Raw genomic sequence first — 57,671 nt, 5'->3', positions numbered from 1 at the left:
GCCCTGAGTCGAAGTATCTATTAGCCAAGGTTTAGGCAATAAACTTAAAATCGAATAGTGTAAATGTGCCGGTTTACCCTGGGCGTTCCCCGTATCACCTACGGCGCCAAGGGTATCTCCTTTCATTGCTATCAACCCGGTATCGGCGGCAATTGCCGCCAAATGGGCAAAATAGTGGATCTGCCATTTAGGGCCAAGGCCAACCACGACTTTACCGCCCTGGAAGAAGTCGCCTCTATAAATTATCAGCATCGGCGTGGGCGCTATCACAGGGGTATTTTTGGGGGCAAAAATATCTATGCCTTTATGCACGCCCGATGCGCCCCAGGGTTCATACCAAAAGGTTTGGCTATTCCAGTCTTTGCTGCTGGCCCCTTTGACGGGAATAAGCGGTGTTTCAGGGATAAGGCAGCCACCAAGGATTATCAGCAACATGGTTATGCCAATGTGGGTTAATCGCATATTTATTCCTTTAAATTTAATCGGTTGCTGCTAGTGGTAATCACTAAACTCTCGCCAATTTTCGGGATACTGCAGGCGCTCAGTATCCGATAGTGACAACCAATAGGGCCGCCAGAAATAGTTGCACCAAAAATCGATATTACCTTGCAGGCTACCTAAAGTGTCGGGATCGACATCGGCAAAGCTTTCCCATGGAGTGGGTGGCGCGGATTTGAAGTTGACTAACGCGGCCAGCAAGGCGTTGTTATTGGTCACTAAATTGATACAAATACCTGCAAAATCAGCATATTGACTCAGGAATATGCGGGTCTCGTTGGTTGAGTGCTCGATAAGCCCACTAAAATGATCCGTTACTGCGGGCAAGGCCATAAAGCCAGCCTCCCGCAATAGCGTGTCTAGCGCTTCCTTGCCTTGGTAGGTGAGTAAACAATGCATTTGATAGCCAAAAATATCAGCTTTGGCCATAGGGGTTATGGATGGGTAAACTTGCCTGTCCGGCAAACTGAGACTCGGCATCAGCGCCCGAGGGAAAGCGGTATGCAAGTCGATCTGTGGTTTTGTTCGACCTAGGAAGGGGGTATTGCGTTGGAGACGTTGTTTAAGCCAAGCTAACACTAGATTATCTCTCTGACTCGGGGCTGGGTATTTTATGTCCTGAAGAATAGCAGCGTCTAGGCATAGCGCAGAAATAGAGGCAGGTTACTACTTTCGTTGTGTTTTACAGTACAGGTTAGAATTATGGACCCGGTTATTCTTCGATATCGTAGTTAGGGGTGATTGTTTAAGCATGTAGGCATGGCCCATTGCTGGGCCATATTTATTGATAAGGGATTATTTATCCGTGGCCATATGCGGCACAAGGATCTCAAATTCGGGCCTATTCTTAGGTAAATAGCTTTTCCACCACCCGTGGTTCAGCGCCGGGCTGTGGGCCAATTCATTTAACTGGATACCTTGACCAAACTCGGGCGTCAACAGTGGCACCCCATAGGCTTTTGTCGCCGCGGCAAGTCGCTCTAGCGGTTCGTACCAAGGGTGGAGTGCAAGGTCGAAACTACTGTTATGTATTGGGATAAGGTGGCGTCCCTGCAGATCTAAATGCGCCCGCAGTGACTGCTCTGGCTGCATGTGGATATCCGCCCACATTTCATCATAGGCGCCAGTTTCGATTAAGGTTAGATCGAAGGGGCCGAACCTATCGCCAATCTTTTTAAAGCCATCAAAATAACCTGAGTCCCCGCTAAAAAACACTTTTACCTCCGGCGATTGAATGACCCAAGATGCCCACAGAGTGTGGTTTTTATCCCTAAGCCCTCGGCCAGAGAAGTGCTGTGCTGGGGTGGCGATAAAGCGTATACCACTCTGTTGCGTTTCCTGCCACCAATCGAGTGCAACTATCTTATTTGCAGGAACGCCCCATTCTATCAAATGGTTATCAACACCTAGTGGGACGATAAATACTTGAGTGCGTTCGGCTAGGGCCAAAATACTGGATTTATCTAAGTGATCGTAATGATCGTGGGACAGAATAATACCCGCCAGTGCGGGGATTTCATCGAGTTCAATGGGCAATTGATGGAATCGCTTTGGACCAAACGCTTGGCTCGGTGACGCGCGTTTTGAAAATACCGGATCGGTTAACCAATACTGGCCATTAAGTTGTAATAACAGGGTCGAGTGGCTGATTTTATATAACATAGGCGTGTCATCGGCCGTAGGATTAAGGCACATTTTACGAATGGGTAAGGCGGTGCTTGGGCTTTTATCCGGAATGCGCTCAGTGAGGTAACGCCATAAAATAGTCGGTAAATTACCTTCACCACTGCGCGTATTTGGAGCTTCGTTTCGAAAGCGTTTGCCCTTAGTCTGGGCGTTTATATGAGTGTCGGTATAAATGGCCATGGCAAAGCTCCCGAGTAGCAGTAAGGTTAAGGGGGTTTTCAGTCGCATTAAGTTCGTCAAAAGTAAACTACACGGTGTAGTTTACATGTGATTATGTAAAAGTAAACTGGATAGTGTAAAATGTCGGCAAATAATGTTATGGCGTAAAGAATATGGCGGACAAACCAGTCAAATTGACAAATTCACAACAGAAGCGTGCGGCAATCCTCAGTGCTTCACGGGAGGAATTTATGGTCAATGGTTTTGTTGGCGCGAGCATGGATAGAATTGCCCTGCGTGCGAATGTCTCTAAGCGAACGGTTTATAATCATTTTCCGAGCAAGGAAGTGCTGTTCGATACCACAACGACAGAGTTATGGTCCCGCACTAAAGAGGCTGCAACCTTAGCCTTTAATCCTGATGTCAGTCTCGAAGATCAATTACAGCAAATCGCCCGCCGATGCTGGATCTTGTATCAGCAGCCTGAGTTTCTCGATGTGGCGCGGGTGGTGATGGCTGAATTTATTCGCTCACCCATCCAAGCGACAGAAGCCATGGAAAAACTCGCTAAGCAAGAGGGTGGGCTCGAGGCTTGGCTAGCCGGCGCTGTAGCACATAAGGCACTAAAAATAGAGGATATTGCTATTGCTTCAACTCAGTTTTGGGGCATGTTTAAGGCATTTGCCTTCTGGCCAAAACTCTTCCATATGAAAAATTATGACGATCATCAGCAAGCCATTATCGACGCGAATATTAAGATGTTTTTAGCTATGTATCGGGTTTAATTCGTTTAAAGAGAAAGGCCGAATATTCGGCCTTTTATCAGCTAAGTCAATGTTAGAGCAAGGTTGTCGCCAACAGATAACCTAGGGTCGATGCCGTACCGACGCCAATAAAGCCTGGTATGATAAAACTGTGGTTAATGATGAACTTACCTATCTTAGTCGTACCCGAACGGTCGAAGCCAATACAGGCTAAATCGCTGGGATAAGTCGGCAGTACAAAGTAGCCATAGCTCGCGGGAAGGAAGGCGATCAAGAGTTTTGGATCGACACCTAATGCAAGCCCCATAGGTGCTATGGCCGTTAACGCCGCCGCTTGGCTATTGACCAGTTTAGAGATTAAAAACAGCACTAGCGCATAGGTCCAAGGTTGATTTTGCACAACATGTGATAGGTTTTCCTTCAGTACTTCCATATGGCTGATGAAGAAAGTATCACTCATCCACGCCACACCAAAGACGGAAAAAATGGCCACCATGCCCGCTTTAAATACTGGGCCATTGGCAATTTCGGTAGGTTTCACTTTACAGCTCATCAGGATAAATGCCCCGGCAATTAGCATCATCATCTGGATCACTAAGTTCATCGATAGGAGCGTATTTTTACCTTTAACCTCAAAGGCGGGGCGTAACTCGCTAAAGGATCCTAATAGCACTACGGCGGCAATGGCGGTAAAAAATATTCCCGTGGCCCAATAGGCTTCCTTAGGGAAGCGCTGGTTAAGTAGGGTTTCGCTCTTGTCGTAGATAAATGCTCTTTGTGTTGGATCCTTAAGGCGCTCTTGAAACTCCTCATCTTTATCTAAATCTTTGCCGCGACGTAGGCTCCAAAGGGCCGCCGCCATTACGCCGCCAAGCGAAGCGGGAACCGAGACCATTAAAATTTCCAGCATGCTATAGGCATGACCAACCCCTTGCTGGGCGGCGAGTATGGACACCATGGAAACCACAGCCACTGAAACTGGAGAAGCACAAATGGCCATTTGGGATGCCACTGAGGCAACCGCCATCGGGCGTTCTGGGCGAATGTTTTTCTTCAGTGCGATATCGGAAATAATGGGGAACATGGTATAGACCACATGGCCCGTGCCACAGAGGAAGGTCAATGTCCAAGTCGTTAGCGGCGCTAGAATGGTGATGTATTGTGGGTGACGGCGCAATAAACGTTCGGCAAATTGCATCATCACATCTAGGCCACCTGCGGTCTGCAATACGGCGGCGCAGCCAATCACGGCGAGTATGGTTAGCATCACTTGGACCGGAGGTTGTCCCGGCGCTAAACCAAACACAAAGGTGAGTAAAAATAAGCCGATACCGCTGATAAGTCCAAGCCCCATGCCGCCGTAGCGGGTACCTAGCAGTAAGCAGCCTAGGACTACTATAAATTCCATCAAAATCATTTGAATTACCCCTGTATAGCTTGCTGCTATGGATAGGTTGAAAACCGTTTGTGGATATTTTGCTTGGGGATGGGGTTAGATAATTTGCGCTGGCGCAAGGTGTAAATAAAAAGTGGCATTAGATTTTTCACAAATTTGACCTAACGCTAGAATCACAGCGCAATAAGTAGCATTCTTGTTAACTCTGGTTCGAGCAATAGATCCGATCAATACACCTACGGTCGGCATACATCGCGCCCTTTAAAACGTGCACCTACTAAAATAATGATAACAACAACCAAGGATGCCCAAGTGAAACCTGCAACCTTTAATACCCAAGCCTTCGATGAGTGGATCCGCACTCGTTTCGTCGAGCTAAACTCCGAACTTGAACAGCTTTATTACCAGCAAACGGATCGGGCCAATGTGCTCAATATCGGTGATGAAGCCAAACAGCGGCTCGAATCTGAAGGGCGAGAACTGATAAAAACCTTGCTCGATGAAGGCAATACCGATGAAGGTTTCGATAGTGCCTTCGATTTACTCGGTAATGTCGGTCTCTATATGGCGGCCTGCCGTCGCCATGAAATTACCGAACCCTCACGGGAAACCACCTCACCACTGGCCGAAGCCTCGGCACTGGCGATGCACATTGGTGCCTCCATTGGGGTCACGCCGCGCTTTGCTACTGCGCATCTGACAACCCATAATCGCGCCCATAATGGCATTTATAAGCGTTTTACCGATTTGCCCGATGAAAAACTGTTTGTGGATTACAACACTAAGGGGATCTTGGCCTATAAACGTGCCGCAGATGCCTTGTTAAAAATTCAGCCCTTAGGCATTTCTCACCCCATAAGCCATGATTTATTGCGGGTTGCCAAGCAAGCCTTGCAGGATGTTATCGATTCAAATACGCAGTTATTCAAGCAGTTAGATACTGACCGCTTCTTTTATTGTGTGCGTCCATACTATAAACCCTATCGGGTTGGCTCAGTGGTTTACCGTGGTGCCAATGCCGGCGACTTTGCGGGTATCAATGTTATCGATCTCACCCTAGGTTTATGTTTTGCCAACGAATCGGCTTACTCGCAGATGCTAGTGGATAAGTTTTTATACATGATGCCGGAGGATCAGCAGATCCTGCGGGAATGTATGCGTCGGCCTAACTTGATGGATGATTTTTTACAGTCAATGGGTCACTCGGGCCAAGAATGGTATCAAGCGAATCTACAACTCTTTATCGAAGTCTGTGAATTACATGGCGAGACGGCTATTCAGCACCATAATGAGTTAGTGACTAAATATATTGCCGAGCCTTCGACAAGCATGGAGCAGCAGCATTTAGCTAAAGTGACGGCGAGCGGCCCGCCGTTACATGTATTGCTAGCCTCCCTAGAAAAGTTGCGTGATAGACGCGCCGCCGCCCAGCGTGCGGATATCCGCACTCGATACGATGATCTTAAAAAACTCAAAGAGAGTTTAAGGTAATACCATGTTTAGCGATTTTAAAAAGGATTTTTGCCTTGCAGGCCCTGGATATCTGTTAAATCACTCCGTTGGTCGGCCGCTTAAATCGACAGAACAAGTCTTTAAGGAGGCTTTTTTTGCTCCTTGGCAGGACTCAGGGCGTGAACCTTGGGGCCAATGGTTGGCTGTGATTGATGATTTTACCTTTGCCCTATCTAAGCTGTTTAATGGCCAGCAACAGGATTTTTGTCCTCAGGTGAATCTTTCTAGTGCACTCACTAAAATCGTGATGTCCCTCGACCGATTAAACCGCGAACACGCGGTTGTGCTGATGAGCGAGCAAGATTTTCCGAGCATGGGATTTGCCCTTAAAAAAGCGTTGCCAAGCAGTTGTGAGCTGCGCTTTATCCCTAAGGGTTTAGATATTACCGACCCTAATGTGTGGGATAGCCATATAAGTGCCGATGTGGATCTGGTGTTTGTTAGCCATGCCTATTCGAACACTGGGCAACAGGCGCCACTGGCACAGATTTGCACACTGGCACGGGAGCGAGATTGTTTAAGTTTGGTGGATGTGGCGCAATCGGCGGGGATTATTCCGCTAAATTTGGTTCAGTTGCAGCCTGATTTTCTCATCGGCTCGAGTGTTAAATGGCTCTGTGCGGGTCCTGGCGCAGCCTATCTGTGGGTGAACCCCAACATATTGCAGAGTTGTCAGCCTAAGGATGTGGGCTGGTTTAGCCATGAAAATCCCTTCGAGTTCGATATCCACGATTTTCGTTACCATCCAACGGCGCTGCGTTTTTGGGGGGGGACGCCTTCTATCGCGCCCTATGCCATTGCCGCCCATAGCATGCATTACTTTGCCGATATCGGCTCAGAGCAGCTGCGCAAGTGCAATCAGTTACTGCTTGATGCAATTATGGATGAGTTAGATCAAGAGCTAGTGTCGCCCCGAGAAGCGGATAAGCGCAGTGGTACTTTGATATTGCAGTTTGGCGAGCAACAGGCGCAAGTGCTGGCCGCCCTTGCTAAGGCGAATATCAGCGTCGATGCCCGGAGTCTAGGGATCCGAGTATCGCCGCATATCTATAATGATAAGGCCGATATTCAACAGTTATTGGCGGTAATAAAAGCCAATCGATAACGGATTCAGCATGGCTTACTAGGGCTACACTGCTTAATTGCCACGAACGGGATCCAAGGCGCAGGGACGCTAACCGCTACCATAACGCACTCATATGTCGTTTGAACTCTACGTCTTACTGATAACTGTGTTTAGGGGTAGATAACTCGGTTGGGTACGCTCATCCTTAAATCTTGTAGTCATAGCGGCAGACCATAGGCCGCGGAGGGTGGAGCTTGGGATCGCTTGGCGTGATCGCTAAATCAACGGGTAGCATAACTGTATCGACGATCAGCGCGCTGCCCATATCCACCAGTGTCAGCGGGACGGTAAACAGCAGCAGGGGCGGGGCGGATATCGCGGAGAGAATCATACACTCCTCGCCATTATCGACAGCCGTCTTAACACTAGAGAAAGAGTGACCCCAAGTTGAATCTTCTCCCATCCTTGATGTTATCGTCGCACAGCCTGTAAGAGACCAGCACACTACCAACCAAGTTAACCAACGCATAACCACTCCATTGTTTATATGTGAAAAACCGCATTGCTTTCGGTGTGACCTACTTGCTTGATCAACTTCGAGCCTTAGTGGTGTGAAACCAGAGCGGGTTTTATTCGACGCCGATGCATTCGGTTTTAACAAGTCGGCATTCTAACCATATGATTATAACTGTCAATTATTCACCAACATTAACGAGATATAGCCAACCTCAATAACCTAGTTGTTAATAGTGACTATGTTTTGGATAAGCATTAAATAAGGAGATTTTTATACTGTCCCTTGTCGCGCGATCTTTTTAAAATCGGTCATGATTACTATTTTGCAATTCAGTCGCTCACAGTGAACTTTTCTGTTTATAAAGAGTGTGTCGCTATAATGATTTGGGTGTGGTAATAGCGGCTGTTATTGAAGTTAATCTAAATTATGACAGTAAAATCAATGCTATAAATTATTTGTATAAAAATTTAATTACATAGAAAGTTAATTAGATAATGTTTAATTTGTGAAACACAACAAGGATATGAATGCTAAAAATTAGCAAATAGGAGAGTTGATTAAATTTTGTGATATCACCCCAGTAAAATGATTCTGATCGGAAGTAAGATGCGCCCTGCATTTGGTTAATTTTTGGTTAAATTCTAGTTAATGTTGATGAGGGGTGAATAAGATGCGCCATATAAGTCTGCTTCCACTACTAATACCAACAATACTCCTTAGCGCTTGTGGCGGTTCAGATAGTTCAAACGACCCCATCGCAGACACTAAATTCGGTACTGTTAATATTGCAATTTCAGACTCTCCAATGAGCGAGATCAGTAAGGTCGATTTGGTACTCGATCAACTGGTAATGACCGATGAGCATAACAAAGTACATACCTATAAAATGGGGTTGCATAGATTTAACCTGCTCGATTATCAGGGTATGACAAGTCGTAGAGTGATTAGCGACTTACAATTACCCGCAGGTCATTACCACGATGTGCACTTTACTTTAGTCAATGGTGATGAGGCGGATGGTTGTGCGATTGAAAATGGCCATGGACGATTGCCATTAATGGTTGAAGACGGCCACCTTCCGCTGCATGATTTTGTTCTCAATGAGCACGACAATTTGTCTCTTACCATGGAGATAGATCTGTATCGATCAATGCACTTTAGCGATAACCAATTCCAGCTTAATCATAGTGGGATCTACTCGGTCGATGATCGATATATGGGTCACCTGAATGGCGAAATGGACTCACAATGGATAGCCGACTGCGAAATAACTCACGCAGCTAACGCGCCAGTTAGTGGTCAGTTTTATCATATGGCTTATCTTTACCCAAGCAATGCCACCAACATTGAGCAGATGGCAGATATACGCCCTGATAAAACCGATGGAAAATTCTCACCAGTTGCCGTTTCTCCAATCCACCAAGACCGGAATGGCGACTGGTCCTTTGCTATAGGGCATTTACCTGTGGGTGACTATCGTGTCGGTTATACCTGCCTAGGTCATTTGGATGATCCCGCTCAAGACGATATTAATCAGAGTCAATTTAGCCTATTTAAGGATGCTGGTTTAGTGACCATAAAGGAAGGAGGACAAGCAACGACTCATCGATGTGGTAATGGACATGATGGTCGAGGTTAGGTAAAAACTATCTTTAGTTCAGTGTCTTAGTGTGACTACTGATGAAACAAAAGGGTAGTGAGGCACTGGGGAAACGATGACAATAAAGATGCACAAAGTATAAAAAAGCCCCGATCATTCGGGGCTTGATTATTTACAGGTAAAGATTACAGGCTGTAGTACATTTCAAACTCAAGTGGGTGAGTTGTACGTGCTACGCGCTCAGCTTCTGCTGTTTTCAGTACGATATAAGATTGGATGAAATCTTCACTGAATACACCGCCACGGGTTAAGAACTCGTGGTCAGCTTGCAGATGTTCAAGGGCGTTTTCTAATGAAGTAGCCACTTGTGGGATTTCAGCCGCTTCTTCTGGAGGCAGATCGTACAAGTCTTTGTCCATCGCTTCGCCTGGGTGGATCTTGTTTTGGATACCGTCAAGACCGGCCATCAGCAGCGCTGCAAAACCTAAATATGGGTTTGCATGTGGATCAGGGAAACGTGCTTCGATACGGCGGCCTTTAGGGCTTGGTACCACTGGAATACGGATTGATGCAGAGCGGTTACGGGCAGAGTAGGCCAACATAACAGGTGCTTCAAAATGTGGCACTAAACGCTTGTAAGAGTTAGTGCTTGGGTTAGTGAAAGCATTCAGTGCGCGAGCGTGCTTGATGATACCACCAATATAGTACAGTGCGGTTTCACTCAGGCCTGCGTATTTGTCACCTGCGAACAGGTTAACGCCATCTTTAGATAAAGATTGGTGAACGTGCATACCGCTACCGTTGTCACCAACGATTGGCTTAGGCATGAAAGTCGCTGTCTTGCCGTAGGCGTGAGCCATGTTGTGCACTACATACTTCAGAATTTGGATTTCGTCCGCTTTCTTAGTTAGCGTGTTAAAACGGGTAGCGATTTCGTTTTGACCCGCTGTCGCCACTTCATGGTGATGCGCTTCAACCACTTGGCCCATTTCTTCGAGCACTAAACACATAGCACTACGTAGGTCCTGTGATGAGTCAACTGGCGCAACGGGGAAGTAACCGCCTTTCACGAATGGACGGTGACCTGTGTTGCCGCCTTCGTAGCTAGTGGCAGAGTTCCAAGCCGCTTCTTTAGCGTCGATCTTAACGAAACAACCTGACATGTCAGTACCGAAACGGACATCGTCAAACAGAAAGAATTCGGGTTCTGGGCCAATCAATACTGTGTCAGCGATACCGGTAGAGCGTAGGTATTCTTCCGCTTTTTTAGCGATAGAACGTGGGTCACGGTCGTAACCTGTCATTGTGCCTGGCTCGAGAATGTCACAGCGGATCAGTGCAGTGGTTTCTTCGGTGAATGGGTCCAATACAAAGGTGGTTGGATCTGGCATCAGCACCATGTCTGATTCGTTAATGCCTTTCCAGCCAGCGATTGAAGAGCCGTCAAACATTTTGCCGTCTTCGAAGAAATCAGCATCTACCTGATGAGAAGGAATAGATACGTGCTGCTCTTTACCTTTAGTGTCGGTAAAACGTAAATCAACAAACTTAACTTCTAATTCTTCAAGTTGCTTTAAAACTGATTCAACTGACATTCTCAAGTCTCCGGTAGGGTAAAGGGATGCCCCTCTTATAATCTTTTAGCCCAAGTGCATTTTCCTGAGCCAAACTTACGAGCTATAAAGCGATATCTATGCCAACAATTTAACGTATTGATAATTAATGGATATAAACTTCATGGCATTCAATTGATGTTATGTTCGCACTTATATGGTGCATTTATCTGTTGCATTTTGGTGCATCAATCCATTTTGGTGCGCACTGCAATCTGAGCATCAATTCTTTGCGTGCCGATTGTATTGGATAACCTTGTAGTTAGCGTCACCACATGGCATCAAATTGACCCGTTAGCGGCCGTCGGCCTAGATAAAGCACAATGAATCTAACATATAAGGAACGCCCTTGAGTGGTTAATTTTTATCTTTTAGGAAAAAGTGTATGGCGCTAATATTGTCATAAAACAGTGCGAATTTAAGGTGCTATGGTCACGGATCCTGACATAGCTATCCCGTTTGAGTTTGGTGATTGAATCGCAAGGGGTGACTTATTGGTGCGTCAAGGTAAATTGTTTTATAAGTGTTCAAAAATAATCCTGTGCGCCAAGGCCGCTCTGGAGTAGAATGGCACGCTTTTTTATGGCGACTCAACGTAGATTGCTATAACGAATATTGTAATATCCCTATTTTTGTTTGATGGTAAGAGGTTTATCCGTGCTAGAGAATTTACGTAACATCGCCATTATTGCACACGTTGACCATGGCAAAACGACCCTGGTAGACAAGTTGCTGTCGCAATCAGGAACCCTTGCAACCCGGGGAGAAGCTACTGAGCGGGTGATGGACTCCAACGATCTTGAGAAGGAACGTGGGATCACGATTCTGGCAAAGAATACTGCCATCAAGTGGAACGATTACCGTATCAACATCGTTGATACCCCAGGCCACGCCGACTTCGGTGGTGAGGTTGAGCGTGTTCTATCTATGGTTGACTCAGTATTATTGCTGGTTGATGCCGTTGATGGTCCAATGCCACAGACTCGCTTCGTAACCAAAAAAGCGTTTGCCCAAGGCCTAAAGCCAATTGTTGTTATTAACAAGATTGACCGTCCAGGTGCACGCCCTGATTGGGTTATCGACCAAGTATTCGACCTGTTCGACAACTTAGGTGCGACCGACGAGCAATTAGATTTCCCAATCGTTTACGCCTCTGCGTTAAACGGTTTTGCAACCTTAGATCCAGATGTCGTCAGCGAAGATATGACGCCACTGTTCCAAACTATCGTTGAAAAAGTTTCTTTCCCAGATGCTGATGCCGATGGCGCATTCCAGATGCAAATTTCTCAACTCGATTACAACTCCTATGTAGGTGTTATCGGTGTGGGTCGTATCAACCGTGGCAGCATCAAAACTAACCAACAAGTGACTATCATCGGTGCCGATGGTAAGACGCGTAACGGTAAAATGGGCCAAGTATTAGGTTACATGGGCTTAGAGCGTACCGAAGTTGAAGTTGCTAATGCAGGCGATATCGTTGCGATTACAGGTTTAGGTGAGCTTAAGATTTCTGACACTGTGTGTGCAGCTGGTAGTGTTGAAGCCATGCCGCCCCTGTCAGTTGATGAGCCTACACTGACCATGACTTTCCAAGTCAACACTTCACCTTTCGCGGGTAAAGAAGGTAAGTATGTGACTTCACGTAACATTCTTGAGCGCCTGCAACAAGAATTAGTCCACAACGTGGCACTGCGTGTTGAAGAAACTGACAGCCCAGATCGCTTCCGCGTATCAGGCCGTGGTGAATTGCATTTATCAATTTTGATTGAAAACATGCGTCGCGAAGGTTACGAATTAGCGGTTTCTCGTCCAGAAGTTATTCTGAAAACCATCGATGGCGAACTGTGTGAGCCATTCGAAACATTAACTGTTGACGTTGAAGAAGAACATCAAGGTACAGTGATCGAGAAGCTGGGTACCCGTAAAGCTGAAATGAAAGATATGCAGCTTGATGGTAAAGGCCGTGTACGTATCGACTTCATCATCCCAAGCCGTGGTTTAATCGGTTTCCAAACTGAGTTCTTAACTGCGACTTCAGGTACAGGTTTAATCTACCACTCGTTTGACCATTACGGTCCACATAAAGGTGGCGATATTGGTCAGCGCGCTAACGGCGTATTGATCTCTAACGCAACGGGTAAGGCACTGACCTTCGCACTGTTCGGTCTACAGGACCGCGGTCGTCTCTTTATCGGCCATGCCGCTGAAGTATACGAAGGCCAAGTGGTTGGTATCCATGCTCGCTCTAACGATCTAACAGTTAACTGTCTGAAAGGTAAGCAGCTGACCAATATGCGTGCCTCTGGTACTGACGAAGCGCAAGTACTGACTACGCCAATCACAATGACGCTTGAGCAAGCGCTTGAGTTCATCGATGATGACGAATTAGTCGAAGTTACGCCTAAGAGCATCCGTGTTCGTAAGAGACACTTGACTGAAAACGATCGTAAGCGCAATAACCGCGGTTAATGATCCTGGCTCATAACCTGAGCCAGACAGTGAAAGCCCCGTGAAGGAAACTTCGCGGGGCTTTTTCATTTTTACCTTTGAAGTCAATTATCTGTTGGCAGCATCGAACGTATGCAATTACGGCCAGCCGACTTAGCCAAGTAAAGGGCTGCATCTGCTTGACGGACTAATTCTAAGGCGCAGTATTGGTCTGAGGGCTGTAAACAAGCAACACCTAGGCTCACTGTGACTATACCAAGGTCAGTTTTGACATGGGGGATAGTAAGAGATTGGATAAGTTGATGAATATCTTTTGCTGTATCGAGTGCGATTTGCTTATCCGCATTGGGTAATAAAATAACAAATTCTTCACCCCCATAGCGGGCAACTAATTCTCCAGCCCGACGACCTGACTGAGATAAACCCTTAGCCAGTAGTTTAAGGCAGTCATCTCCCGCGAGGTGACCATAGTGGTCATTAAATAATTTGAAGTGATCAATATCGAGCATAATCAGCGCGAGTGGCGTGTTGCTGCGCTGTCCACGGTTCCATTCCTTTTGTAGCGCTTGGTCAAACAGTCTACGGTTGCCAATATTGGTTAATCCATCGGTATTACTTAGTTTTTCTAGCCTGCTGTTTGCCTCTGCAAGCTCATAGGTTCGCGCTTGTATGATGGACTCTAGCTCTCGATTGCGATCCTCTAAGCTTGTCATCGGATAAATTTCGCCTTTTTTTGCCAAGCCATAGGGAATCGATATTCCGCTATGGGCAATTTTCCAATCGTTGTTTTCTTGGCGAAAAATCAGCACTAATCTTGCGGTTTCTTGACAGAGTATCGATTCTGAAACAGGAAGATGGATATGGAAAAAGGCTGTAACAACAAGGATATCCTCTGCAAGATCCTGTAATGATAGATCTAGCATTTCAATGTGGATCCGCTCTGGTACTTGGGCAAAGTCTTGGCGGGTTATTTGTATCCATTCCTCTTTACTGGTGATAAGCACATCGCTGCTACCCGCATAACCACTAAAATTATCACTGAAACGAGTGGTGAGTTTGTCATCCCGTGAAGAGTACATCTCAATATATTCATCAAACAGTGACTGTATAAGTTGCAAACGTCTCTGTCGCATAGACTCACTCCGAATGAGAGGATATCAGCACTTCATTATTCTTCTTAAGCTGAGTATTGACGATAAAACTGTTCAGCGGCCTGATTAAAATCAATATAGTTTTGTAAAAATAACGGAGAGTGTGATCTTAGCGTGCTTTTTGAGCGAGGGTTTTGTGTTCTCGTTAAAGTCTCCTAGCCTTAGTTGTTTAAGCCTATATTTGTTGTCATTTTGCGCATTTAGTATGCATGTTGAAGGCTGGATTAATCGTCATAATGAATTAAAGCAAACGGTAAAACTCGCTTTAGAAGACGGCCCAAAGAGACTAGTCTAAATGACATCGTACAGTGTCATACCCTTCGTTCGTCATAAATAAAGGAAGATCTCATGGATAAGACTCAACCCTCTCAAGGTAAATGCCCAGTGATGCACGGTGGTAATACCTCCGTTGCAACCAGCAATATGGATTGGTGGCCCAAGGCATTAAATCTCGATATTTTGCACCAGCACGACACCAAGACAGATCCTATGGATCCCAACTTTAATTACCGTGAAGCCTTTAAAAGCCTCGATCTTGCCGCGGTGAAGCAGGATTTACAGGCATTGATGACAGATAGCCAAGATTGGTGGCCCGCAGATTGGGGACATTATGGCGGCCTGATGATCCGTATGGCATGGCACTCTGCTGGGACTTACCGTATTGCCGATGGCCGCGGCGGTGCAGGTACGGGCAACCAACGCTTTGCCCCCCTCAATAGCTGGCCCGATAACGCCAACCTCGATAAAGCCCGCCGTTTACTGTGGCCAATTAAGAAAAAGTACGGCAATAAACTCTCATGGGCCGATTTAATTATTCTTGCTGGTAATGTCGCCTATGAGTCCATGGGGTTGAAAACCTATGGTTTTGCGGGTGGCCGTGCGGATATTTGGCATCCTGAAAAAGACATTTACTGGGGCTCTGAAAAACAATGGTTAGCCCCGAGTGATAATCCCAATAGCCGATATTCCGGTGAGCGCGATCTCGAAAATCCCCTCGCTGCGGTAATGATGGGATTGATTTATGTGAATCCTGAAGGGGTGGACGGTAAGCCTGATCCACTGCGGACAGCAAAAGATGTCAGGGTGACATTTGCCCGTATGGCGATGGATGATGAGGAAACGGTCGCCTTAACCGCGGGGGGGCATACTGTGGGTAAAGCTCACGGTAACGGTAAGGCGCAGGACCTTGGCCCAGATCCTGAAGCTGAGGAAGTTGAAGCCCAAGGTCTAGGTTGGCTCAATAAGCACGGCCGAGGCGTTGGCCGCAATACCGTCACTAGCGGTATTGAAGGGGCTTGGACTACCCATCCAACTCAGTGGGACAATGGCTATTTCAAACTGTTACTCGGTTATGATTGGGAACTGAAAAAGAGCCCCGCCGGCGCTTGGCAATGGGAACCCATTAATATCAAAGAAGAGGATAAACCCGTCGATGTAGAAGATCCTTCCATTCGCTATAACCCGATAATGACAGATGCGGATATGGCGATGAAAATGGATCCTGAGTATCGCAAAATATCCGAGAAGTTTTATCAAGATCCCGCTTATTTCTCCGAGGTGTTTGCAAGGGCTTGGTTCAAATTAACTCACCGCGACCTAGGGCCTAAGAGCCGTTATTTAGGGCCAGAAGTGCCAGCAGAAGATTTAATTTGGCAAGATCCTATTCCTCAAGTAAATCACAGCTTAACTGCGGCCGACATTAGCGAACTTAAGGCAAAAATATTAGCCACTGGGCTGAGTGTGGCCGAGCTTGTAGCAACCGCTTGGGATAGCGCCCGTACCTTCCGTGGTTCAGATTATCGAGGTGGGGCAAACGGCGGTCGTATTCGTTTAGCGCCGCAAAAGGATTGGGAGGGCAATGAGCCCGCTCGCCTGCAGAAAGTGCTAAATGCCTTAATGGGCATTCAGGCGGGTTTTGCTAAAAACGTCACCATGGCTGACCTGATCGTATTGGCAGGGACCGCCGCCGTTGAAAAAGCCGCCCAAGCCGCAGGGGTCAATATCACAGTACCCTTTGCCCCTGGCCGTGGAGATGCTTCGCAGGAGATGACGGATGTTGAATCCTTCGCCGTGCTCAAGCCTCTGCATGATGCCTACCGCAATTGGCAGAAAAAGGACTATGTGGTGCAACCCGAAGAGCTGATGCTCGATCGCACTCAACTGATGGGTTTAAGTGCCCATGAAATGACAGTGCTGATTGGCGGTATGAGGGTGTTGGGTACTAACTACGGTGGCAGTGCCCACGGCGTATTTACCGATAGAGTTGGTGTCTTGACCAATGACTTCTTTGTGAATCTGACCGATATGGCCTATAGCTGGAAGCCAGCGGGTGCAAATCTTTACCAGATAGTCGATCGTAAAACGGGTGTGGTGAAATGGACCGCGACTCGGGTCGACCTCGTCTTTGGCTCTAACTCAGTGTTACGTTCCTATGCCGAGGTGTACGCCCAGGACGATGCCAAGGAAAAGTTTGTGAAGGACTTTATTAACGCTTGGACAAAAGTGATGAATGCCGATCGCTTTGATCTTGCGTAAGTACTTTTAATTCAAGGGAAAGATATTCGTTCCCTCGTTAACAAGGTGCAGCGTTAAGCTGCACCTTGTTTGTTTTTAAGGAGAGAGATAAAAGCTCTTATCCCATTTCCCCCCTGTTGGCCTGCTCAACCGCCCTAAGCCTAGGTTTATAGGCGCAAATAGCGATGCTTCTCTACACTAATGGCCAACTCTATCAATTACTTGAATAAGTTCTATTCGAATACTGTCCGGTGTTTGGCTATGCCAGAATCCACCTAAATAACTGATCAGTGGCAGGGCAAATAGCGCGAGTAATAACAAGACTAACAACCCTTTATGGCTAACTCTGTGGCCAGATTTAAGGCCTAAACCTAGCGCGGCAGATTTAGGGCAGGCAGCAACACAGCGCATACAGGCTTGGCATTCATCGCTGCGAACCGTGGTTTGGGTGTGCACAATAATATTCGCGGGACAGGCGCGGGTGCATTTGTCGCACTTCATCCCTTTCGCTTCGATCAGGCAGTGCTGGGTATTGCGGCGGATTTTAAGTGGACTGGCGAAACTTAACAACCCGAGCATGGCGCCGTAGGGGCACAAATAGCGGCAAAACCCTTGGCGTCGCCATGCTGCTAAGGTGAGGATAAGAGCAAAGCAGGCTAAGGTAATGAGTCCTGGGGTGACAAAGAATAACGCCATCTTCAAGTCGGCAATCTTGTGATAATTGCCCTGCAGATAATAGGGAATGGACTCGCTCGGCATGCCGATAACAATATAACAAAGTGCGAGGAGTAACAGATATTTAAGCATGCGCAGTGGCCAATCTAGCCAGGCTGGTGGGGCTAATTCTGCCTTGATAAAGCGCTTTCTTAGGGCATATAAATATTCCCCAGCAAGGCCTAAAGGGCAGGCCCAGCCGCAAAAAGCGCGCTTGCAGAGTAAACCCGTGAGTAATACTGCTGCGAGCATAACCGCTGCTGCGGGGTGGGTTTGATCCCATAAGTTCAGGCTAATAATGGCTTTTAATTCAATACCACCTGCTATGGGTAAGAAAGCATCGCCCACATCGGGACGCATTAACCAAGGTGTTACCCCTTGCTTAAGCTGTATGACGTTGATGCTGTATTGGATCGCGACTAAAAAGAGTGAAAGCGCGAGCAGATGCTGGCAGCCTTCGCGTAGGGTATTAATTTTTATATCAGCTTTAAACTCCACCGGCGCTAACTTATGGGCAATTAGGCTGAGTGGCAGGGCAATTATCAGGGCGAGTGCCAAGGGCCAGTAGAGGCTAATTGCCACTGCTGCGAAACTCAGTAGTAAAGTGGCCAGCGCCCCCCACTTTTTACCGCTCCAGTAGCTAAGGGAAGCGATGTACATCAGGGCTAGCATTAGGGTAAGGGATTCAATAAAGGTCATGTTAATACTGCAAATAGAATACACGTATTCAGTCTGAGCTCACTTTGCGGGATAAGTTTTTGAGCCTAAAGTGAATTTGTGCGGTAGATCCAAGATTTATTGAATGGTCACACTAAAGCGCGCCTTAGCTCACAAAGCCAAATATCTTAGCCTTGCACAAAAGAAACAGAGAATGCAGGGAGGGTGAAACTAGTCGCTTTATCATAGACCTGTTAAATGGAACTCGCTTTTTGGCTATCGATATATTTTTGAGTGTTATTTATACAGCAACAACCTCTTGTCTGTAAAACTAATAAACTAGAGGTGATATCCTAGTCTATGGTGAGTCCCCCCTTATTGAGCTTTCCGTGAAATCTGCGGCATAAATTTTAAGTCCGTGAAAGCTTTAGGCTAAAGGTAAACTTGTTTATACTGTTGGTATTAACATTGGAATCTCTTAATGATAAACATTTTTTAACAAGACAAGGGGTGTCACTTGAGCCAAGAAGAACAATATTTAAAAGATGCCAAGGCTTGTTTCGCTGCACGACAATTTTCATCTGCGAGCAGGTATGCGCGAAAAGTGATTCGCCTTCAACCTCAAAATCTAGATGCATTATTAATTTTGGCGCAACTTGCGCTTGAAGCGAATGATTTCAAGGATGCTGAAATTAAATTCGACGCTATTTTAATACTGGATCCCAGTTCGGTGAGTGCACTTAGAAGTAAATTACATTTGTTAGAAGTTCGGCAACGCTATTTTGAACAAATTGATATTATCAATTGCCTTATCAAAATCACTCCAGACGATCTCGAGCTACACTTTAAACTCGGTATGGCGGCACTACAAACTGGAAACATGGTCTTGGCAACCGAAGAATTAAACTATTGTGTTAAAAATAATTATGATAATGCCGCTGTAAAATTGAATTTAGGCCATATTTACAAAGCGACAGGTAATACACAACTTGCTGCATTTTATTACCATGAATTTATTGCAGAAAAACCAGAAAAGAAAGCTGCCGGATTTTGGGGGTTAGCAGATTTAAAAAATTATACGTTTTCAGAAACGGATAAAATTGAAGTCATTACTGCCATAAATACTCCATCGCAGTCAGATGCAAGCCTTGCATTATTACTGTATACACTGAATCGGATCTATGAGCAGTCAGGTGATAATAAGCTAGCATTTGATGCTATGGTTAGGGCTAACAATCTTTTGGTGCCACTAAAACCATTTAAAAAAGCCTTGTTTGTTAACACTGTACAATCTCTACTCCATACAAACTTGACTCCACGTATGGCAGTTGATGGGGGTTCTATTCCCATTTTCATTGTTGGTATGCCCCGTTCAGGGACAACATTAGTCGAACAGATTCTTGCGAGCCATAGTTTAATTGGTGCAACTGATGAGCTACCTTATATAGAGAGAATAGCATTAACCCTTGAACAAGCAGGTGGCTACGCTAAACAACTGGAAAATTTTAATCAACAGCAAATAAATCAGTATCAACAGCAATATTTACAAGAATCTGCTCAGTATTTTACAGAGGTTCCTTATTATTTTATTGATAAAAATCCCAATAATTTCCTTCATATCGGTTTGATCAAAACACTTTTCCCTCAGGCAAAAATTATAAATGTCATTCGGCATACGACGGATAATGCCCTCAGTGTATTTAAACAATACTTCAGTGTTGGTCACAATTATTCCTACTCATTAGATAATATCAAAGTGTATTGGGAAAATTATCTCGAGCTGATGGAGCATTGGGATCGTCTATTTCCGCAAGAAATATATCATCTCTGCTTCGAAAGACTAGTTACTCAGCCTGACGATCAAATTCCTAAGTTGCTTGCTTACTGTGGTGTAGAATTTGAAGTTGATTGTCTAAATTTTTATCAGTCTACGCGACCTGTTTTGACACCTAGTGCAAGTCAAGTTAGACAGCCCATGAATACTAAAGCTATAGGGCAATGCGAAAAATATCAACCATTTATGGCACAAGACTATCTCGATTTTGAGGAGATCAATGCTAAAGTTAAAAAATGTTTGTTAAGTGCAAAAATTTAACCCAAAACGGTCAAGATAGCTATTATTTAGAATAGAGTTATGGATTGTCTCGGAGAGCTTGTTTATCTTCTTGGGGTGGATTACAGGGCGGGATCATACTTTGTTAACAGTAGGGAACTTCTTCGTATCTGCATGATCTGATCGGGCATGTTATTCTACTGAGCCTAATCCATGTCCTTATTTGAACACTTGAAACTCATCGAAGACCCTCGCTCTCACATCAATCTAAACCATGATTTAGTTGATATTATTTTTCTCGTTTTAGCCGCTATCGCTTCAGGTTGCGATGGCTGGCAAGCTATCGAAGAATTCGGCAAAGAGAATCTATCTTGGCTGCGTAAACATCGAAATTTTGATAACGGGATCCCTACTCGACATTCTATTGCTCGGATCATTAAAGTCATCGATAGCGAAATACTGGTGTTGACACTCTTTAGTTGGGTTAATCGCGTAAGAGAAGCATCATCTAAGCCTTTGATCGCTATCGATGGAAAAACCTTGCGGGGTGCTGTTAATCAGCATGGCGCTAAAAATGCGCTTCACCTCATCTCGGCCTTTGATACAGAACAAGGAATTGTGCTGTATCAGCAAGATACACAGACCAAAGGTAACGAAATCGCAACGGTTCAAGCGCTGTTGCACATGTTAGACATTAAAGATGCTGTTGTAACCTTTGATGCACTTCACTGCCAGCGGGAAACGCTTCAACAAATCATCAAAGCTAAAGGCGACTATGTTGTTCAGGTCAAAGGCAATCAACCTCTACTTAGGCAGGCCATAGAAATGCAGTTCCAACCTCACTGGGATAACGACGGCGTCGACATATTGAGTATCGAAGAGGATGACAAGGGGCATGGCCGTAAGGAGCGTCGCATGACGTTTCAAGTCCCAGCAAAGCTGCCGCAGGCGCTCGCGAAAAAGTGGCCATCAGCCAAGTCGCTCATAGCAGTTGAACGTCAACGAACACATAAAGGTGTTACAACCATTAATACGGATTATTACTTAAGTTCCTTACCTTTAGACGTCGAACTTGCAGCCAAAGCGGTGCGTCAGCATTGGCACATCGAGAACCAGCAACACTGGGTGCTTGACGTAACATTTAGGGAAGACTGTTCAAGAATTGGTGACCGTGAAAACGCGAAGAAGATGGCGTTATTTCGTCGTATCGTGCTGAACCTTTTAGAGCAACATCCGCTAAAAGCCAGCAAACCAACCAAGATGAGAAAGGCTGCATGGAATGGCGATTTTAGGAGCGAGATTTTCTTTGGTTAAGAGATTTAACAAAGCTTAATCCCGCCCTGGGGTGGATTAGCTCTACTTGTTGTTTATGGTGTGATTCGAAAATTCGTGCCGACACTGTCATATTTAATCACCAGCGAAATTTTACCTATTTGCAAACGTATAAAGTGTTAAATGGCTCCTCACATCATTAAATTAATATAATTCAATCGATTATTTTTTGGGGTTGTATGGGGATATTCACGAAGCATTGAATTAAAAGTATTTCAATTGTTTGAAAAAATGCTGCCCTCTTAGAGAGGCAGCATTACTAAGTAGTCAGTATTTTATTGATGTAAGATTAACTTATCTTTCCATGGCAATTTTTATATTTTTCACCAGAGCCACAATGGCATGGACTATTTCGAGTTAATCCTATTGTTTTCGATTCATTTTTATTTATGGACTTAATAACACTAGTGGTTGGCAGCGCTAATTCTACATTCATTGATGGACCTATTATCAGCTGCGCTAAAATTTTTACAGCTGAAGTGCCATTTTTGATAAAAATATTTTTATCAAACTGGCTTGCTTGTTTCAGTACTTCATTTCGTAATTGATGAAATAAAGGCCAGCCAGTTTTATCCTCACCATATAAAAACCATAATTCACGCCAATCAGATACAAAATGCTTTAATAGTTTAGCAAATTGTGCTTTTGTTGATTCAGAACTTTGGTTGCAAGACTGTACATCGGTTATTAAATCATTCACTAATAATTCAACTTCACCAGGAGACATTATTATTTGGTAATTGTTTTTTTCTGTACGAAGTTCAATCCGTTTTTTAGGCTGATAATTAAGGAGTTTACGAGATGTCGAACCATCTTCGGGGATATTTTCGATCATATCCCAAAAACGGCTTGAACCAGCAAAATCAATCACTAAATGGACACGGGATTGGTTACTGTTATTTTCAACTTTGTGGAATTCCCATGAGTCAAAAATCCAACAATCACCAGCAGCCATATGTATACGTTTGTTAGCACACTGGAAAATAACAGTGTCGGTGGTAGTTATGGGAATATGTACTCTGACACGTTTATACCAGTGATAATTGATATCTGAATGTAATGGGACTTCGCATCCAGCATCAAGTTTCATCAATCGAGTTCGGCCAACCACCTCGCCAAATGAAGCGATTACTTGTTGCAGATATTCACATCTGAGTAATGCCGAAGTTGGCAGCATAATACCCTTAAAGTCATTATTAAATTCACCATTGACAGATATTAAAGGTATAGCTGAGTTTCCTTTAAAATTTTCATGATGTGGCACCCATTCAGAATCAGCAAATTGTGCGATCTCTTGCTGCATTTTTTCTAAATCAAATTGTAATGGGAGTTGATAAAATTCACGCTTAAGTTTCATTATTGTTAACTCTTCATCTGACGGGCTAAATTAATGCGCCATGGCAATACTTATAACGTTTTCCTGACTTGCATGGGCAAAGTGCGTTTCGACTCATGCCTTTATACAAATCTTTCTGAGTAACACTATCTTGATTTGTTTTTAGAATAACCCTTTCCTTAGACAACGGCTCAATGAATTGTTCGATTAATAACTTATTTATAAGGTCTAGTGTCGATTCAATTTTAGGAAAAACCTGTTGTATTGCTGCCGCATTACTCTGCCATTTATTGGGAGCTGGAGGAGAAACTGTATATCGAGAATAGGGTAAATGAGTATCACAAATCTGCTGGAATAAGTTATCAAAAGGGATATCGCAAAATTGACAAAGAGCAGCGAGTTGCTTGCTAGGTGTTGCCACTAAATCACGGTAAGTGAGTATATGCCAACGAGACTTAGGTAGTTTTAATAAACTGCTCATGATCGCATCGTTTGCCTGCTGCCATTGAAAAGCAGCGATTTCCTGCAGTGTGTTACCTCTTTGTCGTGCCCAATTATCTGGAAGTAATAAAGACCAATCCCCAAATCCTGGCAATTGCGGATACGTGACAAATCGATTGGACCGCCATGCTTCCATAATGCTGCTGATATTTTCCTTAGGATCTCTGACTAAATAAATAAATAATGCATCAGGAAATACACTGTTTAGAAAGTCGACACGTAAACTATTTTTAGGAGTTTTTTCTAAAAATCGTATAGGTGAATGATGGGGCAAAGAAACCTGAGTACCATCGGCTTTACGCAATTTTGAAGCAAATCCCTTTCTCAACAGATGAATGATATCAGGTGTGGCATCCTCTTTAGTAAGCGCATTCGAACGGAATCCTCGTATTGCTACATTTAGTTCAGGGATAGTTTCAATGACGGCATGGCTTTCACCACCGATTGTACATAAAAAGGTGTTTTGTGACAGGACCTCAAAGAGCAAGGTGCTGCCAGAGCGTGGAGCCGACAAGATAATTATGGGGCGCTCAAAACAAGTATCCAATCGTGTTACTCTGCATTAACAAATTAATTTAAACACAGCATACAGGAAGACGGTTTTGACTTCAAAATACACCACTCGGTAACATTTTTGTGCCCAAGATGTATTGGTTTTTAATCTTATATCTGCATTAGTATTGTTGTTTCTAATCTATTATATTCGATTTCTTGGGTGTTTATTAGCCTGTACGAGCTATTAGATTTGAATTCTAACTGTTCCCGTTTAAAGACGAGCAATCTCATACATTATTGTTTTTAGTCTGTTATGACGAGAAATATACCTAAATTCTTATGCTCCGACTTATAGGGTGTATTTTAACTGTTTGATAATAAAAACAAATGTACTATAGGTGATAAGTTGAGATGTATCATTTCAAACAGTTATAGCAAATTGACTCGCTTAATATTTCCGCAAAGCACAAACTTAAACTCAACATCGAGTTTACCTATTTACAGGCTTTGTTAACCCTTTGAGCTCTCTAGGGCTTCGATAAACTTGTTCGACTCGTTGATCGACTTATTCATCTCTTGGATAAGGCCCGAGATATCCGTTTGTAGACTCGCAAATTCACCTTTGATCGCGCCAATGGCTTGGGCGTTCAAGTTATGCTTTAAATACAGCATATTGTCTTTCATGGCGGTGAGGATAGGCGGCATTTTTGATTCGGCGCGGCGCATACTTTTTATCAGTTGCTGATAGGCACGGCGGGTTTCCTTCAGTTTAGTTTCGCTATTCCTACGCAGGTTAGCTTTGCTGATCTCGCCGATTTCGGCTTGCCACTCATCAAACAAAGCTTCGGCGACATCTTCCACTTTATTAATGCGGTTGCTGACATTATCGGCAGCGCTTTGGGCCGATTCGTACTCATCTTTGGCCTTATTGTAAGCCTTTTCGAGGCTGCCGCCATCGTGGTTCAGTAGCGCTTGCATCTCTTCGAGGGCCGAACTGAACTCCTTTTGGGCGTCCTCTTGGGATTCTTTAGCGTCTTTAACTCTGTCGACCATAATGTCGCGTTTATGGTAACCGACTTTTTCCATCGCGCCGTAATAGGCCGTTTGACAGCCCGTGAGTAAAAGGCTTATGGCAATCAGGCTAGAGGTCATCAATCTTTTCATTGGGGGTTCCGTTGCTGAGTGAAATGACATTAATCGGCCTTAAACCGCGCCGCATCAATAATGCTCCACAGATGAAAAATCGCCCCTATTACGGCGGGAACAATCAACCACCAGAGGGCATAACCGACCACAGTAATTACAAAAAATAGCAGTGCTGCCATGATTCTGCCCTGCAGCAGTTGGCCTAATCCTGGAAAAAATAGACTGGCGATAGCGGCGATAACATTGCCAGCGGATCCTTGTTGCGACATCAATTCACTCCTTAGACTTGTAAATTAAGTGTTTATTGTACGAAGATAACGAGTCTATACCAACAGAATCAAGAGAAACCCGTGACTAAGAAGATAGAACTGGCACAAATTCGCGTCCTATTCCTCGGGATCTGGCACTTCCTGCTGCATTTAAGACAAAGATTAGTCGAGGATCAAATCAATATCCGTGCCGGACACTTAGCCTATGTCACGCTATTGTCACTCGTGCCTCTGGTCGCAGTGACTATGTCTATGTTATCGGCCTTTCCGGTATTTAAGGGCATTCGTGGCCAGATAGAAAGTTTTGTTTACGAAAACTTTTTGCCCGCCGCCGGCGATACAGTGCAAGTCTATATCAATGAATTTGTTGGCAATGCATCGAAGGGAACGGCAGTTGGTATTGCGGCGCTTGTGGTTGTGGCGATTATGTTGATTTCCGCGATTGATAAGTCCCTCAATAATATCTGGCGCACCAAAGAGAAGCGCTCCGTGGTGGTCGCATTTTCCATGTATTGGATGGTGATCACCTTAGGCCCAGTATTGGTGGGCGCGAGTTTGGTGGCGACTTCCTATGTCGTATCCTTAAAAGTTTTTGAAGATCAGGCCCTGTCGGGGATGGTGCCTGTTTTTATTGAGCGTCTACCTATGTTGTTTTCCGTGGCGGCATTTTTGCTGTTGTATATGGTGGTGCCTAATCAGAAGGTGAAGTTTTTGCACGCACTCTTAGGTGCGATAGTGGCGGCGCTGCTATTCGAATTAGGTAAAAAAGCCTTTGCCTTGTATGTGACTCAATTTCCAAGTTATGAGGCCATTTATGGCGCCTTGGCCACGATTCCTATCGTGTTTGTATGGGTGTATTTATCGTGGATGATAGTGTTACTCGGCGCTGAAATTACCGCGGCTATGCCCGAATATTTGGATTATGAATCGAGTTCGGATGTGAAGGAGACCAATCTAGATGGTCAACCTTTAGCAGGCACGGAACAGGTCAATGAAACAGATTCTACTACACTGAATAAACAGCAAATTAGTGACATAACTGGCGTAAAACCAGAATGATCTCAGTGGTACAGACTAAATAGCCGTTTTGAATTGTAAACCACTTTATAGGGCGAGCAAGGTATCGGTAAGCAGGCCCTCTGCGCCATGGATGGCGCGGTGGAGCCCTCAGGGAAGAGTTCATGGCGTGCCTGCGTGCGATACCCTGCGATATAGCATAATTAGGAACATTTATTTAGGCTATGACCCATAACTCCCACGCTTTTCCGCCTTTTATTCGCCGTGACTGGCTTGATGTAGGCAGTGGCCAACGGCTGCATTTAGCGCAATATGGGGATCCCCATGGGATCCCTTTGCTATATCTACACGGTGGCCCTGGTGCGGGAGTCGATACCAGCGAACTCGCTTTATTTAATGGCGATCATTATTGGATTTTATTGTTAGATCAACGTGGTGCAGGGCAATCTTTGCCTGCGGGTGAGTTACACCATAATCACCTCAATGGGCTTATCCGTGATATCGAAACCATTCGAATTGCCCTAAATATTGAACGTTGGTGTTTAGCTGGTGGCTCATTTGGCGCCACACTCGCCCTCATTTACAGCGGCTTGTTTCCCCAAAGGGTTATAGCGCAGGTGCTATGGGCGCTCTTTATCCCATCTGCGGCAGGGATTGAATGGCTCTATGGTGGCTCCGGTGCCGCCCGCTTGCATCCCCAAGCTTATCGGGATTTTTGTGATAATGCCTCGCAAGAGCAGCCTATTTTTGAGCACTATCGGCAGGGGTTTTATGCCGCCGATAAAGCGGTGCGCCATCAGTTTGCACGCCGTTGGATCCACTGGGAACTCACGCTCGCGGGCGCAAAGAGTGTATTGCCCCAACGCTTATCCCCTGAGTTATTAGCCCTCGCGAAAATTGAGTTACACTATGCGATAAATAATTACTTCAATACGCTCAGTATGTTGCAACGGGTGACATCTAAGGTCACAGCGCGTACTCTGCTATTACAAGGTACGCAGGATGCGGTGTGTCCCGCTATGCTCTTAAATGAGTTTGTGGCCGAGGTGGGAGAGCAGAACATCGAAATTCGCACTATTGTCGAGGGAGGACATTCGCTCAATAGTGAGATTTTATCTCTGGCCGTCACACTCGAAATCCAGGCCATGTGGTCGTGGATAAACCGACAGGAGTTAGCATGAAATCATTATTTATCATAATAGGTGTTTTGGGATTAAGTGCCTGCAGTGCTGCGCCTTCGGCATTGGCAGTGCCGACTCAACCCATTGAAACTAAACAGCTTGAAGAGCATGCGCCAGTGGCGCCTAAGATTGTACGCTTGGCGGGACTGAGCAATGATTTGGCCGCAGATGCCTTGTATTATACGTTACTCAATGCAAATTATTTGGCGACCAAGGTGGCATCGGATAAGGTGGCAGTCCAATTCGGTGATAACCAGTTTATGCTGGAGCCGAGCATGAATGCCGCGGGCATCGATCGTATTTTAATGAACCGTTTCTATGCGGTGCACCCACAATTACAGGCCAGCCAAGAATTACCCGCAATAATAGGCGAGCTTAACGCCAAGCTTAATTTTGCTAAATTTATTTTGCTCGAGCAGGGCGCCGTTATCCAAGTCCAGGGCGTAGTCACCTTCGCCGACAGTGTTGAGATCGAGGAGCTGCGCCGCTTTATGCTGTGGACTAACTCGGGTCTAACACAAATTGCTATGTCTCTCCCCGAAGGTATAGACCAATATATTCGCCCCATTCCACTCATTCAGCCTGATAAATCTTAATCTAAAAGGAAACCCAGTGATCGCCCTAATTCAAAGAGTGAGCCGCGCCAGCGTGGTTGTCGATAACCAAACCATAGGCGCAATCGATAAAGGCTTATTAGTCCTTCTTGGTGTCGAACGTGAAGATACCCGGGAGAAAATGGAAAAACTGGCGACTAAGGTGATGAGCTATCGCGTGTTTAGCGATGAAAATGGCAAGATGAACCTCAACTTAGAACAAGTCGGTGGATCTTTGTTAGTCGTGTCGCAGTTTACCTTGGCCGCCGACACGGGCCGGGGCCTTAGGCCGAGCTTCTCCGGCGCGGGCACACCTGAGCAAGCCTTAGGCTTGTATGAAGAGTTTGTCGCCTTTTGTCGAGCCAAGGGAGTAGTAACCGAAACAGGGCAGTTTGGTGCCGATATGAAAGTTGAACTAGTGAATGATGGCCCTGTGACCTTTAACTTGCAGGTATAATTATAGGTTAACTAAGATGCTGTAAGTTAAGGCTAATATTTAATCCCCTTAATCTATGGGCAAAGCATATTGAATGGGGAAGTGGCTGTAATGGAAGAATATATGGATGAATTACTGACTAAATTGCGCCAAACATGGCATAGCACTATCCCCGTCAGCGAGTTTATGCAGATAAGGCCGCTCAATTTTTCCGCGGGTGAGTTTTCTACCACAGCACCTATAGCGCCTAATATTAACCTGCATCAAACCATGTTCGCTGGCAGTATTTATACCCTAATGACACTGACGGGCTGGGGTATGGTGTGGTTGCAACAGCAAATGCTCGGTGTGGAGGGCGATATAGTATTAGCCGATGCCCATATCCGTTATCTCGCTCCCGTGACCTGTGACCCTGTGGTAACAGTGCAATGGCCCGATACCAATTTGAGCCCATTGCAGCGGGGAAGAAGAGTGAAAGTGAGGCTTGAAGTTCAACTCTTTTGTGAGGCTAAACTCTGCGCTGTCTTTGAGGGCCTCTACGTTAGCACCCCGAAAGCGTAAAACCTTTCTAAAAAATAGAATGTAATCTCAAATTTTATCCGCTTTTTTTCTTTTTTATGGGCTAATAAACTAGCGCCATAGAGTCGAGAACATTCATCTGACTCTCAGTCGTTAATTATTGTCGGAGCAGATTATGTCTAAAGTCTTAGTGTTAAAATCCAGTATTCTTGGCGGTTATTCACAATCTGCCTTATTAGTTGACCACCTGATCGGTAAATGGGAAGACCAAGACGCGACTATCACGGTTCGCGACTTAGGCGGTAAAGATGTGTTGCCTATGGTTGATGGTGAAATTGCTTCTGGTTTGCGTGGCGGTGCCGATTTAACTCCACGCCAGCAAGAGATGCTCGATCTTTCTAACGCCTTAGTGGAAGAACTAAAAGCGAACGACACTATTGTGATCACCGCGCCTATGTATAACTTCAACATTCCTACCCAACTTAAAAACTGGATCGACTTTGTGGCCCGTGCCGGCGTGACTTTCACCTATACCGAAAATGGTCCAAAGGGATTAGTAGAAGGTAAGCGTGTGGTATTGATCACTACCCGTGGCGGCGCCCATAAAAACAGCCCAACGGACCATATAGTGCCTTATTTAAAAACTTTCTTGGCCTTTATTGGTATTACCGAAGTTGAAGTGATTTACGCTGAAGCATTGAATATGGGGCCTGAAGCCAATCAAAAGGGCATTCGCGAAGCGAAAGAAAGCATCGATTTATTAACGGCTTAATATTTAAAGCGTTCAACAAAAATGCCAGCTAAGATGCTGGCATTTTTATACTTGTTAGCGGAGTTGCTCGCTATCGGTTTGGCTGGCAGCAAACAAGATCGTTGAGTGAGCCGCCATTGATAACGTATTCAAAACCATTGGCTTTGAGAATATCGCAACCCTTTTGGGCGCGAATCCCTGCGCCGCAGTAAAGCACAAAGGGATGCTGTTTGTTTTCGACTTGGTGCAACCATTGGTTGAGCGTTGGCAGCGGTACATTAATGGCTTGGGGAAGATGCCCCGAGGCAAATTCCTCCGGCGAACGCACATCTATCACCTGCGCACCTTGTTCAATCAATTGCCAGCATTTCTCGCCCGAGTGGCTGCCGGATAATTTTGCCAGTAAAGATTGAAACATAGCCTAGCTCCTGCCATTAGAAAAATTTCAATAAGTTTATTCTAATGAATTGGTGAGTGCAAGTGCAGAGATTATCGGCAGTGAATGCTTTGGTTTTTAGTATTACTGGCGCTAGATTAGCAGCTAGAAGCTAGAAGCTAGAGGCGTTGCCTCGTTGATAGTGAATGATGTCGTGGAATACCACGGCTTGCTCGTTGAGATTTCGATAGCCATGGGGTTTGTCGGCCGCAAATCGTACCGCTTCACCTTGCTTGAGCTTTTGCCACTGCCCATCCACTAATACTTCCATAGTGCCGCTCAAGACAATCACATGCTCGGTCACTCCCGTTTCATGGGGCTCAGAAAGGCGCTCATAGTGCGGCAGTAGCGTGAGTTCAAACATCTCAAAACCAAAGCGCGGCTCGAAGGGAAATAGCGACGCGACTAACATGCCGTCGGTGGCGGGTTGTTGGCGTAACTCATCGGGTTTACGGAATACGGCTCCTTGGCTCTGGGGCGTGGGTTCGAGAAAGGTCGAAAGCGAGATATTGAATCCACTGGCAATTTTCCACAGCGTTGCAATGGTTGGGCTTGATTCACCGCGCTCGATTTGTCCTATCATGGCCTTGCTGACGCCCGTCTCTTGGGCGGCTTTATCTAAACTCCATCCCTTTTGGTTGCGAAGTGCTTTGAGCGTGGTGGCAAGATAGCTGTTTATCGTCTGCACAATGGCCCCATCATTTTTATGAAAATTTAGTTTGTACGTTATAACGCACAGGTGCTATCTTGTCCATCTCGTACGTTATAGCGCACGAAGGCTATTTTGTTCATTTGATAAGTGATAGCGCACAAAGTCATGGCGACAGCAATTGCAGAGAAAGGGAGTGGATATGTGGCGAGATGCAGGGAGTTTATCAAAAATATCAGCGGGATTTATTGCGGTATTAGTGGGTTATAGCAGCTCGGCTGTGATCATCTTTCAAGCAGCGGAGGCTGTGGGGGCGACACCGGCACAGATCAGTTCATGGCTGTGGGCTTTAGGTGTGGGCATGGGCGTGACCAGCATAGGGTTATCGCTTTACTATAAGAATCCTATTCTAACGGCTTGGTCGACACCGGGCGCTGCGCTGATGGTGACCAGCTTAGCTGGATTGAGCGTCAACCAAGCCATAGGCGCGTTTCTGGTGAGTTCGATGTTAATCACCCTTTGCGGGGTGGCGGGCTGGATGGATAAGCTTATCCGCATCATGCCGCAGTCAGTCGCTTCCGCTATGTTGGCGGGGATTTTACTGCAATTTGGCCTAGGGCTATTTCAGGCGATGCAAACCCAGCTGAGCCTCATATTAATCATGCTGTTGGTGTTTGTCGTGGTTAAGCCTTTTGCGCCGCGTTACATCATCTTGCTGACCTTGCTGGTGGGCATAGGCATGAGCTTTCAATTAGATTTGCTCAAGTTAGATGCCGTTCAGTTGCAACTGGCGATGCCGGTATGGACCACGCCTGAGTTTTCGCTGGCGAGTGTGATTGGCGTAGCATTACCGCTGTTTGTAGTGACTATGGCATCGCAAAATATGCCGGGTGTCGCTGCGCTGCACGGTAATGGCTACAGGCCGCCCATCTCGCCTTTGATCACGACTACAGGATTCATCGGGGTCATTCTCGCGCCCTTTGGTGGTTTTGCCTTTAACTTATCCGCCATCACTGCGGCGATTTGTATGGGTAAAGAAGCAGACCCGAATCCTACGACCCGCTACTGGGCGGCAGTGTGGGGCGGGGTGTTTTACTTTATCACTGGGTTACTCGGCGCCACTGTGGTCGGCCTGTTTTCCGCTTTCCCTAAGGAATTAGTACTGGCCATCGCCGGATTAGCGCTGCTCGGCACTATCGCTAATAGCCTGACCGCCGCCTTAGCTAAAACCGAAGATCGCGAGGTAGCTGTGATCACTTTCTTGGTCACGGCATCAGGTTTTAGCGTGCTGGGTATCGGCAGCGCATTTTGGGGACTGTTGCTTGGGTTTATTATCCATGCTTGGCAAACCAAAACACGCTAGTGAAAGGGCGTGTGTTTTGGTGTTTAGCATCTATGACTAAAAGATCAGATTTTGTAGGCTGCCGCCTTAGTTTGATAGGCGGTAGCGATTTGACTTAATGCGAGCGTTCCCGATGAGAGCTCCTGTACTTTATCTGTCAACTTATTGATCGCATGGGCATTATCGATAATGTCCTCCCCAATGTGAGCAAGCACTTGGCTCTGGGATTGGGTGGTGTGTGCCACGCTTTCACTCGATACGGCAACATGGGTGATCTGTTCCGATCGTTGGGCGAGACCATTAGCGATTTCACTCGTTTGCTTCAGGTTTTCAGCTGTGCTTTGTTTGCTTAAGTTCATTGAGTCGACAGTCTTAATCATACTGGTGTTGAGGTGAGTTAAGACCGTGGCGATATCATCGGTTGAGCGGCCAGTGCGTTGGGCTAAGGCTCTGACTTCATCGGCAACTACGGCAAAGCCACGGCCGCTTTCTCCTGCTCGTGCGGCTTCAATAGCCGCATTGAGTGCGAGCAGATTCGTTTGCTCCGAGATGCTCCGGATCGCTTCGAGTAGCTTAGTGATGGCACTGACATCCGAGGTTAACTCGGCTAAGAACAGCGTCACTTCTGTGGTATTTTTTTCCAGTTTCTTCATATCTTCCATGATATTGAGTGCGCTTTTTCGGTCTTCATTACTGGAGTTCGCCGCTTGGCGTGCACTTTGCGCCGAGTCGTGGCTATCGGTCGCGGCTTGGCTGATCTGCTGAATCACACTTTGCGCCGTATCGGAGATTTGTTGAGCCTGTCGATTTTGCGCATGCACAGTATGTTGGGTTTCATCACTCAGCTGTTTTAGGTAGTTAGTGGTTTTTGCCATATCAACAGCAATTTCACGGTAATCGGAAAACACTTGGGTGAGTTCTTCGAGCATAGTATTAAACGCCATTTCGGCATGATTTTTGGCGGGCACGAGCCTAATCGAAATATCTTTAAACTCAGAGATCTGTTCAATCGCATCCGCAATACGCTGATTTGCCGAGGATTCGACGCGCATCATTGAGGCGAGTAAGATCAGAATTCCAGCTTCAGCGGCGGCAAACAGGGCATGCACAAAGGTGATATCCCAAGAACACTTGCCAACAAAAAGCATGATGGCAACCTGATTGATTTCTACACTCTGCAGTTGCATATAAGTGAACAGTACATGGTGTATCGCAACCGTCAGTAGCGCCGCGACTATTGGCTCCCAACGTTGATAAATCAAGAAAATCGCCATAGTGGAGAAAATATGAAAGTGCATTTCAATCATCCCCATTTGGGTCTGAATGAGGAGGGCTGAAACCGTCATCATGATAACGGCGGCAACACTGGCAAACATAGGTGTTGCTTTTAATAGGCTGTAACTTATTTGGGTGATGAGCAGTACAGCGATCGCGGCCATAATGGCAAAGCTTGTCATCTGTGCTCCAACAAACCCACTAACGAGGAGTATTGGTGCTTGGGCGAGCAGCAGACGATATAAGGTCTGATCATTTTTTGCCGTTATTGAAGTGTTCTGTGAGTGATTCATTTTTCTGCCTAATTTGAAGACATCATAGTATTGAGATCGGTGAGCAGTCGCTCGGTAATAAGCTGCTGTTGAGTATAGGTTTGTTTAAGCTTTCCCGTGGGTGAAACTAAATAAAGATTGCCAGTATGTTGATTGATATCGCTCGTTTGGCTCGATACTTCAGCCAGTTGCCGCTGTAGCGTCTCGAGTCGTTCAGGAGTTAGCTCGGCACTGAAAAATTGTGCCGATTGATTATCGATCATTTGTGCTCTGAGGGTTGGCAGGTCATTTTGAGGATCGATAGAGACAAACAGAAAACGAATGTTTGTTCTTTCATTTTCAGTGAGTTGTTCCATTAGTGAACGCACTTGATGTATGCGAACAGGGCAAATTTGTGAGCAACTCAAAAAGCCAAGAAACAGATAGCTTGGTCCCTTAGTCCAGTCACTAAATTGGTGCGTTTTACCGTGAATATCCTGCCAAGTAAAATCAATTTCGGAGTCTTGATGGGTTTCAATGCCATAGCTTCCCGATATCGCTTGGTTTAGATAAGCAATGGCGGGGAGGATTAGTAAAGTCACGGCCACAATTAGCACTGTGCTAATGAATGTGCTGGTTTTTTTCATATACTTTTTAATTTAATACATTTGAAATGTAAATGATTAGGTCAATTAGCAATTCCATTGCATTAGTTAGAACTATAGTCGCCGTCGGCTATCTTGCCTTAACCACGCGAGTGATTTGTTTGGGGCAGCAACGGTAGGTTGAAAGGCTTGAATGGGATCATTTTAAGTTAACGTTATAGATGCGAAGATTGGCGCTGCGCATGGTAAACGGCTTTCGTACCGTTTACCACTGCTTAAACTTAGATTTTTTTGGTCATAAACACGCTATTGGGGTCGAGTCGATAATCGGCAAAGGGGCCGCAGCTTTCGAAGCCAAATTTGCAGTAGAGCAGGCGGGCAGGGTTGAAGAAGTCCATCGAACCTGTTTCTAGACTCAGACGTTTGACGCCTGCGGCTTTGGCATCGTTAATTAAGTGCTGCAATATTTTAGAAGCTATGCCTTGCTGTTTATAGGGCGCGGCGGTGCGCATGGATTTGATCTCCGCATGCTCGGCATCTAACCATTTTAGTGCACCGCAGCCCGCTAAATTATTACCATCCCATAGGGTCCAAAAACGAATATTGGGCTGACGCAGGCCATCAAGATCTAATGCGTGAACGCTTTCAGGCGGAGAGGTTGCTCGCATATCCTCGAGGTGTTCTTGCAGTAATGCCGCTATCTCTGGCCCTTTAAGGTCATCTAAGGTGATTTTCATCGTGGCTTTCATGGTGAGTCTCATGGTGGCTCTCATGGCAGATCGGGTGCTCCCTATTATTGTGGCTTATCCATAATGGCGGCATCGCGTTGTTATCTTTTTGCAATTGCGCCGTGGTGGATAAGCAAATCTTAAGCCATTAGCGAAGTCATCTCTGAGGAGTTTTAGATTGCCTTATTTTGCTCGATTTTATCGTTAATTTTTTGCAGTAAAAAGTTTGGTTATCTTCTCGGTTCTCTTGTGTTGCAAACGCTTGAACGTGATGCAATAACGGTGATAACTTACTACCATGTTCAAATAATTTAGCCCTAGATGTTTAATTCCTTTTTTTTTGTGGGGGTTAATGAGACGTCTTGGTAAAGCAGTTCTATAAATATCGGAGTTTTACCATATTGAATTTGTTAAAAGATCGCAGAGAAAGACCTTTATTGATATCGACATTATTAGCATTTATTGTGCTATGTATTGTTGAAATTAGGTTTCCTATATTTCCATTTTTTATAGGAAGTGGTCTTGAAGATGTTTTAATTTCTGATGCAACGAAGAATATATTTTCTGGCTTACTAATTGGTCTTATTTCTGCTTATATTTTTTATGTGTTCATAGATTTCATTCCTAGGTCACGTAACAGGGCGGGATTAAGCTTTGTTAAATCTCTTAACCAAAGAAAATCTCGCTCCTAAAATCGCCATTCCATGCAGCCTTTCTCATCTTGGTTGGTTTGCTGGCTTTTAGCGGATGTTGCTCTAAAAGGTTCAGCACGATACGACGAAATAACGCCATCTTCTTCGCGTTTTCACGGTCACCAATTCTTGAACAGTCTTCCCTAAATGTTACGTCAAGCACCCAGTGTTGCTGGTTCTCGATGTGCCAATGCTGACGCACCGCTTTGGCTGCAAGTTCGACGTCTAAAGGTAAGGAACTTAAGTAATAATCCGTATTAATGGTTGTAACACCTTTATGTGTTCGTTGACGTTCAACTGCTATGAGCGACTTGGCTGATGGCCACTTTTTCGCGAGCGCCTGCGGCAGCTTTGCTGGGACTTGAAACGTCATGCGACGCTCCTTACGGCCATGCCCCTTGTCATCCTCTTCGATACTCAATATGTCGACGCCGTCGTTATCCCAGTGAGGTTGGAACTGCATTTCTATGGCCTGCCTAAGTAGAGGTTGATTGCCTTTGACCTGAACAACATAGTCGCCTTTAGCTTTGATGATTTGTTGAAGCGTTTCCCGCTGGCAGTGAAGTGCATCAAAGGTTACAACAGCATCTTTAATGTCTAACATGTGCAACAGCGCTTGAACCGTTGCGATTTCGTTACCTTTGGTCTGTGTATCTTGCTGATACAGCACAATTCCTTGTTCTGTATCAAAGGCCGAGATGAGGTGAAGCGCATTTTTAGCGCCATGCTGATTAACAGCACCCCGCAAGGTTTTTCCATCGATAGCGATCAAAGGCTTAGATGATGCTTCTCTTACGCGATTAACCCAACTAAAGAGTGTCAACACCAGTATTTCGCTATCGATGACTTTAATGATCCGAGCAATAGAATGTCGAGTAGGGATCCCGTTATCAAAATTTCGATGTTTACGCAGCCAAGATAGATTCTCTTTGCCGAATTCTTCGATAGCTTGCCAGCCATCGCAACCTGAAGCGATAGCGGCTAAAACGAGAAAAATAATATCAACTAAATCATGGTTTAGATTGATGTGAGAGCGAGGGTCTTCGATGAGTTTCAAGTGTTCAAATAAGGACATGGATTAGGCTCAGTAGAATAACATGCCCGATCAGATCATGCAGATACGAAGAAGTTCCCTACTGTTAACAAAGTATGATCCCGCCCTGGGTCACGTAAAGAGAGGGAAATTTTTACTGTTCTAAACTCACTAATTGCTTCGGTTCTTCATTCTTATAAGAACTGTCACATTTATGGACATGAGACCGCTTTGCCTCACGTAGATAAATCGGTACTGGAAAAACTATGGCTAGAGAGTTCTCTAGTTACGTTTAGAAAAAACAACTCAAAATATTTACCGTTGTTGCAAGCGATGAATACTTCTTTTACTCGATTAGACGATTTTAGACATGTATTGCCATTAGTCGTAGCTTTATCACCTAAGCATACGATGCAGTGGTTAGTTCTCACCGATAAAATTAGGCTGTTGGCAGAGAACTATGGTGAAAATCCAGAGGTTTCAATTGATAAGCAGCACTTAATAGATAAAAACACAGTTGATAATCCGATTTTAGAGTACAAAACTGCTTTGAATTTTAGAATGCTTGAAATCATTGAAGAGTCAATTTGTTGGTTATATCCGAGTGAAAATGGCTAACAAGATACTATGGCGTCCATAGCAAATTCATCGCTTTTAGTGCATACCATGGCACACCGTTTCTCAACATCGAATTTAACGTCATCACCATCTTCGTCATACAAGTAATGATGACTACTTTTATATTTTAACTTTAAAACCAATTGCTTATAGCTACTCATGTTTGACAGGGTTTCTATTGTTAGTTTTCTAAAATATTTGGCTTAACCTGCCATCGTTAAATGTTAGCTTTAGTCTTTTGAACTTAGAAGTTACACAGATGCTCGAAAGGCAAACCATGGTGATTGGCGAGACGACCATCCGCCCCATGGACGGGGCGGTCGAGCATCCAGGGATGGACTTGCTGCGTGTCGTCGAGCCAGTACCATGGTTGGCCTCACTCTGAACAATATCTATGTTTAACTGTTTCTTCGCCTTCCGTTACCCTCTTTTATCAACTTAGATCCTCTAGGTTTCTTTCACTGAGTCGGTAAGTGAGTGCCATGGCAAGCCTGTGCGGGTGTACCAGTAAACGATCAGGGGTGAGGCTACTTCAGATGATTTTGGGGTAGTTGTGGTTGGCCTAACAGGGCAACGATGAGGATGAAGTCGTCTTCTTTTGTGAAGTAGGCGGTGTGTTTACCAATAGGAAAGTAGAATCCGTTGGGGTAAATATCGTCGCAGCTTCTGCCTAATTCGGGGTTATCGGCTAACATTTGCAAGCCGGATATTAGGCTTTGTTTGTATTTGTGCCACTGCGACTCAGAAAAGTGTTGAAGGGTGTAGTCTTTAATCTTTAGTAAGTGAGTTTGAGCTAACTTACTCAGTTTATAGCGTTTATTTTTCATGTAAGTTGCTACAGGGCGTTAAGAAAATCTTCGCCATCAACGACATTACCTTGCGCTAAGTCTTCTTTAGCAGAATTGAAGCAGTGTTTAAGGTAATCCGATTTCATCGCCTCAAGCTGTTCGAAGTCGTGGATAGACATCACGACAACCGCATCTTTACTGTTTTTGCTGATCTTGATGGGTTCGCGTTGAGCGTTTAGCAGTAACTCACCGAAATTTCGTTTGGCGTCATTGGCTGTTAATGTTTGCACGATTAAGCCCTCTTATTTGGAAATACAGTGTCAGTATAGTGTATTGTGTGAAACGCTCAAAACGATTAAATCGTGCGATCTTTTCGAAAACAAGCGGGTCATAAATTTTTATCGCCAGTAAAAGGCACAGGCTACAAGGTCAACCGCGTTGTGTGGCATTCTGCGGGGAGTTCTCTAAGACACCCGCTATAAATTTTTCCTTCCCATACTCAACATTATGCAAGCGGATATAAAAATGGCCGAGGATAAGCTCGGCCATGATTTGCTCGATTAAACGTAAAACGGGCAGGTTTAGTAGTACTTCTTCAAATAGCTCTCGGCGTAGTTTTTGAGTTTTTTGTTCGAACTTGTGGTTGCCATATTTTCAATCACATCGCGATAAGTGGTATTCCCTGAACTAGCTAGGGCTTTGGCCATATTGGCATAGGTATCTATGGCGAGTTTGTCATCGGCCAGTAAGCGCGGCGTTTTCAATTCATTACTGAGAGTGGTGAGGATAAATTCATCATAGTTGCGATCATCCATGATTCTTTTGGCTGCGATACGTATAAGTTCTAAATCATCACAGCGAAGTGCATTGGCAAAGGCATTATTTCGTGGGCTTTGGTCTGCGACATATTGGCTCTTATCCCCTAATATGGCGTTCCATTTGCGGTATTTATCTAGGTTTTCTAAGGCTTGATTAGCGTATTTTTTGAGCTTTTTGTGATAGTTACCCTGAACAATATTATTCATTGTCCCACTGTATTTTTCATTACCTGAATAACCTAGTCCTTTGACTAACCAAGCGCTGTAATCGATAGCATTATTTTCTGTCGCTAAAGGCAGTGATTCTATGAGTTTTGCTTCCAGCGTGTCGTAAATAACAGGGTCGGATAGACCTGCGAGGATCAGTGACTCAATGGCTTGCTTTTGCTGGGATTGATTATCACCCTTGAAAATTTCTTGATAGGTTTCAACGGTGTAATCTTGGGCAAATGTGGGTGAACTGAAAAGGCTTATGCTAAGCAAAATAGCTGCAAATAGTGGTTTCATGGGTATGTCCTTATAGAGTTTGTATCTACTGTTAATCTTTCCAGCGTTTAAAAATCAGCGAGGTATTAATGCCGCCAAAGGCGAAATTATTACTCATCACATAATCTGTATCGATTGGGCGCGGCTCACTGCGGATATAGTCCAAATCGGCGCATTCTGGGTCGATATTCTCAAGATTGAGTGTTGGCGCAAACCAGCCCGCATTCATCATCTCAATACTCACCCAAGCCTCTAACGCACCGCAGGCGCCTAAGGTGTGGCCCGTGTAGCTTTTAAGGGATGAAATCGGCATACCAACACCAAAAACTGCATGGGTCGCGTGGCTTTCGGCAATATCACCGCGGTCGGTCGCTGTGCCGTGGGCATTCACATAACCTATGGAGCTAGGCTCAAGCTGCGCATCCTTAAGCGCTAATCTGATGGCGACTTCCATGGTCTGCGCGTTCGGTTGGGTTACATGCAGGCCGTCCGAATTAGTGCCAAAACCGACTAACTCAGCATAAATTTTTGCGCCCCGCGCCTTGGCGTGTTCTAGCTCTTCGAGCACCAGCGTACAAGCGCCTTCGCCAATCACTAGACCATCACGGCTCGCATCGAATGGGCGCGGCGTGAGTTCAGGTGTGGAGTTTTTAGTGCTAGTGGCAAATAAGGTGTCAAACACTACAGCCTCGGTAGGGCAGAGTTCTTCACCGCCGCCCGCCAACATTAAGGTTTGCTGACCGTATTTGATGGCTTCATAGGCGTAACCTATGCCTTGGCTACCCGAGGTGCAGGCGCTGCTAGTAGTGTGAATCCGTCCCTTTAAGCCGAAAAATACTCCCACGTTTACTGCTGTGGTGTGCGCCATCATACGGATATAACTCGTGGCAGTAACGCCCGACATATCGCCGGTTTTCAGCATCTCGCCAAAGGCGGCAATAGGATCGGTACTGCCCGTGGATGAACCATAGGCGATGCCCATTTCACCCGAGGATACGATAGGATCGTCTAATAACCCCGCATCGATTAATGCCAGTTCACTGGCGCGGGTCGCCATAATAGACACTCGGCCCATGGAGCGAATTTTCTTGCGCGAATAGTGGCTTGGCACGTCAAAGTCCGTAATGGGCGCGGCTAAACGGGTGTTGAGGCCATCGTATTTATCCCATTCGCCCATAGTGACGACGCAGTTTTTCTGCGCCTTAAGGCTTGCTGCAATGGTTGGCCAATCATGGCCTAGGGCAGTAATGCCGCCAATGCCAGTGACGACCACTCGTCTACCCAAGCGGGTTTGGTTTGTCGGCTCGCTCATTTAGATCATGCCTCCATTGACCGATATCACTTGGCGGGTGATATAGGCGGCATCGTCAGACATTAAAAATGCGGCTAAGGCTGCGATTTCATCGGGTTTACCCATGCGGCGCATCGGCACTAATTGCTCCACCATATCTTTAGGAATATCGGCTACCATGTCGGTTTCAATCAAGCCCGGGGCGATACAGTTGACGGTAATTTTGCGTTTTGCCAGCTCTAATGACAGTGCCTTAGTCGCGCCGATAATGCCTGCTTTGGAGGCGCTGTAATTCACTTGGCCACGGTTACCCGCAATCCCAGATACCGAAGCTAAGGTGATGATACGACCGCCTTTTCGGCCTTGTACCATAGGCATCACACAGGGGTGGATGACATTATAAAAGCCGTCCAAGTTAGTGTGGATCACGCTGTCCCATTCGTTTTCTGTCATGGCGGGAAAGGCGGTGTCGCGGTTGATGCCTGCATTGAGGATCACGCCGTAATAGGCGCCATTGGCCTCGATGTCGGCTTCGATGGCGGCTTTAACGGTTGCGCGTTCGGCAACATCAAATTTCAGCAGGCTCACATTCACCCCAAGCGCGTGGATTTGCGCGGCAGTCTCATCGGCTGCCGTTTGGTTGCTGTGGTAATGCAGGGCGATATCAAAGCCTGCTTGCGCGAGTTTTAGGGCGATGGCTTTGCCAATGCCGCGGCTCGAACCTGTGACTAATACTCTGTTATTCATCTGTTTTCTCCACCCCATTTTATCGTTATGCGTCGGTATGGGGCTGCATGTATTTATGGTAAAAAGGTCGCTTGTTAAGGCGCTTTAACGCTTTTTATCTACAGGCTGATTTGCGTTAGTGTCAGTGCCCAAGGCTTCTATTGGCCGCGTCTTGATTACCCGCAAAGTAGGCTTGTGTGTCTTGGGGTTGGAACACATTCACATTGGCCTCGGCCACTAAGATTTTTTCTTGATCGCTTCCAGCTTCGGGCAACAGATAAATCTGACAATCGAATACCGCTAATCCCGATTCCTCTTGATAGAGGCGGCTGACTTGGGTGCGATAGGTACGCCCGAGCTCATATTGCTTGGCATGGAGTGCTAATTTACGCGAGCCCAGTAGAAAACCCACGCGGATTTTATCATTGCGAAGCTTTGCCTCAACCCCAGCGAGGGCGGCAATACTTTGGGCCATATATTCGATACCCACATAGTTTGGCACGGCTCGATGTTTATCATCGAAATAAGGGCTCTGGGTTGTGATAGTGACTTCGGTTTCTAGGTTATCACGGCGATAGCCAATGACTTTATCGAGCAAAATCATCGGAGCCCTATGGGGAATAAAATCCGCAATATCCTGTTCGGCAAAGGGTTTATTGCATTGAATAAAGGGCATCATTTTAGGTCTCGCTACGGCAAAAAATCAGGCTGGCATTACTGCCGCCAAAGGCGAAGGAATTGCTCATCACATAATTAAGCGTGCCCTTAGCGGCGACTTGATGGCGCTCGACCAAGGCAATGGGCGGATCCTGTGGATCGACTTGTCCGTCCCATTGATGGGGCGGCAGGGCTTGGCTGTGATTATATGCTGACAGTAATAAATAACAGAAGGCGGCTTCAATGGCGCCAGCGGCACCTAAGGTATGGCCGACTAAAGGTTTGGTCGAGCTACAGGGCGGCGTGTTAACGCCAAACACTTCAACCACAGCGCGGCTTTCCATCGCATCATTTTTAGGGGTGGCTGTGCCGTGCAAGTTAATGTAACCAATATCTTTTGTTGTAATATTTGCATCCTGCAACGCCGCTTGCATGGCTGCGATGGCACCTGCACCTTCGGGGTGTGGCGCCGAAATATGATGGGCATCGCTCGACTCGCCAATACCCGCGAGCATGATCTCGGACTCGCCTAACGTCAGCACGAAAAGCGCCGCACCTTCGCCGATATTGATGCCATCACGGTTGATGCTAAAGGGATTGCAGTGGCCCTTTGAGACTGATTCTAAGGCGTGAAAACCATTGACTGTGAGTTGGCACAAACTGTCGACTCCGCCAACAATCACCATGTCGCAGAGGTTAGCCTGTAATAGGCGTTTGGCGCTGGCAAAGACTTTGGCGCTGGAGGAGCAGGCGGTTGAAATCGTGTAGCAAGGGCCATCGAGCTCAAAATATTGGCGCAAAAAGTCGCTGGTGCTGCCGAGCTCCTGCTGAAAATAGTGGTAATCCGCGGGAAAGTGGCCGTGTTCATTTCGATACGCAAGTGCCGCTTCGCCCTTAGATATGCCAGAGGTGCTAGTGCCGATCACTACGCCAATGCGGGCATGGCCAAAATCCCGTTTTGCTTGTTCAACTGTGGTGGCAATTTGCAGTGCGGCGCACAGCAGTAATTGGTTGTTACGGCAGTCGAACTTGATGAGTTTTTCAGCAATCGCCGGTAGCGCTGTCGTCACTGGCGCTACTAAGGTTGGGCGCTCGAACAGGAGAGTGTCACTGCGCAGCATCGCGCTAGTGTCACCTGCGATCAGGCGGTCTAAAACCTGCTGGGGATCTTGCCCTAGCGGGGTACACAATCCAATCTGTGTAATGGCGACTCTGTTCTTCATTGCGTATCGTTTATCCAGCGACTAAATCTATTAAGTGATTAAATGGGTTGTATTTCTAGCTCAAACTTTGCCTGTGGCATGGTCAAATTGATATGGGCTTGCCAGAGCATATCGCCCGTGCCCTCTCGGTAATTTATCTGTAAAACCTGTGCTTGCTCGGTACTGTTACTTTCTAAGGGATCTTGGCTATAAATCTGGCGACAGGGGATAGTACTCCCTTGGGCGTTGTTCAGTGTTTCAGCAACCGTTTTGCAAAGGCCTATGACTAAATGACCACCTTCTAAATGGGCGCGAATACTCTGCTCGGGCCAATAGATCAGTTGCATCATCGCCATTAAATACTCGGCTTTAAAACTGTCCCCCAGCAGCACGCTTTGTTCACTCCTGAGTGTATTACCATCATAAACTAAGGTAAACAGCGCCTGACCGAGTGGCGCTAAGCCAACGAGTGTCATGCGCTCGCCCTCTAACTCCAAATGAGTGAGCAGTTCGTGGGACTCATCACCCACCTTAATGCTGACTTTTTGGCTAAAGGATTGGGGTGAGGAGTCGCTTGTTTTGCTGTCGGTTTGTGGGCTGCTAATGTCGGCGGGTTTCGCCGTCGGCTCCGTTAGAGGCTTATCGGCTGCGGGGGCAAAGTTATGGGGCAGTGGCGCCAAACAATAACGCGTGTCCTTAGCGAGCGCGACACAGGTCTGCCTAAATAGCAGTTCGCTACAGCCCGCCAGCCCAAGGCTTGCGAGCAATAGCGCGGGGATGACTCGCCATTTTGCGTTAACGTTTAGCGACATAGGGTTATTCCTCGTCGAACTCTGGGATTGGCGCCTGTTGTTGGCACAGTTCGACTATCATATTCAGGCGGCGCTCGGAGTCTTTAACGAAGGGATTATTAAGATCCCAAGCGTAACCCGCCAGAATCGAGCAAATCATTTGCTTGATACGCTCGTTCGGTTCTTCATAGAAGATCACGTCCTGAAAGCGGCCATCATACCAAGCTTGCACATAGGTGCGGAAGGTATTCACCCCCTGCATTAAAGGCGCTGAGTAATCTGCTTGCCAGTCAACTGCTTCGCCATTGAGTTGTTTAGTTACACATTTTGCCGCCATCGATGCCGATTGCATGGCGATAGTCACGCCGGAGGAAAATACTGGGTCGAGGAACTCGCCCGCATTACCCAGTAGGGCGAACTTGTCGGTCGCAAGGCGTGACACATTGGCAGAATAACCCTTGAGCGTGGCGCATTCCTGCACCACTTTCGCATTTGCCAGCAGGGCTTTTAGCCCTGGTTCTTCGTTGACTATGCTCATCAATTGTTGCTCAAGGGAACCTTGTAAACGCGCCAGTAATTGCGGCTCGGCAACCACGCCGAGTGAACAACGGCCATTGCTAAAGGGAATAAGCCAATACCAAATGTCCTTATGCTCAGGGTGGACGCTGATTAAAATCTTATTTCGATCGAAGCTTGGATCGCTGATGTTGTCTTCCACATGGGTAAAGATGGCGCTGCGGGTCGGCAGTGAAGATGGCGTTTCTAAGCCGAGCAAGCGGGGCAATACGCGACCAAAGCCGCTGGCGTCGAGCACATATTGGGCCTCAACTTGGTACAGCTCACCTTGTTCATTACGCACGCTTAAGCGCGGATTGGCGCTTAAATCTATTGCCTCAACGGTTTCTCCGTAACGGATCTCCACCCCAAAACTTGCAGCGGTATCTGCGAGTAGTTTGTCGAAATTTGCCCTTTGCACTTGGAATGTGGTGCCCGGCCCTGGGGTAAATTTATCGGTAAAGTCGAAGGTGGTATAAGTCCCATTGCGGCGAAAGGCGGCGCCATTTTTATGCTGGAATCCGGCGGCATTGAGTGCCTCTAACATGCCCGCTTCTTCGATGAATTGCATACAGCAGGGCAGTAAACTTTCGCCGATGGAAAAGCGAGGAAAATGCTGTTTCTCTAACACCAGCACGCGTTTACCTTGTTGGTGCAGCAGGCTGGCGGCGATGGCGCCCGAAGGTCCTGCGCCGATAATAGCGACATCGACGGCAAGTGAATTTGGCATAGCCGATAAAGCGTGAGCGGGTGTAGACATGTAAAGTACGTTCCTTGTGGTTATCAGGACTTTTTAGTCGTTAAAATCAGTGGCGAAAGTAAAAAGGTTAAACCTATACCCAGCGACAGGGTTAAACCAAAGTAATGAATCGCTTGGGTCTGGCTAAAGGCGAGTAAACCAAAGGCCAATAGGGTTGAGCAGGCGGACATAAACACCGCCATCATCACCGCCTTGCCGTGGTTTTGGGCTGAGGCAAAAAACAAGCTGTAATCTATGCCAATCCCGAACACTAAAATGAGTGCGAGTGCATGGAACAGACTCAGTGGCGAGCCCGTTAAGCCTAAGGTTGCCAGCGTCAGCAAGGCCGCAAGTGCGGGTACGGCAACCACAACCGTGGCTTTTTTAATGCCAAAATTCAGGCTAAACAACAAGAGTGCTATGCCAAGAGCAAGGGCCAACAGCTTTAGGGTTAACAGTCGGTAATGGCCCATGACGGCGGAGATATCCGCGACTTTATCGATAAGCTGTACGCTTTCATCTGAGGCAAAGCGCGCCTTAAGCGCATCGATCTGCTGAATGCCACCAAGGAGGACTATGGCGCCATGCTCAGCATCATAATCGGTGGCCTTGTCATTCGGCGCTAGCCATAGCGGCGCGAGTTGCTTGCCTGCTTCTAGCTTAAAGAAATCCGCAGGGTCGATATATTGGTCTTTAGCCGCTAAGTAGCTTGCTTGCAGCTCTGGTTTTAGGTTCTCATCCAACCCAAGTGTTGTGAGCACAGTATCTAACTGAGTTTGATAGATTTCATCCTGTAAGCGGTAAGCCGTGTCTTGCCTTTGATGGCTGGGCAGATAACGGCTGAGGCTGACGTAGTTGCCTAACTCTTGGTTCGCAATAGCGGCATCGAGCATGGGCGACACTCGCTCAAGCTGTTGCAGCAACGCTTCTTCACTCGGGGCACGTACCAATAAGAATTGATTATCTGTGCCGCCGCTGAGTAGCTGCCTGAGCTGATTTTCAGGTTCAGTCACGCTCGCGGGGCTTTGCTGTAAATGACGAATATCGTCATCGACGGTTAACTTGGTTACGCCAACCAGACACCAGACGACTATCACTAAAGCAAATAGGCCCATGCCTAACGGCGTGGTCAATTTGTTGGATAACTTAGTTAAATTAGCAAGGTACTTCCCCGCGAGTGCTAATGGGCGGGAGCCTTCAGGCAAGCGACTGCCCGCTAACAGTGGATAGGCGAGAATGAGGGTGAGATAGGCCCCGAGCAGCCCAGCGGCGCAGAAGATGGCGACTTGCTGCATGCCGGGAAACGGCGCTAAACCTATACCCACATAAGCCAAGGCGCTAGTGATAAAGGCGAGCGTCACCGTTGGGAAGATATACGCTACTGTGGCCTTTGCGCTGCGTTCGCTATCGCTTAGGCGCTCGCAGTAAAAATGAAAACTGTAGTCGATGGCAATGCCAATCAAGCTAGTGCCAAACACTAAGGTGAGTAAATGCAGCTCGCCAAACACGCTCAGGGTAAAAGTTACCGCCAGCAACAGTCCGCTGGAAATAGTCACAATTGCCAACAGTAGTGGCATTACGGAACGAAATGCCAGCCAAACTAAGGCAATCACCCCAAGTAAGGAGGCAAGACCAAGGATCGAGATTTCACTCTTAGCCGTTTGCGTTGCCGCAATCGCGTGGAACAGGGCGCCAGCTTTGAGCACATTGATATCTGGATAGTTTTTTTCAACTGCATCCAAGGCCGCTGTTAATGCCGTCATCTGCGCTAATTGCGCATTGGGATTAAAAGCGCTTTCTCGCCCTTTTGCCATGACGACAGCGGCAACATTATCGCCTTGATTAGCCAGCAGAATACCTTGGCTGGCTCTGACTTTTGAACTCGGTGCGAGGGCGAGTAAATTGGCGGGGAATAACAGCAGCGGATCTTGGGCGAGCAAGTTGCTATTGGCGTAACTGAAGGCGTTGTAAAGTTGCGCCGTGGCCGCTTCAAGCAGACTTTCAATATTTTGGCTGGCTAACGCTTCGGCTTGCGGCGCTGTCAGTAATTTAAATCTGTGGGGGAAATAGAATTGCCCCAAGGCTTCGCCAAGCTGCATATCGGCGCTGCGAATCTCTGTGAGTGCAGCATTTCTGCCAGTAGCAATAAGGTCAGCTGCAAGCTTTTGCATCAAGAGCTTAGCCGCAGCGATTGCCGTGGTTTCATCCTTGGCGACAAGCGCTATATAGACTTGGTCGGCGAGCGTTGCTTCAACTTGGTTAAGGGCGCGTTCTGTGAGTTTGTCCTGCTGTAAATGTGGCAGCATGGCGAGAATATCGCTCTGCACCCGTGCGCCGTTTTGCCAGAGTTGCAACGTCCATAGACTGGCACATAGCATCAATAGCAACCAAATGGCGAGGCGCCATTTAGGGGATGATTGCATTAGCGCTTGAGTGGCGCGCGCGGCGAAGTTGGCCATGGCTAAGGTTTATTCGCCTTATCAGCTAACGCATACTGCGCCAATTCGGTTTCGCTGAGTTTACCTTGGGAAAGCGCACTAAAGTCGATGCGGGTCATATCCTGTGGTGTCACACTCGGCGCTGCGCTCAGCAGCACTAAGGATTGCAAGGTATCGCTACCCTCTAACACCATATTGGCGATGGCTTTTTTCATTAAGGGATCTTTGGGCGTTAGGCCTAATTGCCATTGGCTGCCTGGACTCAAGTTCTCTGGGGTTAACTTCTCAGGGCTAAACTTGTCTGTGCTTAACTTGTCTGTGATGAGGAAGTGCAGCTCGAAGTTCTCGCTTAAACCGGAAATATCCCCGCCGAGCATAGCGCGCACTAGGCTGGGTAATAAATCCCCCATAGCGGCAGCGCTCGCCGAGGCATCGGCCTTGCTGACTTGCACTCGACCTTGGCTATCGCGCTGGATCAGTTGTTTATCTTTTAAAATCAGCAGGGATTCGAAGGGCTTTATCTGCTGCCAAATCAGTCCTTGCTCTTTGTCGAAGATAAACTGACCTTGGCTGATTAACGGTTTTTTGAGCACCTTTAATTGCCGAGATTGCACAAACTGGCCTCGCACCGTTTCGCCCAAGTTAAGCTTTTGGCTCAGGGCGACAAGCTGCGCGGTATCCGCACTTTGGCTAAAGAGTGCTTGATAAGCGCTGGGCTCTGCTAAGGTTTCTGCTTTAAGTGGCTGGCTGCTTATCAAAGCAAAAGCTAAGCAGAGAAATAATGCACACTTCGCCAGTACAGGGCTCTTCGTCAACAAGGGGGTCATTAGTCTTCCACCTTGGCGAGCAGGGTGGCTATTTTGTCACGGAACACATCTGGGGTAACAAAGCACAATTCTTGAGTGCTCATATCGACCGCCGCCTGAATGGTATAACCCTTAGTGATGCGCGCACCGGTTTCGACATCGCGAATTTGATAATTGATCTTTAAACGGTTTTCCCACTCGACTAGCTCGGCGCGGACTGTGATTTTTTGCTCAAAGGTGCTGGCTTTGACGTACTTAATCTGCAAATCGACAATAGGCCAGGCATAGTTAGATGCTTGCATTTGGCGGTAGTTATAGCCCAGTTCATCGAGCAGTTTACAGCGAGCTATTTCGAAATAACGCAGGTAATTGCCATGCCAAGTGATCCCCATGGAATCCACATCGTGGAAGGGAATTTGCATTTCCATATCGATAGTGAGCAATGATTTCATCGGCACACTTCCCATTCACCCGCTTGGATTTTCGCTATGGTTTGGCGCAGCACGGCTTCGAGCGGCCTATCTTCAATTAAGGTCTCAAAATCGGCGCGCACTTGGGCGAGGGTTTTCGCTAATGAGGGAGTGAGCGAGGCTTCGTTCAGCTCATTTTGGGCGATACGCAGGCCAATACCTTGGGTCATGGCGAGCAGGGCTGCCGCAGCGACTTGTTCGGTCAATTGCAGCACACGCATACAGTCACGGGCGGCGATAGTGCCCATGCTGACCTTGTCTTGGTTGTGGCATTCGGTCGAGCGTGAGAACACGCTGGCGGGCATAGTGTGTTTGAGCGCTTCTGCCGTCCACGCCGACACGCCAATTTGCACCGCTTTAAAGCCATGATTGATGGCGCGGCGCGGGCCGGTTGAACCCGAGAGGTTAGCGGGTAAACCGTTGTTAAATTTAGGGTCCATTACCAGTGCCATTTGGCGATCGATAAGATCGGCTAAGTTGGCCACAGTATTCTTCAGTGAATCCATCGCAAAGGCGATATGGCCGCCGTAAAAATGGCCACCGTGGAGAATGTGCTCGCCTTCGCCGTCGACAATCGGGTTGTCGTTGGCGCTGTTGACTTCGGTTTCGATAAACTGACGCATAAACGGCAGCGCATCCTGCAACACGCCGATAATGTGCGGTGCGCAGCGGATGGAATATCTGTCCTGCAGCCTGTCAGAATTACGTGGATGTTCATGGTGATTTAAATCTTCCCGTATCCAAGTCGCGATTTGGTTTTGCCCTGGATGCGGTTTGGCGGCAAATAAGATTTCATCAAAATGGTTCGAGTTGCCTTTTAATGTTAACGAAGCCATAGCGGTAATGCGGCTGCTTAAGCGGGCAAGATATTGGGCGCGATCGAAGGCTAAACAGGCCAAGGCCGTCATCACGGCGGTGCCGTTCATCAGGGCTAAGCCTTCCTTTGGGCGCAGTACGTGTGGGGTGATGTTGAGTTTAGCGTACACATCTTTTGTCGCTTGGCGCTCACCTTGGTAAATCACTTCGCGCTCACCGACTAATACGGCGGCCAAATACGATAGCGGCGTTAAATCACCACTGGCACCGACCGAACCTTCCTCTGGGATGACGGGCACTATGTTGAGATTGAGCAAGGTTTCGATGCGCTTTAATAGCTCATAGGTCACGCCAGATTTGCCAATGGCTAAGGAGTTTAAACGGCAAGCCATCACAGCGCGGGCCTGCATTATGCTTAAGGTCTCGCCTAAACCGCAGCCGTGGAAGCGGGTTAAATGCAGTGGCAATTCGTGGACCAGATCTAAGCTGACATTGACAGTGCAGGAGTCGCCATAACCTGTGGTTACGCCATAGACCACGCCTTCTTCGTGCAGCAGGCTATCGATAAAGCGCGCACCTTTTTGGATATATGTTTGATAATCCGCATCGTCACAGAGCTTGACTGGCGCGCCCTTGGCGACGGCAACCACTTGTTCTAAGGTGAGAAATTGACGGCCAAACTCAACAGTCTGTAGGTCTGATTGACTCTCGGAGTCGGCTGCTTGGGTGTGGCTCATGAATGCTGTGTCCTGTCTGTCTTATGATCCTGCTCTGGGATCGGCGATGATGCTGAAGTTGTCGGTAACGGATTAGGCCGTACTAACTGCGATGGAGCGCGTTGGAACTCGCTGTCTTTACGCCAAAAATCAAAAAAGTTAAACCATTGCAAAGGCTCGCGTCTGGCGAAGTATTCTAAACGTTCGCTATAGCGATTCACTGCTTGCTGTAATCTGTCCATTCTGCCCGCTCGTGGGCCCTTAAGTGTGTCGGCGAAGTGCTCTAAATGCACCCGATAACGGCCCTGTTCCCGTAGGCAAAACATTAAAAACACCGGACAATCGAGTAAGCCTGCCAAAATAAACGGCCCCTGTGGGAATGGTGCATCTTGGCCCATAAAGGGTGCGTATATGACACGCCCTTGGGTATTGGATGAGGTTCTATCACCCGCGATCACTACTAATTCACCGTCGTCTATCTTTTGCTGCAATAGCATAGACGTGGCGGGGTTAAGCTCGGTCACTTGAATAAGATTAAGCGTGCTATCTGGGTTTAACTGTTTGAGTACTTTATTGAAGTTTTCCGCATGGCTCGTTAACACCATGACGTTGACTTTGACCTTGCGCTGGTGGATGGAAATCGCGCGGCAAAGTTCTAAATTGCCAAGGTGCGACACCAGTAACACTGCGCCTTTGCCGCTTTCGAGTTGACCCGCTAGCACTTGGCGATCGGGAAAATCCACCTGGCTCAATTGGATGCGATCGCACCAGGCATCGATTCTATCGAGTGCGGCATTACCAAAGGCTAAAAAGTGATTCAGGCTATCGCGCCAGCCAACGGGCCGATTCAATTTAGGATGTTGCGGCTCAAGTACTTGTACGCGACGCAGAAAATCTAACGAGGCGTTACGGGTGACTTTGCCTGTGAGGAAGAAATAGCAAATTACCGGGTACATAATGGCGCGGCACAACCAATGGCCGCCAATACGATAGCTCTCGGCTAACAATTTGATGCCCCAGTAGCTGCCGCGTTCCTTCATGCCCGACCAATGGGTGGTCGCAGTTGTTTGCGGCTTCGATGAGGTATCTGAAATATAGGCTTGTCGCTGCGATTTACGCTGCAACAGCCAAGGTAGGCGTTTAAGCATGCCGAAAAACAGCCGAGTGTGCAGTTTAGTAATGCGCACATTGTCGGCCACAGCTTGAAAATGGCTGACGCCGCCTTCGGGATAAATCACCTTAGTCGGCTGGAATAAAGTCTCCACCCCTTGCCAATAGAGTTTAACGAGGATTTCGATATCAAAATCCATTCGTTCCGTTAAGGCTTGCTGGCAGAGTAATCGCTCGGTGGCGGCTAAGGGATAAACGCGAAAGCCACACATAGAATCTTGAATATCAAAGCTTAAGGTTTCGACCCACACCCAAAAATGGGTTAAGTAGCGTCCATAAAGCCTGCCCTTAGGCACGGATTCATCGTACTCAGGCTTACCCGAGATCAACGCATCGGGTTTAGCCTGCGCCCTTGCTACCATAGCCGGAATATCGGCCAAATTATGTTGCCCATCGGCATCGACCTGCAGCGCATGGCTAAAGCCATCGCGGTAGGCGCGGCGCAGCCCTGTTATCACGGCGGCGCCCTTACCACGATTGTAGGGATGTTGCAGCAGCGTCACCCAAGGATAGGTTTGGGCTAAGGATTGCAGCAGATAACGGGTTTCATCATTGCTGCCATCATCAATCAAATAACAGGGCAGATTAAATTGGGCGAGTTCGGCCAAGGTCTGGGCAATCGCGGCGCTGTGATTGTAATTGGGGATCACTAAGGCGAGCTTAATGGGCGCCGACTCAACAAGGTCGCTGGGTGGCGTTAACACTGGCTCGCTCCGTTACTCTTGGCATTAGTGGTATCTGTAGACTGATTGACCAATGGCGAGGTTTCAAAGGCGATACGGCCTGACGCGTAGCGGTTGTCACCATCGCTATAGGCGAAGGTGAGTTTTGCCTTAGCGGCATTATTGCTAATGCTTAAGGTGACTTCTTGGCCCGGCAGTATGAGTTGCTGAAATTTAAGCACTTCTAAGTTAGCGACCGCCTCTGAATAACCGAAATGTTGGCAGCCTAAACGCACTGCCCAATCTAATTGTGTCACGCCCGGCAACACGGCCTGTTCGGGAAAATGGCCGTTAAAATACTCAAGGTCGGCCGCCACAAGGAGGCGAAATTCAATGGTATCAATGCCGATATTGGAATGCAGGATCGGCGGTAGACTTGATTTAATCATGGTCAAATAACTCAATTAACTCAGCTGTGACACGCTTACCCTGAGTGTTCAGCGGCAAAATATCGGGATAACGCCAGCGGCGTGGCAGGGTGACGCGTTCAAATTGGGTCAGTAAATGTGCTTTTAGGGCATTGTTAATGCTGAGTTTACCCTGTTCTTGGTGCACACTGCGGCCAAGCGCCGAGAGGGTTACGACCGCACCCAGTTGGGATTTAAACTGCGGCAGTACCACCAGCGCGGCTTGTTCGACATAGCTGTGGCTGCACAACAACGTTTCCATCTGCGCCAGCGACAGGCGTTTTTCCTCAATCTTAACGATGCGATCGAGTCGCCCCTTGAGCCTAAACTGGCCATTTTCGGTCGGTTCGATTTTATCTTCGCAGCGCAGCCATTCATCGTCGGCCAAATAGGGCGATTTCAGTAGCAGGGCGCCATCGGTCGGATCTTGGTCTATCGATATTTTGTCAAATACTTGCCAAGGTTCATCGGCTTCATGTTGACGGCGATAGGCGATACCGCCGGTTTCTGTACTACCAAAAATTTCGATGGGCAGGTGACCATAGCATTGGTTGACACCCTTGGCCGCCGCAAAACTCAATGGTCCGCCGGAGCTAAACACTAAGCTAGGCGAGCGCAGTTGGCGCTCGTGTTCTAAGGCTTTTGGCAAGCGCGATAACTGGGCAGGGCTACTGATCAAACACAGGTTTGGCAGTAAGGCAGTGTAATAACTTAAGGTTTCTGGGTATTCAATCTGCTCGCTTAAAAACGGCCGACTGGCGGCGAGCGGCCACAAAATCTTAAATAACAGGCCGTAAATATGCTGGTGGGAAACCGTGGAAACCACACTGCAATGGGGCAAATGTTCGGCAAAGGTCTGTTCGAGCACTGACACTTCGACATCTAGCTGCCTTAATGTTTTACGGATCGCCTTAGGTTCGCCGCTGCTGCCTGAGGTAAAGAGCACTAGCTCGCCTAGGTTGTCGCTCACGGGCCAGATTTGACTCGGTAGGCTCAGCTCTTTTTTCAGCAGAATAAAAGCCTGACTTTCGCACAGGGGCTTGTCCGACAAGATACCTTCAAACTGGTGGGTTAACTCGCTCAAGGTGCCGGTTTGGGTATTGGCTGGCAGAATGATCTCTTTGCCTGCTAATAGCGCGGCACACAAACCCACGGCGAATAGATCGCTGGTATCACTGGCGAGCAGCCATTTTTTCTCGGGAGCTTTGAGCAGTTGCTGGTAAAAATACGCCACCTGATTGGTAAATAATGCACCAGTGACTATATCGTGGTGATTAAAGCTGATCAGTTGTTGGGCAAATGGCCCTTGGGTTAACCAGTTTTTGAGTAGCTGTGTCATGTTTTCTTCAACCAAAAGCTGCGATATAACCATTCCCCACCGAGGAGCAGTCCCATGAGTACGTATGCAATCAAACCGTTATACAAGGTCCAGGTTGCTAAGCTAGTAAAGCCTGCGGTGTAAGCCGCCATAGTGCCATTGAAGATAAATAAGCCGCACCAGAGTAGGGTGACTTTTTTAAGGTATCCAATGGCTTCATCCGGTAAATCGGGTTCTTTCAAGCGGGCTAAACGCTCGATCATGCTAGGCCCACGGTGCAGTGAATAACTGAATAGCACCAACATAGTCAGATTTATCACCACAGGATAATACAGCAGCCAGTCGCTGCGCTTGGCAAGATAACTGCCCGCCGTGAGAGCAATCCCCACTAAAAGTGGTAAAACCAATGTCTTAACTCTTTGCTTTTGAAGCATTAACCGCACTATCAGTAACAAACACAGCACGAGTGCTATGGTGCCAGCGGGCAAATAATTGAGCCCTAAATACACGGCAACCGGATAGGCCAGCACTGTGAGGGCGGTTAAGCCCTGTAGCAAGACTCGCATTAGCCTTTAACTAACCCTTCTATGGCATTGACTACATCGTTGACTGTGCGAACTGATTTAAATTCATCGGGTTGGATCTTTTTTCCCGTCAGTTGCTGCAGCTTAATCACTAAGTCGACGGCATCGATACTGTCGAGATCGAGTTCTTGATACAGATTGGCCTCGGGCGTAATCGCCTCCGCATCGATTTCAAATTCGTCCACTAAAATAGTGGTCAACATGGCGAGGATTTGTTCACGATTTTGCATATTCCTCTCCTATGGGCGCTGGGCTTCAATAAAGCGCGCTAAGCTGGCGACACTGTAAAAATGGGCTTTAGTGGCATCCGAGTTCGCTTCGATTTTGACATCAAATTTTTTCTTGATGGCTAAACCAAGTTCGAGGGCGTCGATGGAATCTAAACCAAGACCTTCGCCAAAGAGCGGCGCATCTGTCTCAATATCATCAATACTGACGTCTTCGAGGTCGAGGCAGTCGATGATTAACTGTTTAATTTCATTATTTAAGTTCATAATTATTTTCGAGTTGCTGTTTATAATAATGTTCAAGATCCCGCGTGAGTTGCCGGGCCATTTTTGCATGCTCACCTAAAGCCGCTGGGTACTTTTGGTGAGAAATTGTTGCGCCGATTTCAACGGCCATTCCCATTGTTTGCCTTGGGATCTCATACCAAGGTTGCTCCTTTGTCAAACCACGGACATTGGTGCGTAAAACCACAGGTAAAATATCGGCTTCTGCCCTTAAGGCAATATTGGCTGCGCCGCGGGCAAAGTGGTTAATAGTCGCGCCGAAAACCGTGCGCGTCCCCTCGGGGAAAATAATCAAATTGGTGCCCCGAGCGAGCACTTGGCGGCAATCCTCTAACATCAATTCGGCGCCGCGGTTGGGAATATAACCCGCGCAGGACACCACGCCGCGCAAAAATGGATTACGCCACAGCCCCTGTTTAACTATGCAACCCGCATTGGGCATTAGGCTTATCAGCACTACAACATCCACTAAGCTGGGGTGATTGGCAATAACGATAACACCTTTGGCATCATGTAATTTTTGCGCGCCGTGGCGGCTGACCTTAATCACGCCCGCCCAGGTAAGCATGGCGACAAAGCCTTTAAACATCAGATGCACTGCCCTTTGCACTCGAAGTATTCGCGCCTCGGGGGTGCCTGGCCAAAAACGCAGTAGCGGCAAAATGGTCAAGGAACTTAATAAACCGCCTAAGCCAAAGGCAATATAACAACTCACGCCACCGAGCCATCGGGGGAGATAATGTAGTCCTTCGCGGCGAGGTTCTGGCGTCGCATAGGCCACATTGAGTCCAAAACACTTTTGCGGACTCTGCGCCGGGTTAGACATGCTCTAGGCTCCAATGCCATTGGGACAGGCAGCCAGAAATATTTTGCGCTGTCGCAAGGGCGTGGATAAATGCGCCATAGGTCAGAGGGGTTAACTCTGTTGAAGCTGCAATCCGGCTCACAGTGAGCTTGGCCGCCGCGGGGGCATTGAAGGGCGCGAGCTGTAAACCCAGAGCTAAAGGCAATTCAGTTTCTTGGGTAAATTCATCGTACACAGGTGGCACAGGGTCATCGCCGAACACGAGCAATAATGGCTCTGGCGATTGAGCTAATTGGACGAAGGCTTCAACCATGGCCTGTGACAGGGTTTCTGTGCCCGCAGCTATTGAGGTCGACGGCGCGGTATTGGCCGTTACTATGCCGAAAATGCCGCTGGCGGTATTGTGCACCGATTGGCTAAAGCCTAAGGGAGATAAGGCTTGTTTGGCGATAATCTCTTCGAGTAGTCCAATAGTGCGTGGCAACTCGCCGTGGCGCGAGGCAAAAATCGAGCGGCAGTTTGGTGCCACATTGCACTGAAAACCCGCCTCTAACATCATCTTAGTCAAACGGCTAAAACGGCGACGCTGCATGGCTGGCACTTGTTTGAGTGCCGGGGCCGAACTCTCTGAAAGTGCGGTGTCTGACGGAGTTGTATCGAGACTGGAGGCAGCCGAGTTTTCGCACCAACTTTGCCAGCTATCACTATGCGGATATAGAGGCGTCCATGCGCCCCAGGAGAGAATGCTGAATGTTAGTTGCACTACTTTGCCTCGACACTAGTTTGCAGCTGTCTTAGTTATCCCTAACTAAGTTAACACTATGGTGAATGGAGCGGTCATTGGCTATTTACGCGTTGGATATAGCGCGTTCAATCCGCCATTTAGTGGGCGCCATTCTACACTAAGCCCTCCATTTTTATGAAGCCATTTGCTTAATGTGGGTTAATAAAATGCAATCAAGCTCGGGTGAATCACACTTGAGTAACACTCTTTTCAGTGTTGTATGCCTAAATAACTGCTCCTAATGATGCTACATCGCAGGGTATCGCTATGCGATGCTCACTATGGCGCAGAGGGCCTGCTTACCTATGCCCTGCTCGCCCTATAAAGTGGCCTACAATTCGAAACGATTTAGTTCGGCTGGGTCAAATTAATCAAAAAGGCGCACTAAGGCTGTCTCTCATACACAAATCCCTGAACAATGCTCAGGGATTTTTTTTGAACTCATTCCCCGCATTGTGATCAGATCGTCTAGGGCTAAATATTCGAGGCGATTATGATGAAGATGATGGATCCAGAG

Annotated in this window: 56 protein-coding genes (1 of these 56 running past the window's edge); 17 read left to right on the top strand and 39 right to left on the bottom strand. The window is 46.9% G+C overall.

Going from position 1 to position 57,671, the window contains the following annotated elements; all coding sequences use genetic code 11:
- The 3 genes from MJO46_RS11270 to MJO46_RS11260 all read right to left on the bottom strand — a co-directional run.
- Positions 1–462 carry the 5' portion of a M23 family metallopeptidase gene (locus MJO46_RS11270; RefSeq protein WP_253989394.1) on the bottom strand. Its footprint begins 51 nt before the window's first position, so only the first 462 of its 513 coding nucleotides appear in the window; its start codon is at positions 460–462; the stop codon falls past the left edge of the window.
- Positions 463–492: 30 nt separating this feature from the next.
- Positions 493–1,077, bottom strand: a complete 585-nt coding sequence (locus tag MJO46_RS11265) for a hypothetical protein (protein ID WP_253989393.1) — start codon at positions 1,075–1,077, stop codon at positions 493–495.
- 216 nt (positions 1,078–1,293) lie between these two features.
- Positions 1,294–2,364 carry an MBL fold metallo-hydrolase gene (locus MJO46_RS11260; RefSeq protein ID WP_253989454.1) on the bottom strand — a complete coding sequence of 357 codons (1,071 nt, stop codon included), beginning with the start codon at positions 2,362–2,364 and terminating at the stop codon, positions 1,294–1,296.
- A gap of 152 nt (positions 2,365–2,516) precedes the next feature.
- On the opposite strand from MJO46_RS11260, the gene MJO46_RS11255 reads away from it, so the two are divergent.
- Entirely contained in the window at positions 2,517–3,128 is a 612-nt protein-coding gene (locus tag MJO46_RS11255; RefSeq protein ID WP_253989392.1) for a TetR/AcrR family transcriptional regulator, read from the top strand.
- Positions 3,129–3,180: 52 nt separating this feature from the next.
- On the opposite strand, the gene MJO46_RS11250 is transcribed toward MJO46_RS11255, so the two are convergent.
- On the bottom strand, positions 3,181–4,524 hold the full coding sequence (locus tag MJO46_RS11250; protein WP_253989391.1) for an anaerobic C4-dicarboxylate transporter: 1,344 nt from the start codon (positions 4,522–4,524) through the stop codon (positions 3,181–3,183).
- A gap of 291 nt (positions 4,525–4,815) precedes the next feature.
- On the opposite strand from MJO46_RS11250, the gene MJO46_RS11245 reads away from it, so the two are divergent.
- Both MJO46_RS11245 and MJO46_RS11240 read left to right on the top strand, forming a co-directional pair.
- Positions 4,816–5,994 (top strand): monodechloroaminopyrrolnitrin synthase PrnB family protein, encoded by a 1,179-nt coding sequence (locus tag MJO46_RS11245; RefSeq protein ID WP_253989390.1) that lies wholly within the window; start codon positions 4,816–4,818, stop codon positions 5,992–5,994.
- A gap of 4 nt (positions 5,995–5,998) precedes the next feature.
- Entirely contained in the window at positions 5,999–7,120 is a 1,122-nt protein-coding gene (locus tag MJO46_RS11240) for an aminotransferase class V-fold PLP-dependent enzyme (protein ID WP_253989389.1), read from the top strand.
- 166 nt (positions 7,121–7,286) lie between these two features.
- Here MJO46_RS11240 and MJO46_RS11235 read toward each other — a convergent pair whose 3' ends face one another.
- The gene (locus MJO46_RS11235) at positions 7,287–7,544 is read right to left on the bottom strand and encodes a YceK/YidQ family lipoprotein (protein WP_301541964.1); all 258 of its coding nucleotides are present in this window, start codon (positions 7,542–7,544) and stop codon (positions 7,287–7,289) included.
- A 724-nt stretch (positions 7,545–8,268) separates the two neighbouring features.
- Here MJO46_RS11235 and MJO46_RS11230 point away from each other — a divergent pair.
- The gene (locus tag MJO46_RS11230; RefSeq protein ID WP_301541958.1) at positions 8,269–9,237 is read left to right on the top strand and encodes a DUF4382 domain-containing protein; all 969 of its coding nucleotides are present in this window, start codon (positions 8,269–8,271) and stop codon (positions 9,235–9,237) included.
- Between the two features lie 146 nt (positions 9,238–9,383).
- Here the strand turns inward: MJO46_RS11230 and glnA are convergent, their stop codons facing one another.
- The gene (gene glnA / locus MJO46_RS11225; protein WP_253989386.1) at positions 9,384–10,793 is read right to left on the bottom strand and encodes a glutamate--ammonia ligase; all 1,410 of its coding nucleotides are present in this window, start codon (positions 10,791–10,793) and stop codon (positions 9,384–9,386) included.
- Positions 10,794–11,468: 675 nt separating this feature from the next.
- Here glnA and typA point away from each other — a divergent pair.
- Positions 11,469–13,280, top strand: a complete 1,812-nt coding sequence (gene typA / locus MJO46_RS11220; protein ID WP_198781355.1) for a translational GTPase TypA — start codon at positions 11,469–11,471, stop codon at positions 13,278–13,280.
- Positions 13,281–13,363: 83 nt separating this feature from the next.
- Here typA and MJO46_RS11215 read toward each other — a convergent pair whose 3' ends face one another.
- A complete protein-coding gene (locus tag MJO46_RS11215) occupies positions 13,364–14,392 on the bottom strand; it encodes a diguanylate cyclase (protein WP_253989385.1) in 1,029 nt (342 codons plus the stop codon).
- 366 nt (positions 14,393–14,758) lie between these two features.
- On the opposite strand from MJO46_RS11215, the gene katG reads away from it, so the two are divergent.
- Complete coding sequence (katG, locus tag MJO46_RS11210) at positions 14,759–16,945, top strand: catalase/peroxidase HPI (RefSeq protein WP_253989384.1); 2,187 nt, start codon at positions 14,759–14,761, stop codon at positions 16,943–16,945.
- A 177-nt stretch (positions 16,946–17,122) separates the two neighbouring features.
- On the opposite strand, the gene MJO46_RS11205 is transcribed toward katG, so the two are convergent.
- Positions 17,123–18,337, bottom strand: a complete 1,215-nt coding sequence (locus tag MJO46_RS11205; protein ID WP_253989383.1) for a 4Fe-4S binding protein — start codon at positions 18,335–18,337, stop codon at positions 17,123–17,125.
- 475 nt (positions 18,338–18,812) lie between these two features.
- On the opposite strand from MJO46_RS11205, the gene MJO46_RS11200 reads away from it, so the two are divergent.
- Both MJO46_RS11200 and MJO46_RS11195 read left to right on the top strand, forming a co-directional pair.
- Positions 18,813–20,390 carry a tetratricopeptide repeat-containing sulfotransferase family protein gene (locus MJO46_RS11200; RefSeq protein ID WP_253989382.1) on the top strand — a complete coding sequence of 526 codons (1,578 nt, stop codon included), beginning with the start codon at positions 18,813–18,815 and terminating at the stop codon, positions 20,388–20,390.
- A gap of 171 nt (positions 20,391–20,561) precedes the next feature.
- Positions 20,562–21,662 (top strand): ISAs1 family transposase, encoded by a 1,101-nt coding sequence (locus tag MJO46_RS11195; RefSeq protein ID WP_253988702.1) that lies wholly within the window; start codon positions 20,562–20,564, stop codon positions 21,660–21,662.
- A gap of 307 nt (positions 21,663–21,969) precedes the next feature.
- Here the strand turns inward: MJO46_RS11195 and MJO46_RS11190 are convergent, their stop codons facing one another.
- The 4 genes from MJO46_RS11190 to MJO46_RS11175 form a co-directional block, all read right to left on the bottom strand.
- Complete coding sequence (locus tag MJO46_RS11190; RefSeq protein WP_253989381.1) at positions 21,970–23,037, bottom strand: aspartyl/asparaginyl beta-hydroxylase domain-containing protein; 1,068 nt, start codon at positions 23,035–23,037, stop codon at positions 21,970–21,972.
- Positions 23,038–23,062: 25 nt separating this feature from the next.
- The gene (locus tag MJO46_RS11185; RefSeq protein ID WP_253989380.1) at positions 23,063–24,064 is read right to left on the bottom strand and encodes a sulfotransferase; all 1,002 of its coding nucleotides are present in this window, start codon (positions 24,062–24,064) and stop codon (positions 23,063–23,065) included.
- Between the two features lie 458 nt (positions 24,065–24,522).
- The gene (locus MJO46_RS11180) at positions 24,523–25,176 is read right to left on the bottom strand and encodes a DUF2959 domain-containing protein (protein WP_253989379.1); all 654 of its coding nucleotides are present in this window, start codon (positions 25,174–25,176) and stop codon (positions 24,523–24,525) included.
- Positions 25,177–25,205: 29 nt separating this feature from the next.
- Positions 25,206–25,427, bottom strand: a complete 222-nt coding sequence (locus tag MJO46_RS11175) for a hypothetical protein (protein WP_198781351.1) — start codon at positions 25,425–25,427, stop codon at positions 25,206–25,208.
- Positions 25,428–25,508: 81 nt separating this feature from the next.
- Between MJO46_RS11175 and MJO46_RS11170 the strand changes: the two genes are divergently transcribed.
- The 6 genes from MJO46_RS11170 to azoR all read left to right on the top strand — a co-directional run bounded on the left by MJO46_RS11170 (position 25,509) and on the right by azoR (position 29,945).
- Positions 25,509–26,486: a virulence factor BrkB family protein gene (locus MJO46_RS11170; RefSeq protein ID WP_253989378.1), complete on the top strand. Its 978-nt coding sequence runs from the start codon at positions 25,509–25,511 to the stop codon at positions 26,484–26,486.
- Between the two features lie 182 nt (positions 26,487–26,668).
- Positions 26,669–27,625 carry an alpha/beta fold hydrolase gene (locus tag MJO46_RS11165; protein ID WP_253989377.1) on the top strand — a complete coding sequence of 319 codons (957 nt, stop codon included), beginning with the start codon at positions 26,669–26,671 and terminating at the stop codon, positions 27,623–27,625.
- On the top strand, positions 27,622–28,221 hold the full coding sequence (locus MJO46_RS11160) for a hypothetical protein (protein WP_253989376.1): 600 nt from the start codon (positions 27,622–27,624) through the stop codon (positions 28,219–28,221). Before MJO46_RS11165 ends, MJO46_RS11160 begins: the two co-directional genes overlap by 4 nt.
- A gap of 16 nt (positions 28,222–28,237) precedes the next feature.
- Positions 28,238–28,675 carry a D-aminoacyl-tRNA deacylase gene (gene dtd / locus MJO46_RS11155; protein ID WP_253989375.1) on the top strand — a complete coding sequence of 146 codons (438 nt, stop codon included), beginning with the start codon at positions 28,238–28,240 and terminating at the stop codon, positions 28,673–28,675.
- A 90-nt stretch (positions 28,676–28,765) separates the two neighbouring features.
- Positions 28,766–29,215 carry a thioesterase domain-containing protein gene (locus MJO46_RS11150; RefSeq protein WP_253989374.1) on the top strand — a complete coding sequence of 150 codons (450 nt, stop codon included), beginning with the start codon at positions 28,766–28,768 and terminating at the stop codon, positions 29,213–29,215.
- Between the two features lie 133 nt (positions 29,216–29,348).
- Entirely contained in the window at positions 29,349–29,945 is a 597-nt protein-coding gene (gene azoR / locus MJO46_RS11145) for an FMN-dependent NADH-azoreductase (RefSeq protein WP_253989373.1), read from the top strand.
- A 70-nt stretch (positions 29,946–30,015) separates the two neighbouring features.
- Here the strand turns inward: azoR and MJO46_RS11140 are convergent, their stop codons facing one another.
- Together MJO46_RS11140 and MJO46_RS11135 are read right to left on the bottom strand one after the other, a co-directional pair.
- Positions 30,016–30,342: a rhodanese-like domain-containing protein gene (locus MJO46_RS11140; RefSeq protein WP_253989372.1), complete on the bottom strand. Its 327-nt coding sequence runs from the start codon at positions 30,340–30,342 to the stop codon at positions 30,016–30,018.
- Positions 30,343–30,472: 130 nt separating this feature from the next.
- Positions 30,473–31,048 carry an XRE family transcriptional regulator gene (locus tag MJO46_RS11135; protein ID WP_253989371.1) on the bottom strand — a complete coding sequence of 192 codons (576 nt, stop codon included), beginning with the start codon at positions 31,046–31,048 and terminating at the stop codon, positions 30,473–30,475.
- A gap of 163 nt (positions 31,049–31,211) precedes the next feature.
- On the opposite strand from MJO46_RS11135, the gene MJO46_RS11130 reads away from it, so the two are divergent.
- A complete protein-coding gene (locus MJO46_RS11130) occupies positions 31,212–32,372 on the top strand; it encodes a benzoate/H(+) symporter BenE family transporter (protein WP_253989370.1) in 1,161 nt (386 codons plus the stop codon).
- A gap of 44 nt (positions 32,373–32,416) precedes the next feature.
- Here the strand turns inward: MJO46_RS11130 and MJO46_RS11125 are convergent, their stop codons facing one another.
- From MJO46_RS11125 to MJO46_RS11110, 4 genes are all read right to left on the bottom strand, one after another.
- Positions 32,417–33,919, bottom strand: coding sequence for a methyl-accepting chemotaxis protein (locus MJO46_RS11125; protein ID WP_253989369.1), 1,503 nt, complete (start codon positions 33,917–33,919; stop codon positions 32,417–32,419).
- Between the two features lie 8 nt (positions 33,920–33,927).
- Entirely contained in the window at positions 33,928–34,524 is a 597-nt protein-coding gene (locus MJO46_RS11120) for an SCO family protein (protein ID WP_253989368.1), read from the bottom strand.
- A 239-nt stretch (positions 34,525–34,763) separates the two neighbouring features.
- Positions 34,764–35,219, bottom strand: a complete 456-nt coding sequence (locus MJO46_RS11115) for a GNAT family N-acetyltransferase (protein WP_253989453.1) — start codon at positions 35,217–35,219, stop codon at positions 34,764–34,766.
- A gap of 657 nt (positions 35,220–35,876) precedes the next feature.
- Complete coding sequence (locus MJO46_RS11110) at positions 35,877–36,977, bottom strand: ISAs1 family transposase (protein WP_253988702.1); 1,101 nt, start codon at positions 36,975–36,977, stop codon at positions 35,877–35,879.
- A 189-nt stretch (positions 36,978–37,166) separates the two neighbouring features.
- On the opposite strand from MJO46_RS11110, the gene MJO46_RS11105 reads away from it, so the two are divergent.
- A complete protein-coding gene (locus MJO46_RS11105; RefSeq protein WP_253989367.1) occupies positions 37,167–37,553 on the top strand; it encodes a hypothetical protein in 387 nt (128 codons plus the stop codon).
- Positions 37,554–37,791: 238 nt separating this feature from the next.
- Complete coding sequence (locus MJO46_RS11100; protein WP_253989366.1) at positions 37,792–37,938, top strand: hypothetical protein; 147 nt, start codon at positions 37,792–37,794, stop codon at positions 37,936–37,938.
- A 142-nt stretch (positions 37,939–38,080) separates the two neighbouring features.
- On the opposite strand, the gene MJO46_RS11095 is transcribed toward MJO46_RS11100, so the two are convergent.
- The 21 genes from MJO46_RS11095 to MJO46_RS10995 all read right to left on the bottom strand — a co-directional run bounded on the left by MJO46_RS11095 (position 38,081) and on the right by MJO46_RS10995 (position 57,133).
- The gene (locus tag MJO46_RS11095) at positions 38,081–38,380 is read right to left on the bottom strand and encodes a type II toxin-antitoxin system RelE/ParE family toxin (RefSeq protein WP_253989365.1); all 300 of its coding nucleotides are present in this window, start codon (positions 38,378–38,380) and stop codon (positions 38,081–38,083) included.
- Positions 38,381–38,388: 8 nt separating this feature from the next.
- A complete protein-coding gene (locus tag MJO46_RS11090; protein WP_253989364.1) occupies positions 38,389–38,631 on the bottom strand; it encodes a type II toxin-antitoxin system Phd/YefM family antitoxin in 243 nt (80 codons plus the stop codon).
- Between the two features lie 291 nt (positions 38,632–38,922).
- On the bottom strand, positions 38,923–39,666 hold the full coding sequence (locus tag MJO46_RS11085; RefSeq protein ID WP_253989363.1) for a hypothetical protein: 744 nt from the start codon (positions 39,664–39,666) through the stop codon (positions 38,923–38,925).
- A 31-nt stretch (positions 39,667–39,697) separates the two neighbouring features.
- On the bottom strand, positions 39,698–40,957 hold the full coding sequence (locus MJO46_RS11080; protein WP_253989362.1) for a beta-ketoacyl-ACP synthase: 1,260 nt from the start codon (positions 40,955–40,957) through the stop codon (positions 39,698–39,700).
- Entirely contained in the window at positions 40,958–41,683 is a 726-nt protein-coding gene (locus tag MJO46_RS11075; RefSeq protein ID WP_253989361.1) for a 3-ketoacyl-ACP reductase FabG2, read from the bottom strand.
- A gap of 121 nt (positions 41,684–41,804) precedes the next feature.
- Positions 41,805–42,338, bottom strand: a complete 534-nt coding sequence (locus MJO46_RS11070; RefSeq protein ID WP_253989452.1) for a hotdog family protein — start codon at positions 42,336–42,338, stop codon at positions 41,805–41,807.
- Positions 42,339–42,342: 4 nt separating this feature from the next.
- Complete coding sequence (locus tag MJO46_RS11065; RefSeq protein ID WP_253989360.1) at positions 42,343–43,542, bottom strand: beta-ketoacyl-[acyl-carrier-protein] synthase family protein; 1,200 nt, start codon at positions 43,540–43,542, stop codon at positions 42,343–42,345.
- A gap of 38 nt (positions 43,543–43,580) precedes the next feature.
- A complete protein-coding gene (locus MJO46_RS11060; protein ID WP_253989359.1) occupies positions 43,581–44,333 on the bottom strand; it encodes a DUF3261 domain-containing protein in 753 nt (250 codons plus the stop codon).
- 4 nt (positions 44,334–44,337) lie between these two features.
- Positions 44,338–45,627, bottom strand: coding sequence for an NAD(P)/FAD-dependent oxidoreductase (locus MJO46_RS11055; RefSeq protein ID WP_253989358.1), 1,290 nt, complete (start codon positions 45,625–45,627; stop codon positions 44,338–44,340).
- Between the two features lie 23 nt (positions 45,628–45,650).
- Entirely contained in the window at positions 45,651–48,065 is a 2,415-nt protein-coding gene (locus MJO46_RS11050; RefSeq protein WP_253989357.1) for an MMPL family transporter, read from the bottom strand.
- A gap of 2 nt (positions 48,066–48,067) precedes the next feature.
- Positions 48,068–48,871 carry an outer membrane lipoprotein carrier protein LolA gene (locus MJO46_RS11045; protein WP_253989356.1) on the bottom strand — a complete coding sequence of 268 codons (804 nt, stop codon included), beginning with the start codon at positions 48,869–48,871 and terminating at the stop codon, positions 48,068–48,070.
- Positions 48,871–49,302 carry a thioesterase family protein gene (locus tag MJO46_RS11040; RefSeq protein WP_253989355.1) on the bottom strand — a complete coding sequence of 144 codons (432 nt, stop codon included), beginning with the start codon at positions 49,300–49,302 and terminating at the stop codon, positions 48,871–48,873. Before MJO46_RS11040 ends, MJO46_RS11045 begins: the two co-directional genes overlap by 1 nt.
- Positions 49,299–50,873 carry a histidine ammonia-lyase gene (hutH, locus tag MJO46_RS11035; RefSeq protein ID WP_253989354.1) on the bottom strand — a complete coding sequence of 525 codons (1,575 nt, stop codon included), beginning with the start codon at positions 50,871–50,873 and terminating at the stop codon, positions 49,299–49,301. The genes MJO46_RS11040 and hutH overlap by 4 nt, the downstream gene beginning before the upstream one ends.
- Positions 50,870–52,726 (bottom strand): glycosyltransferase family 2 protein, encoded by a 1,857-nt coding sequence (locus tag MJO46_RS11030; RefSeq protein WP_253989353.1) that lies wholly within the window; start codon positions 52,724–52,726, stop codon positions 50,870–50,872. The genes hutH and MJO46_RS11030 overlap by 4 nt, the downstream gene beginning before the upstream one ends.
- Entirely contained in the window at positions 52,720–53,133 is a 414-nt protein-coding gene (locus MJO46_RS11025) for a thioester dehydrase (RefSeq protein ID WP_253989352.1), read from the bottom strand. The genes MJO46_RS11030 and MJO46_RS11025 overlap by 7 nt, the downstream gene beginning before the upstream one ends.
- Entirely contained in the window at positions 53,126–54,490 is a 1,365-nt protein-coding gene (locus MJO46_RS11020; RefSeq protein ID WP_253989351.1) for an AMP-binding protein, read from the bottom strand. Before MJO46_RS11020 ends, MJO46_RS11025 begins: the two co-directional genes overlap by 8 nt.
- The gene (locus MJO46_RS11015) at positions 54,487–55,035 is read right to left on the bottom strand and encodes a hypothetical protein (RefSeq protein WP_253989350.1); all 549 of its coding nucleotides are present in this window, start codon (positions 55,033–55,035) and stop codon (positions 54,487–54,489) included. Before MJO46_RS11015 ends, MJO46_RS11020 begins: the two co-directional genes overlap by 4 nt.
- Positions 55,035–55,283 carry an acyl carrier protein gene (locus MJO46_RS11010; RefSeq protein ID WP_198781325.1) on the bottom strand — a complete coding sequence of 83 codons (249 nt, stop codon included), beginning with the start codon at positions 55,281–55,283 and terminating at the stop codon, positions 55,035–55,037. Before MJO46_RS11010 ends, MJO46_RS11015 begins: the two co-directional genes overlap by 1 nt.
- 9 nt (positions 55,284–55,292) lie before the next feature.
- Entirely contained in the window at positions 55,293–55,547 is a 255-nt protein-coding gene (locus MJO46_RS11005; RefSeq protein ID WP_253989349.1) for a phosphopantetheine-binding protein, read from the bottom strand.
- Positions 55,534–56,391, bottom strand: coding sequence for a 1-acyl-sn-glycerol-3-phosphate acyltransferase (locus MJO46_RS11000; protein WP_253989348.1), 858 nt, complete (start codon positions 56,389–56,391; stop codon positions 55,534–55,536). The genes MJO46_RS11005 and MJO46_RS11000 overlap by 14 nt, the downstream gene beginning before the upstream one ends.
- A complete protein-coding gene (locus MJO46_RS10995) occupies positions 56,384–57,133 on the bottom strand; it encodes a beta-ketoacyl synthase chain length factor (RefSeq protein ID WP_253989347.1) in 750 nt (249 codons plus the stop codon). The genes MJO46_RS11000 and MJO46_RS10995 overlap by 8 nt, the downstream gene beginning before the upstream one ends.
- Positions 57,134–57,671: the final 538 nt, after the last annotated feature.

This window comes from Shewanella sp. KJ2020 (genome assembly GCF_024197625.1).
GTDB lineage: Bacteria > Pseudomonadota > Gammaproteobacteria > Enterobacterales > Shewanellaceae > Shewanella.
Note: the sequence above shows the minus strand (reverse complement) of the source record. Positions and strands in the feature narration are given on the sequence as shown.

Excerpts from the sequence above, each read along its gene's own strand:
- MJO46_RS11005 (WP_253989349.1), bottom strand. The coding sequence starts at position 55,547 with ATGAACTTAAATAATGAAATTAAACAGTTAATCATCGACTGCCTCGAC.
- MJO46_RS11010 (WP_198781325.1), bottom strand. The coding sequence starts at position 55,283 with ATGCAAAATCGTGAACAAATCCTCGCCATGTTGACCACTATTTTAGTG.
- hutH (WP_253989354.1), bottom strand. The coding sequence starts at position 50,873 with ATGAGCCACACCCAAGCAGCCGACTCCGAGAGTCAATCAGACCTACAG.
- MJO46_RS11050 (WP_253989357.1), bottom strand. The coding sequence starts at position 48,065 with ATGGCCAACTTCGCCGCGCGCGCCACTCAAGCGCTAATGCAATCATCC.
- MJO46_RS11055 (WP_253989358.1), bottom strand. The coding sequence starts at position 45,627 with ATGTCTACACCCGCTCACGCTTTATCGGCTATGCCAAATTCACTTGCC.
- MJO46_RS11095 (WP_253989365.1), bottom strand. The coding sequence starts at position 38,380 with ATGAAAAATAAACGCTATAAACTGAGTAAGTTAGCTCAAACTCACTTA.
- MJO46_RS11180 (WP_253989379.1), bottom strand. The coding sequence starts at position 25,176 with ATGAAAAGATTGATGACCTCTAGCCTGATTGCCATAAGCCTTTTACTC.
- MJO46_RS11075 (WP_253989361.1), bottom strand. The coding sequence starts at position 41,683 with ATGAATAACAGAGTATTAGTCACAGGTTCGAGCCGCGGCATTGGCAAA.
- MJO46_RS11070 (WP_253989452.1), bottom strand. The coding sequence starts at position 42,338 with ATGCCCTTTATTCAATGCAATAAACCCTTTGCCGAACAGGATATTGCG.
- MJO46_RS11020 (WP_253989351.1), bottom strand. The coding sequence starts at position 54,490 with ATGACACAGCTACTCAAAAACTGGTTAACCCAAGGGCCATTTGCCCAA.
- MJO46_RS11040 (WP_253989355.1), bottom strand. The coding sequence starts at position 49,302 with ATGAAATCATTGCTCACTATCGATATGGAAATGCAAATTCCCTTCCAC.
- MJO46_RS11175 (WP_198781351.1), bottom strand. The coding sequence starts at position 25,427 with ATGTCGCAACAAGGATCCGCTGGCAATGTTATCGCCGCTATCGCCAGT.
- azoR (WP_253989373.1), top strand. The coding sequence starts at position 29,349 with ATGTCTAAAGTCTTAGTGTTAAAATCCAGTATTCTTGGCGGTTATTCA.
- MJO46_RS11150 (WP_253989374.1), top strand. The coding sequence starts at position 28,766 with ATGGAAGAATATATGGATGAATTACTGACTAAATTGCGCCAAACATGG.
- MJO46_RS11230 (WP_301541958.1), top strand. The coding sequence starts at position 8,269 with ATGCGCCATATAAGTCTGCTTCCACTACTAATACCAACAATACTCCTT.
- MJO46_RS11235 (WP_301541964.1), bottom strand. The coding sequence starts at position 7,544 with ATGGGAGAAGATTCAACTTGGGGTCACTCTTTCTCTAGTGTTAAGACG.
- MJO46_RS11110 (WP_253988702.1), bottom strand. The coding sequence starts at position 36,977 with ATGTCCTTATTTGAACACTTGAAACTCATCGAAGACCCTCGCTCTCAC.
- MJO46_RS11015 (WP_253989350.1), bottom strand. The coding sequence starts at position 55,035 with ATGCGAGTCTTGCTACAGGGCTTAACCGCCCTCACAGTGCTGGCCTAT.
- MJO46_RS11115 (WP_253989453.1), bottom strand. The coding sequence starts at position 35,219 with ATGAAAATCACCTTAGATGACCTTAAAGGGCCAGAGATAGCGGCATTA.
- MJO46_RS11260 (WP_253989454.1), bottom strand. The coding sequence starts at position 2,364 with ATGGCCATTTATACCGACACTCATATAAACGCCCAGACTAAGGGCAAA.
- katG (WP_253989384.1), top strand. The coding sequence starts at position 14,759 with ATGGATAAGACTCAACCCTCTCAAGGTAAATGCCCAGTGATGCACGGT.
- MJO46_RS11060 (WP_253989359.1), bottom strand. The coding sequence starts at position 44,333 with ATGTCGCTAAACGTTAACGCAAAATGGCGAGTCATCCCCGCGCTATTG.
- MJO46_RS11120 (WP_253989368.1), bottom strand. The coding sequence starts at position 34,524 with ATGAAAAAAACCAGCACATTCATTAGCACAGTGCTAATTGTGGCCGTG.
- MJO46_RS11065 (WP_253989360.1), bottom strand. The coding sequence starts at position 43,542 with ATGAAGAACAGAGTCGCCATTACACAGATTGGATTGTGTACCCCGCTA.
- MJO46_RS11130 (WP_253989370.1), top strand. The coding sequence starts at position 31,212 with ATGTGGCGAGATGCAGGGAGTTTATCAAAAATATCAGCGGGATTTATT.
- MJO46_RS11195 (WP_253988702.1), top strand. The coding sequence starts at position 20,562 with ATGTCCTTATTTGAACACTTGAAACTCATCGAAGACCCTCGCTCTCAC.
- MJO46_RS11205 (WP_253989383.1), bottom strand. The coding sequence starts at position 18,337 with ATGACCTTTATTGAATCCCTTACCCTAATGCTAGCCCTGATGTACATC.
- MJO46_RS11250 (WP_253989391.1), bottom strand. The coding sequence starts at position 4,524 with ATGATTTTGATGGAATTTATAGTAGTCCTAGGCTGCTTACTGCTAGGT.
- MJO46_RS11085 (WP_253989363.1), bottom strand. The coding sequence starts at position 39,666 with ATGAAACCACTATTTGCAGCTATTTTGCTTAGCATAAGCCTTTTCAGT.
- MJO46_RS11240 (WP_253989389.1), top strand. The coding sequence starts at position 5,999 with ATGTTTAGCGATTTTAAAAAGGATTTTTGCCTTGCAGGCCCTGGATAT.
- MJO46_RS11125 (WP_253989369.1), bottom strand. The coding sequence starts at position 33,919 with ATGAATCACTCACAGAACACTTCAATAACGGCAAAAAATGATCAGACC.
- MJO46_RS11025 (WP_253989352.1), bottom strand. The coding sequence starts at position 53,133 with ATGATTAAATCAAGTCTACCGCCGATCCTGCATTCCAATATCGGCATT.
- MJO46_RS11190 (WP_253989381.1), bottom strand. The coding sequence starts at position 23,037 with ATGAAACTTAAGCGTGAATTTTATCAACTCCCATTACAATTTGATTTA.
- MJO46_RS11045 (WP_253989356.1), bottom strand. The coding sequence starts at position 48,871 with ATGACCCCCTTGTTGACGAAGAGCCCTGTACTGGCGAAGTGTGCATTA.
- MJO46_RS11165 (WP_253989377.1), top strand. The coding sequence starts at position 26,669 with ATGACCCATAACTCCCACGCTTTTCCGCCTTTTATTCGCCGTGACTGG.
- MJO46_RS11160 (WP_253989376.1), top strand. The coding sequence starts at position 27,622 with ATGAAATCATTATTTATCATAATAGGTGTTTTGGGATTAAGTGCCTGC.
- MJO46_RS11080 (WP_253989362.1), bottom strand. The coding sequence starts at position 40,957 with ATGAGCGAGCCGACAAACCAAACCCGCTTGGGTAGACGAGTGGTCGTC.
- MJO46_RS11255 (WP_253989392.1), top strand. The coding sequence starts at position 2,517 with ATGGCGGACAAACCAGTCAAATTGACAAATTCACAACAGAAGCGTGCG.
- MJO46_RS11000 (WP_253989348.1), bottom strand. The coding sequence starts at position 56,391 with ATGTCTAACCCGGCGCAGAGTCCGCAAAAGTGTTTTGGACTCAATGTG.
- glnA (WP_253989386.1), bottom strand. The coding sequence starts at position 10,793 with ATGTCAGTTGAATCAGTTTTAAAGCAACTTGAAGAATTAGAAGTTAAG.
- MJO46_RS11140 (WP_253989372.1), bottom strand. The coding sequence starts at position 30,342 with ATGTTTCAATCTTTACTGGCAAAATTATCCGGCAGCCACTCGGGCGAG.
- MJO46_RS11215 (WP_253989385.1), bottom strand. The coding sequence starts at position 14,392 with ATGCGACAGAGACGTTTGCAACTTATACAGTCACTGTTTGATGAATAT.